The organism is Allobosea sp. P1_A7, assembly GCF_056406775.1.
Genome location: NZ_JBFTZN010000090.1, coordinates 1 through 43,053 on the forward strand (window position 1 = coordinate 1; position 43,053 = coordinate 43,053).

The 43,053-nt window shown below is 64.1% G+C and carries 40 protein-coding genes and 2 pseudogenes; 9 read left to right on the top strand and 33 right to left on the bottom strand.

What is annotated here, in order from left to right; translation table 11 throughout:
* Positions 1–47: 47 nt before the first annotated feature.
* From AC1D34_RS17155 to AC1D34_RS17180, 6 genes are all read right to left on the bottom strand, one after another.
* Positions 48–1,835 (bottom strand): peptide ABC transporter substrate-binding protein, encoded by a 1,788-nt coding sequence (locus tag AC1D34_RS17155; protein ID WP_476824814.1) that lies wholly within the window; start codon positions 1,833–1,835, stop codon positions 48–50.
* Positions 1,836–2,294: 459 nt separating this feature from the next.
* Positions 2,295–3,737, bottom strand: a complete 1,443-nt coding sequence (locus AC1D34_RS17160; RefSeq protein ID WP_476824815.1) for an aldehyde dehydrogenase family protein — start codon at positions 3,735–3,737, stop codon at positions 2,295–2,297.
* Positions 3,734–4,360 carry an amino acid ABC transporter ATP-binding protein gene (locus AC1D34_RS17165; RefSeq protein ID WP_476824816.1) on the bottom strand — a complete coding sequence of 209 codons (627 nt, stop codon included), beginning with the start codon at positions 4,358–4,360 and terminating at the stop codon, positions 3,734–3,736. Before AC1D34_RS17165 ends, AC1D34_RS17160 begins: the two co-directional genes overlap by 4 nt.
* Positions 4,345–5,013 carry an amino acid ABC transporter permease gene (locus tag AC1D34_RS17170; protein WP_476824817.1) on the bottom strand — a complete coding sequence of 223 codons (669 nt, stop codon included), beginning with the start codon at positions 5,011–5,013 and terminating at the stop codon, positions 4,345–4,347. The genes AC1D34_RS17165 and AC1D34_RS17170 overlap by 16 nt, the downstream gene beginning before the upstream one ends.
* A gap of 87 nt (positions 5,014–5,100) precedes the next feature.
* Complete coding sequence (locus AC1D34_RS17175) at positions 5,101–5,913, bottom strand: transporter substrate-binding domain-containing protein (protein ID WP_113511165.1); 813 nt, start codon at positions 5,911–5,913, stop codon at positions 5,101–5,103.
* A gap of 61 nt (positions 5,914–5,974) precedes the next feature.
* Complete coding sequence (locus AC1D34_RS17180; protein ID WP_441508038.1) at positions 5,975–7,675, bottom strand: thiamine pyrophosphate-binding protein; 1,701 nt, start codon at positions 7,673–7,675, stop codon at positions 5,975–5,977.
* A 108-nt stretch (positions 7,676–7,783) separates the two neighbouring features.
* Here AC1D34_RS17180 and AC1D34_RS17185 point away from each other — a divergent pair, with 108 nt between their 5' ends.
* Positions 7,784–8,539, top strand: coding sequence for an IclR family transcriptional regulator (locus AC1D34_RS17185; protein WP_441508039.1), 756 nt, complete (start codon positions 7,784–7,786; stop codon positions 8,537–8,539).
* A 61-nt stretch (positions 8,540–8,600) separates the two neighbouring features.
* Here the strand turns inward: AC1D34_RS17185 and AC1D34_RS17190 are convergent, their stop codons facing one another.
* From AC1D34_RS17190 to AC1D34_RS17215, 6 genes are all read right to left on the bottom strand, one after another.
* Positions 8,601–9,854, bottom strand: a complete 1,254-nt coding sequence (locus AC1D34_RS17190) for an NAD(P)/FAD-dependent oxidoreductase (protein ID WP_476824818.1) — start codon at positions 9,852–9,854, stop codon at positions 8,601–8,603.
* Between the two features lie 179 nt (positions 9,855–10,033).
* Positions 10,034–11,509, bottom strand: coding sequence for a protein adenylyltransferase SelO (locus AC1D34_RS17195; protein WP_476824819.1), 1,476 nt, complete (start codon positions 11,507–11,509; stop codon positions 10,034–10,036).
* A 67-nt stretch (positions 11,510–11,576) separates the two neighbouring features.
* Positions 11,577–14,204: an AAA family ATPase gene (locus tag AC1D34_RS17200; protein ID WP_476824820.1), complete on the bottom strand. Its 2,628-nt coding sequence runs from the start codon at positions 14,202–14,204 to the stop codon at positions 11,577–11,579.
* Positions 14,205–14,207: 3 nt separating this feature from the next.
* Positions 14,208–15,332 (bottom strand): metallophosphoesterase family protein, encoded by a 1,125-nt coding sequence (locus AC1D34_RS17205; protein WP_441508043.1) that lies wholly within the window; start codon positions 15,330–15,332, stop codon positions 14,208–14,210.
* A 140-nt stretch (positions 15,333–15,472) separates the two neighbouring features.
* Positions 15,473–16,147, bottom strand: coding sequence for a type 1 glutamine amidotransferase domain-containing protein (locus AC1D34_RS17210; RefSeq protein WP_441508044.1), 675 nt, complete (start codon positions 16,145–16,147; stop codon positions 15,473–15,475).
* Positions 16,148–16,359: 212 nt separating this feature from the next.
* Positions 16,360–17,301 carry a GlxA family transcriptional regulator gene (locus AC1D34_RS17215; RefSeq protein WP_441508045.1) on the bottom strand — a complete coding sequence of 314 codons (942 nt, stop codon included), beginning with the start codon at positions 17,299–17,301 and terminating at the stop codon, positions 16,360–16,362.
* A gap of 121 nt (positions 17,302–17,422) precedes the next feature.
* On the opposite strand from AC1D34_RS17215, the gene AC1D34_RS17220 reads away from it, so the two are divergent.
* Positions 17,423–18,232, top strand: coding sequence for an SDR family NAD(P)-dependent oxidoreductase (locus AC1D34_RS17220; RefSeq protein ID WP_441508046.1), 810 nt, complete (start codon positions 17,423–17,425; stop codon positions 18,230–18,232).
* A 119-nt stretch (positions 18,233–18,351) separates the two neighbouring features.
* Positions 18,352–18,984 carry a VOC family protein gene (locus AC1D34_RS17225; protein WP_441508047.1) on the top strand — a complete coding sequence of 211 codons (633 nt, stop codon included), beginning with the start codon at positions 18,352–18,354 and terminating at the stop codon, positions 18,982–18,984.
* Positions 18,985–19,186: 202 nt separating this feature from the next.
* Here the strand turns inward: AC1D34_RS17225 and AC1D34_RS17230 are convergent, their stop codons facing one another.
* From AC1D34_RS17230 to AC1D34_RS17265, 8 genes and pseudogenes are all read right to left on the bottom strand, one after another.
* Positions 19,187–20,101 (bottom strand): VOC family protein, encoded by a 915-nt coding sequence (locus AC1D34_RS17230; protein WP_476824821.1) that lies wholly within the window; start codon positions 20,099–20,101, stop codon positions 19,187–19,189.
* Between the two features lie 57 nt (positions 20,102–20,158).
* Positions 20,159–20,968, bottom strand: coding sequence for an SDR family NAD(P)-dependent oxidoreductase (locus tag AC1D34_RS17235; RefSeq protein ID WP_441489947.1), 810 nt, complete (start codon positions 20,966–20,968; stop codon positions 20,159–20,161).
* A 43-nt stretch (positions 20,969–21,011) separates the two neighbouring features.
* Positions 21,012–21,731, bottom strand: coding sequence for an ABC transporter ATP-binding protein (locus AC1D34_RS17240; protein ID WP_441508049.1), 720 nt, complete (start codon positions 21,729–21,731; stop codon positions 21,012–21,014).
* Positions 21,732–21,734: 3 nt separating this feature from the next.
* Complete coding sequence (locus AC1D34_RS17245; RefSeq protein WP_441508050.1) at positions 21,735–22,538, bottom strand: ABC transporter ATP-binding protein; 804 nt, start codon at positions 22,536–22,538, stop codon at positions 21,735–21,737.
* A complete protein-coding gene (locus AC1D34_RS17250; protein WP_476824830.1) occupies positions 22,538–22,882 on the bottom strand; it encodes an ABC transporter permease subunit in 345 nt (114 codons plus the stop codon). The genes AC1D34_RS17245 and AC1D34_RS17250 overlap by 1 nt, the downstream gene beginning before the upstream one ends.
* Positions 22,883–22,949: 67 nt before the next feature.
* Positions 22,950–23,303, bottom strand: a pseudogene (locus AC1D34_RS17255) (ABC transporter permease subunit); the annotation flags it as partial.
* Positions 23,304–23,307: 4 nt separating this feature from the next.
* Complete coding sequence (locus AC1D34_RS17260) at positions 23,308–24,195, bottom strand: branched-chain amino acid ABC transporter permease (protein WP_441508052.1); 888 nt, start codon at positions 24,193–24,195, stop codon at positions 23,308–23,310.
* 51 nt (positions 24,196–24,246) lie between these two features.
* On the bottom strand, positions 24,247–24,741 hold the full coding sequence (locus AC1D34_RS17265) for an ABC transporter substrate-binding protein (protein WP_476824822.1): 495 nt from the start codon (positions 24,739–24,741) through the stop codon (positions 24,247–24,249).
* Between AC1D34_RS17265 and AC1D34_RS17270 the strand changes: the two are divergent.
* Positions 24,712–25,029: pseudogene (locus tag AC1D34_RS17270) on the top strand (pirin-like C-terminal cupin domain-containing protein); the annotation flags it as partial. The gene AC1D34_RS17265 and the pseudogene AC1D34_RS17270 overlap by 30 nt on opposite strands.
* A 44-nt stretch (positions 25,030–25,073) precedes the next feature.
* Here AC1D34_RS17270 and AC1D34_RS17275 read toward each other — a convergent pair.
* Genes AC1D34_RS17275 through AC1D34_RS17290 form a run of 4 tightly spaced genes read right to left on the bottom strand, consistent with a single transcriptional unit; the run spans position 25,074 to position 28,644 of the window.
* Positions 25,074–25,352 (bottom strand): GNAT family N-acetyltransferase, encoded by a 279-nt coding sequence (locus AC1D34_RS17275; protein WP_476824823.1) that lies wholly within the window; start codon positions 25,350–25,352, stop codon positions 25,074–25,076.
* Positions 25,353–25,406: 54 nt separating this feature from the next.
* Positions 25,407–25,871, bottom strand: a complete 465-nt coding sequence (locus AC1D34_RS17280; RefSeq protein ID WP_476824824.1) for a DoxX family protein — start codon at positions 25,869–25,871, stop codon at positions 25,407–25,409.
* Between the two features lie 21 nt (positions 25,872–25,892).
* Positions 25,893–27,470, bottom strand: a complete 1,578-nt coding sequence (locus AC1D34_RS17285) for a DHA2 family efflux MFS transporter permease subunit (protein ID WP_441508065.1) — start codon at positions 27,468–27,470, stop codon at positions 25,893–25,895.
* 25 nt (positions 27,471–27,495) lie between these two features.
* The gene (locus tag AC1D34_RS17290; protein WP_441508066.1) at positions 27,496–28,644 is read right to left on the bottom strand and encodes an HlyD family secretion protein; all 1,149 of its coding nucleotides are present in this window, start codon (positions 28,642–28,644) and stop codon (positions 27,496–27,498) included.
* Positions 28,645–29,008: 364 nt separating this feature from the next.
* On the opposite strand from AC1D34_RS17290, the gene AC1D34_RS17295 reads away from it, so the two are divergent.
* Complete coding sequence (locus tag AC1D34_RS17295; protein ID WP_476775438.1) at positions 29,009–29,974, top strand: LysR family transcriptional regulator; 966 nt, start codon at positions 29,009–29,011, stop codon at positions 29,972–29,974.
* A 162-nt stretch (positions 29,975–30,136) separates the two neighbouring features.
* Here the strand turns inward: AC1D34_RS17295 and AC1D34_RS17300 are convergent, their stop codons facing one another.
* The 8 genes from AC1D34_RS17300 to AC1D34_RS17335 form a co-directional block, all read right to left on the bottom strand.
* Positions 30,137–30,292: a hypothetical protein gene (locus tag AC1D34_RS17300; RefSeq protein ID WP_441489968.1), complete on the bottom strand. Its 156-nt coding sequence runs from the start codon at positions 30,290–30,292 to the stop codon at positions 30,137–30,139.
* A 279-nt stretch (positions 30,293–30,571) separates the two neighbouring features.
* Positions 30,572–31,807 (bottom strand): FtsX-like permease family protein, encoded by a 1,236-nt coding sequence (locus tag AC1D34_RS17305; RefSeq protein WP_441508068.1) that lies wholly within the window; start codon positions 31,805–31,807, stop codon positions 30,572–30,574.
* Positions 31,804–32,466, bottom strand: a complete 663-nt coding sequence (locus AC1D34_RS17310; protein WP_441508069.1) for an ABC transporter ATP-binding protein — start codon at positions 32,464–32,466, stop codon at positions 31,804–31,806. The genes AC1D34_RS17305 and AC1D34_RS17310 overlap by 4 nt, the downstream gene beginning before the upstream one ends.
* Before the next feature lie 34 nt (positions 32,467–32,500).
* A complete protein-coding gene (locus AC1D34_RS17315; protein WP_441508070.1) occupies positions 32,501–32,965 on the bottom strand; it encodes a hypothetical protein in 465 nt (154 codons plus the stop codon).
* A 44-nt stretch (positions 32,966–33,009) separates the two neighbouring features.
* Positions 33,010–33,816 (bottom strand): alkaline phosphatase, encoded by an 807-nt coding sequence (locus tag AC1D34_RS17320; protein ID WP_476824825.1) that lies wholly within the window; start codon positions 33,814–33,816, stop codon positions 33,010–33,012.
* The gene (locus tag AC1D34_RS17325) at positions 33,813–34,652 is read right to left on the bottom strand and encodes an alkaline phosphatase (RefSeq protein WP_476824826.1); all 840 of its coding nucleotides are present in this window, start codon (positions 34,650–34,652) and stop codon (positions 33,813–33,815) included. The genes AC1D34_RS17320 and AC1D34_RS17325 overlap by 4 nt, the downstream gene beginning before the upstream one ends.
* Before the next feature lie 320 nt (positions 34,653–34,972).
* Entirely contained in the window at positions 34,973–35,836 is an 864-nt protein-coding gene (locus AC1D34_RS17330) for an SDR family NAD(P)-dependent oxidoreductase (RefSeq protein WP_476824831.1), read from the bottom strand.
* Positions 35,758–35,970 (bottom strand): hypothetical protein, encoded by a 213-nt coding sequence (locus AC1D34_RS17335; protein ID WP_476824832.1) that lies wholly within the window; start codon positions 35,968–35,970, stop codon positions 35,758–35,760. Before AC1D34_RS17335 ends, AC1D34_RS17330 begins: the two co-directional genes overlap by 79 nt.
* 619 nt (positions 35,971–36,589) lie before the next feature.
* On the opposite strand from AC1D34_RS17335, the gene AC1D34_RS17340 reads away from it, so the two are divergent.
* From AC1D34_RS17340 to AC1D34_RS17355, 4 genes are read left to right on the top strand one after another with little or no spacing between them, the layout of a single operon-like run.
* Positions 36,590–36,958 (top strand): hypothetical protein, encoded by a 369-nt coding sequence (locus AC1D34_RS17340; RefSeq protein ID WP_441505377.1) that lies wholly within the window; start codon positions 36,590–36,592, stop codon positions 36,956–36,958.
* On the top strand, positions 36,955–39,447 hold the full coding sequence (locus AC1D34_RS17345; RefSeq protein WP_476824827.1) for an Hsp70 family protein: 2,493 nt from the start codon (positions 36,955–36,957) through the stop codon (positions 39,445–39,447). The genes AC1D34_RS17340 and AC1D34_RS17345 overlap by 4 nt, the downstream gene beginning before the upstream one ends.
* Before the next feature lies 1 nt (position 39,448).
* Positions 39,449–40,846 (top strand): ATP-binding protein, encoded by a 1,398-nt coding sequence (locus AC1D34_RS17350; RefSeq protein ID WP_476824828.1) that lies wholly within the window; start codon positions 39,449–39,451, stop codon positions 40,844–40,846.
* Between the two features lie 9 nt (positions 40,847–40,855).
* Positions 40,856–41,464 (top strand): hypothetical protein, encoded by a 609-nt coding sequence (locus AC1D34_RS17355; RefSeq protein WP_476769024.1) that lies wholly within the window; start codon positions 40,856–40,858, stop codon positions 41,462–41,464.
* Here the strand turns inward: AC1D34_RS17355 and AC1D34_RS17360 are convergent, their stop codons facing one another.
* Entirely contained in the window at positions 41,465–42,850 is a 1,386-nt protein-coding gene (locus tag AC1D34_RS17360) for a hypothetical protein (RefSeq protein ID WP_476824829.1), read from the bottom strand.
* Positions 42,851–43,053 lie beyond the last annotated feature (203 nt).

Here is a 43,053-nt window from a genome sequence, read left to right on the forward strand (position 1 = left end):
GGACCAGATTCGGTCCGGACCAGATTCGGTCCCGGAGCGCTGGACGGCTAGGTGCGGTACCAGCTCGCAAGGTTCCAGGTCGTGACTTCCCAGCCCGAAATATCGGGCACGAGGTTGTTCGCCGACGCGCCTACGATCGTGCGCGACAGGAGCGGCAGGRTGATGTTGGCCTCGCAGAAGATCTCGTTGACCTTGATCAGCAGCGCGGCGCGCTTCACAGGGTCGAACTCCTTCTGCGCAGCCTTGTAGGCCTCATCCGCTTCCTTGCTGCCATAGCGCGAGACGTTGCGGCCGAGCCACTTGTTCTCCTTGTTGGCGATTTCCCAGGACACGAACTGGTTCAGGAAGCGCTCCGGATCCGGCTGCGGCTGCGTCGTGGTGTACATCTCCATGTCGCAGTAGAGCTTGGTGTAGGTGTCGGGATTGGAGACGTCCGAGGAGAAGAACACGGACGCGGTCACCGACTTCAGCTCGAGATCGATGCCGGCACGCTGGCAGGCCTGCTTGATGATCGCCTGGGTCTTCTGGCGCGGCGCGTTGATCGAGGTCTGGAAGACGTATTTGAGCTTCTTGCCATCCTTCTCGCGGATACCGTCGGCGCCCTTCTTCCAGCCGGCGTCGTCGAGGATCTTGTTGGCCTTGTCGACGCTGAATTCATACTTCAGCTTCGGCGACTTGAACTGCTTCGGCTCGTTGACGAAGCTCGCCGTCGCCGTGCCGCCGCGGCCATAGATGAACTTCTGGATCGAGTCGCGGTCGATCAGGAGGTTGATCGCCTGGCGCACCGCCGGATCGCTGAGCGTCGGATGCTTGGTCTTGACGCTCGAACGYTCGCCRTCGACCTCKGTCCACGGRTCCGTSGKGTTGAGGATGATGAACTCGAYRTYGCCRCYAGGAACCRCCASCACGCGCCCGCGCCCGCCGGTCTCCATGCGCTTGAGGATCTCGTCCTCGACCWGCATGTTCCAGGCATAGTCGWAYTCGCCGGTCTGCAGCACGGCRCGCGCCGCCGAGACYGCGTCRCCGCCGCCYTTGACYTCGAKCGTGTCGAAATGCGGCTTGTTCTTGACGTGATAATCGGGGTTTCGTTCGCCCGTGAGCAGGTCGCCGGGCTTGAACTCGACGAACTTGTAGGGGCCGGTGCCAACGGGCTTCAGATTGGCCGGGGCTTCGCGCGACTTGGCGCCCTTGTACTCGCCGAAATGGTGCTTCGGGATGATCATGCCGGCGACGCCGACGAAGGCATCGGCCCAGAACGGCGTCGGATCCTTGAAGATGATCTTGACGGTGTGGGAGTCGATCTTCTCGACCTTGATGTCCTTGTAGGCGCCGGTCGTATAGGCGGCGGTGGCCGGATCGGCGGCATATTCCCAGGTGAAGACGACGTCATCCGCGGTGAACGGCTTGCCGTCATGCCATTTGACGCCCTGCTTCAGCTTCCAGATCACTTCCTTGCCGTCGGCAGACACTCCGCCATTGGCCTTGGTCGGGATCTCGGCGGCGAGTTGGGGAACGAGATTGCCGTCCTTGTCCCAGCCGGCGAGCGGCTCGAAGAAAACGCGCGAGGCGATCTGGTCCTTGGTGCCGCTGGCGAAATGCGGGTTCAGCAGGGTCGGTGCCTGCCAGAGCAGGATCTTCAGCGGCCCGCCGCCACCGGCCTTGGTCGGCTTGTAGTCGTCGGCCGACTGGGCCATCGCGACGCCGTTCCAGGCCAACATCTGGGTTGCGATCGGTGCGCTCAGTCCCAGCGCCACCATCTTCTGCACGAAGGAGCGCCGCGACAGGCCACCTTCCTTCACATCCGCGATCAAACCTCGCAGGTCGTGTTCGTTCATAAATACCCTCCGCCGACAGGCCGKTGATAATGTTCCGGGGGTCTTGCGCCCCCTGCTTTTCCCTCAAGCAGCCGTCAGCAAGGCATGGGCCAGCGAAAGCGTCAACTGGGCGCTGCAGAATGGCCAATGCTGCATGCGCCGATCGTGCGGGCGTTCGTGCAACGAAGCGTATCGGCGTGGATTAGGCCGCAGCCGCAGCAAGCAACGCGGCTTCATGACATGGCTTTGGAGAAGGTTTGGGGCGGGCACCAAGAATTGGCAGAGGGCACAACGATAGACCTGCCCCGAAACCGAGGTGCGGGCAGGGACCAGCCGAAGGCCATGTCGAGACTGAATGGCTCGCACCGGCGTGCTGACGATGCCCCCGTCGCGGCCTGCGCCGGACGTCGGCCATCCCGGCGCAGTGGACTTCGGAAAAATGCCCGTGATTCGGCCAGCCGATTCTCCACCCTCCGGCGGCTAGGCCGGAAGCGTGTAGGCGGTCTTCACGGTCGTGTAGAATTCCTGCGCGTAGCGGCCCTGTTCCCGGGGGCCGTAGGACGAACCTTTGCGGCCACCGAAGGGCGCGTGGTAATCCGTGCCGGCGGTCGGAAGATTGACCATGACCGTTCCGGCCTCTGCGTTGCGTTTGAAGTGGCTCGCATATTTGAGGCTCGTCGTGCAGATGCCGGCCGAGAGGCCGAACCTTGTATCGTTGGCGGCGGCAAGCGCGGCGTCATAGTCCTTGACGCGGATGACTGCTGCGACTGGCCCGAAGACCTCCTCGCGGGCGATCCGCATGGTCTGGTCGATCTCGGTGAACAGCGCCGGCGATAGATAGAATCCTGGCGTGGCCCGCGCGAGAACCTCACCGCCGCACGCAAGCCGGCCGCCTTCCTCCTGACCAAGGCGGAGATAGCGCAGGTCCTGATCGAGCTGCCTCTGGTCGACCACGGGTCCGATGCTTGCTTCCGGCTTGAGCGCATCGTCGACGACGAGCCCGTGCATGGCATCGATCAGGCGCTCTACGAAGCTGTCATGGATCTTGTCGGTGACGATCAGCCGGGACGCTGCGGTGCAACGCTGCCCGGTCTGGTAGAAGGCGCTATTGAGCGCACACCCAACCGCCAGTTCGATATCGGCATCGTCGAGCACGACAAGCGGGTTCTTGCCGCCCATTTCGAGCTGCATCTTCTTCATCCGGTCGGATGCGACACAGGCCTCTGCGACCTTGCGGCCCGTGGTGACAGAGCCGGTGAAGGAGATTGCGTCCACGTTATCGCTGCGCAGGATCGCTTCGCCGACGACAGATCCCGATCCCATCACGAGGTTGAAGACGCCGGCCGGAAGGCCGGCTCTGGCAAGGATGTCAGCCAGCGCATGCGCGGAGCCCGGCACCAGTTCGGCCGGTTTGAGGACGATGCAGTTGCCGTAGGCGAGGGCAGGCGCGATCTTCCAGGCAGGAATCGCGATCGGAAAGTTCCAGGGCGTGATCAGCCCGACGACGCCGACAGGCTYCCGGGTAATGTCGACCTCGACGCCGGGACGCATCGAGGCCAACCTGTCGCCTGCCAGGCGCAGGCACTCACCGGCAAAGAAGTGGAAGATCTGCCCGGCCCGCACGACCTCACCGATGCCGTCCGCCAGCACCTTGCCCTCCTCGCGGGAAAGCAGCATCCCGAGTTCGTCCTTGCGAGCGAGGATCTCGTCGCCAATACCCTTCAGGATATCGTGCCGGAGCTGGATCGATGAGCGCGACCAGGCCGGGAAGGCTGTCGCAGCTGCGTCGATGGCGTCCTGCACGTCGGCATGAGTGGCCTGCGCGTAATGGGCGACGATGTCATTGGTGTTCGACGGATTGATGTTGGCGATCGCTTCACTTGCGTGACGCCACTCTCCGCCGATGTAGTTCGGTTGGATCATTGCAGGGACTCGTGTGGCGGCGCGCCGGCACACGAAATGACCTGGAGAACCTCTTCGCGCATCTCGGGATCGAGCGCCGATGTCGGCTCGTCGAACAGCATCAGGGTGGGGTTCATCGCCAGTGCCCGGGCGATCGCCACGCGTTGACGCTGCCCACCGGAGAGCTGGAACGGATAGACACTCGCCTTCTCCGCCATGCCGACCTGTTCGAGCAGCTTTCTGCCCTGTTCTGTTGCCATGCGGGGCGGCGTCCCGAGGATCTTCATCGGCGCGATGGTGATGTTCTCGAGCGCCGTCATATGCGGGAACAGATTGAAGTTCTGGAAGACGAAGCCCGTCGACAGGCGAATTTTCTGCAACGTATCGGGGTTGGCCGTTTCGACATTGCGCCCGCCCACGGAGATGTCGCCGCGATTGATCGTCTCGAGGCCGTTGATGCAGCGCAGGAGCGTGCTCTTGCCGCAACCGCTGGGGCCGCAGAGCACCAGCACTTCGCCCTGTGCGACGTCGAGCGAAATGCCGTTGAGCACGCTGACGGCGCCATAGGATTTGTGAACGTCGCGAATACGGATGAAGGCCTGAGCCGAGGCTGCCGTCGCGCCCGTCATCAGATCGGTTGCCATTTTTGAAGCCTTTCGAGCATCCGCATGAGCAGGGCGTATCCCCAGATAAGCGCCACATACAGAACGGCTGCGCCAGTATAGAACTCAAGCGGGCGGAAGAATTGGACCGTCAGTTCCTGAGCCCGGAACATCACCTCGGGCACTGCGATCAGTACTGTTACGGTGACGTTCTTGATGACTGTGATGTGGACATTGGTGAGGGACGGCAGGGTCGCAAAGAAAGCCTGAGGCAGCGTGATGTAACGCATCACTTTCCAGCGTGAGAACCCAAGCGATTGTGCAGCCTGGGTTTGCGTGGCCGGGATCGCCTCAAGGCCGCCGCGAAACGCTTCACAGGCAAGCGCAGCCCCGTTCAGGGACAGTGCGATGATCGAGCTCACGGTCGGAGAAAACGAACCCCCTGTCAGGATCGGCATGACATAGTGGATCCAGATCAGCAGGACCACGACCGGAAGCGTGCGGAACAGGTCGACGAAAACCACCGAGGCGCCGCGCAGCAACCAGCGCCGCGACATGCTCATCGCCGCCAGTACGACGCCGAGAATGGTCGTGATGATGATGCTGGGAAAACTCGTCCACCACGCGTGCCAGAGTCCGCCCGCGAGATAGGGCCCGTATTCGGTCAGAACGCCGAATTGAAATGTGTAATTCATGATCTCATTCGACCAGCATTTTCCGGAGCAGAGACGTGACAGGGGGCGGATATGCGACGGGCGTCCGTCCCTTGCCTGGTTCGTCGGCTAGCGCGGCCCGACAGCCAGTTCAGGCGGCAGGTTCCACTTCTCGGCGAGAGTGCGGTACCAGCCCCGCAGCTTCATGGAGCGGACATAGGTGTCGAGGAAGACCAGAAGGTCGAGATCGGCATACCGGACAGCGTGGTTCATGCTGGTCCATTCCGTCTGATCGCTGGCGAACTTGATATTGCGCAGCTCGGTCGGGCGCTCCTGAGCGCGCAACTCATTCGAGACGGAATCGCCGATATAGGCCGTCGACCGCCCTTGCATGACCTCGAGCACCGCCGCTCCCGTATCGGAAAGGGGCGTGACCTTCGCCTTCTTGAAGGTGCGCTGGGCATATTGCTGGGCAGCGGTGCCCGAGACCACGGAGAGGACATTGCCCTCCTTGTCCAGGTCCGCGAAGGTCCGCACCGGGCTATCGGCGCGCACCATGGCGGTGGACGAGAGATAGCCGAAGGCCTCTCCAAACGCGACGGCCGTCGCACGCTCGGGTGTCGCTCCGAGCCCGCTCATGATGACGTCCCATTTGCCGGCCTGGAGCCCGGCCACGAGGCCGCTCCAGGTCGTGTTGACGAGCTCGACCTTGATCCCGGTCATCGCCTCGAGATTGCGAATGTCGTCGACGATGAGGCCTTCGTACTGGCTCGTCTTCGGATTCAGCAGAACGAACTTGTTCCAGGGGGCTACTCCGACGACCAGCTTCTTCTCGGAAATGATCCGATCGAGCGTGGGGCCTGCGGAGGCTCCGGATGCAGACAGCGCGACGACCGCCGCGACAGCGGCCGACGCAAGTGCGTTGGCGATGGTTCTCAGCATGCTCTTCCCCTTTTGTATGGCGCTGTTGAACAGATCGGCTCTCGTGAGGTGATCGACCGCATCAATGGACCGCGTCGCGGGCGAGAATGGTCTCGAAGCCGACGATCGGTGCCGTGGCGTTGGGATCGATGACGACGTCGATGACGAAGGGGCCGTCGGCAGCAACCCCCCCAGCCAGGGCCGCAGCGATCGCCTCCGGGGCCGTAACGCGCTCACCGCGGCACTTCAGGGCCCGACCGACTTCCGAATAGTCGATGTCGAGGAAGTCGCATTCGAGATAGCGGCCCATCACCTTCTGCTCCCAATGCCGCTGGAAGCCGAGGGTGCCGTTGTTGAACACGACGACGAGGATATCGACGCCGTAGCGGGCGGCTGTTTCGAGCTCATTGATGACGTAGCCAAAGGCGCCGTCGCCGGTCACGCAGACGACCTTGAGCGATGGGTCGGCCATCTTGGCGCCGATTGCGGCGGGCAGGCTCCAGCCGATTCCACCGGTTCCACGCGGCGAGAGGATGAAGCGCCCCGAGCCTGGCACATCGATATGGCTCATGGCCCAGCCGGTGATGTAGCTGGCATCCGTAACGATGAGGGTCCGTTCATCGACCTGTGCCGAGATTTCGGCCAGCAGGCGTTCGGGCCGGATCGGTGTCTGCGCCGACTCCGCGACCGGCCGGAACTCGGCCCTCCAGTTCTCCGTCAGCTGGTCGATCCGCGCCCTGGTCTCCGGGTTGGTTCGGGCCAGGCCGCGATCGGCGCAATAGGCCATCAGGTCGCGCAGGGTATCGCGGACATCGCCGACCATGGCGATGTCGGTTGCGAAATTGCGGCCGATCTCGGCCGGGTCGATATCGAGATGGATCAGCTTGGTTTCAGGCTTGGGCAGCGACCAGTCGCTGTAGCAGATCTGGCCGGTGCGCGAGCCGAGCACGAAGACGACGTCGGCCTCGGCGAACAGCGTGTTGGAGATCTGCCCGCGACCATAGCGTCCGCCCGTGGTGGAGCCGAGCGGGCCCGCGGCGAGCGGGTGCGCATCGGCAATGGCTCCGCGCCCGGTCATGGTTGTCGCGACGGGGATGTCGAACAGTTCCGCCAGCATCCGGATTTCCTCTTCGGCGCCGGAGATGATCGATCCGCCGCCCGCGATCAGGAGTGGCCGCTGGGCCGTCGCGAGGAGCTCTGCCGCCTTCTCGATGGATTCGCGGCTCGCCCGGACCCGGTTGGCCGGGAAATGCGTGTAGGGTTGGTCAGCCCAGGTCTGGGCTTCGGCTTCGGCGGCCATGACATCGCCAGGGCAAAGCAGGACCACAGGGCCCGGCCGCCCCGATGTCGCGATCCGGAAGGCCTTGCGCACTGCGTCGGCCGCCTGCTCCGGTGCATCGATGCGCGTCACGTCCTTCACATAGGGCGCAAGAGCAACCGCATGATCGAGCGCGCTGCTGGCGTTCTTGTTCTTGAGCCGCAGCGGGTGGTCCTGGACGAGCGCGATCACCGGCACGGAGGAGCGCTGCGCCTCCAGCAGGCCCGTGATCAGATTGGTCGCGCCCGGCCCGAAGGTGGCGGCGCACACGCCTGGCCGGCCGGTTACCTGGGCATAGCCATGCGCCATGATGGCCGCATGCTTCTCGTCGCGCACCGTGACGATCCGCGTGAATGCGCGGTCGACGGCGTGGAACACATGGATCGGATCCTCCATGCCGAACAGGCAGGTCACCCCGTAGCTCTTCAGGGTTTCGTAAAGTAGCGCGCCGCCGGTGCCCCGCATGGGTGTCTCCTCTTGACAGTCGGAAAAAGTGTTGCTTATTACGCAACATGTTGATTATTTATCGTACGCAGGACATCTGCGCGGCGTCAAGCCGCCAAGCGAGCGCTCATGAAGTCGATTGAAAAGGCCGTTAGTGCGCTGCAATTGCTCGTCAATTCGGGAGGCGAGCTGCGGGTTGGCGAAACCAGCCGCCACTTGAAAGTCACGCGCAGCAGCGCCTCGCGCCTGCTGGCTTCGCTAGCGAGCGGGGGGCTGATCGAGCAGGATCCCGCGACGCAGCGCTACAGGGCGGGGATCCTGGCTGTGCAGCTGGCTGCCAGCTTTCACCGGAATTTCGATCTGGTGGAACAGGCGCAGAAGGAAATGGAGGAGCTCGCCCGCCAGACCGAGCACACGGTATGGCTGGGCGTGCTCTCCGGCACCGAGGTCGTCGTCCTCAAGACGGCGCGGGGCTCGCAGCCGATCCAGTTCACGGTCGAGCCTGGCCACAGGCTGCCCGCGCATGCCGCCGCGATGGGGAAGGCGCTCCTCGCCGTCAAACCGGATGCCGAGATACGCAGTCTCTTTGCTGCAGCGCTCGATCCGGTGACGAAGCAGACCCTGGTTTCGATCGACGATCTGTTGCGCGAGGTCGCGATGTCGCGATTGCGCGGCTATGCGATCTCAAATCAGGAGCTTTTCGACGGCGTGAAAGCCATCTCCGTTGCTTTCGAGGACCCGCATAAGGGCATGAACATCGCCATCAGCGTTTCCTACCCGTTGTTTGCCTTCGAGGGCGGCGGCGACCAGTCGGTTGTCGATGCGCTGCTCCTGTTCGCCCATCACTTCGGTGCCCGGATCGGGGACAAGCGCTGGACGAAGTAAGGGGGGCTCGGGGCGCCGGCGCGGTCTGCCGGCCGCGGTGAGGCTCTTCGCCAGGGACGGTCTATCGTCGCTTCGGTCGGCTTTCGTTTTCGCGCCCCTGCGTGATCAGCCGCGAGCTTCTCTGGTCGCGCGCGTGAACCCACAGCCAGCTCAATGCCACGCTCACCCGATTGCGGACGCCGATCAGGAAATAGATATGAGCGAGGCCCCATAGCCACCAGGCCAGCGCGCCGCGCAGCTTGAAGAAGCCGAAATCGATCACCGCAAGCCGCTTCCCGATCGTCGCCAGACTGCCCGAATGCTTGTAGCGAAAGGCGGGTAGCACGCCCTCCCCGCGAAGCCTGAGGCGGATTGCCGTTGCGACGTATTTTCCCTGCTGCTTGGCTGCGGGCGCGATGCCGGGAACAGGGCTTCCATCGGGCGCAGCGACGCTTGCCGTGTCGCCAATGACGAAAATCTCGGGTCTGCCCGGTACCGTGAGATCGGCCTCGACCTTGACCCGTCCGGCTCTGTCAGCGGGAGCATCCAGCCAGCCGGCTGCGGGGGAGGCTTGTACGCCGGCAGCCCAGATGATCGTCGCCGCGGCAAGCGTCGTGTCGCCATAGACCACACCCTCGGCCGTGCATTGCGACACTGCCTGGCCGAGGAAGATCTCGACGCCGAGTCCTTCGAGGGCGCGATGGGCATAGGCGGACAGGTCGGGCGCGAAGCCGCCAAGCACGCGCGGAGCCGCTTCGATCAGCACCACGCGCGCCCTGCGGGTATCGATGTTGCGGAAATCTTCGGGAAGGGTGGAGCGCGCCAGTTYGGCGATCGTGCCCGCCAGCTCAACGCCGGTGGGGCCGGCTCCGATGATCACGAAGGTGAGCAGTGCGGCCTGTTTCAGCGCATCCGTTTCCCGTTCTGCCTTCTCGAAGGCGAGGAGAATGCGCCGCCTGATCGTCGTAGCGTCCTCGAGGGTCTTGAGTCCGGGCGCGAAGGGCTCCCAGTCGTCATGCCCGAAATAGGCATGCCGCGCGCCGGTCGCCACGATCAGGCTGTCATAGGCAAGCGTGGATCCGTCATCGAGGATAACGCGCCTGGCCTCGGGGTCGATGTCGTTGACGCCGGCCAGCAGCGTCGTGATTTCCGGGCGCTTGCGCAGGAGATGCCGGATCGGCCAGGCGATTTCCGATGTTGCAAGCGAGGCGGTGGCGACCTGGTATAGAAGCGGCTGAAACAGGTGGTGATTGCGCCGGTCAACGATGGTGATCCGAACAGGCGCACCGGCGAGGCGATGGACCGCCTCGAGCCCGCCGAACCCGGCGCCGATCACGACCACATGATGGCGGTCRGAGAATTCATCTAGYGTCGCCACAGGAGGATACCCGAAATGTCCGGCCAGTTTACTAGGAGTAGGCGGCTTTAGGGCGATRCGATAGGGCGAGACCGGCGCACGCAGCCTCTCAGCGAGCCTCGCGATCCGACACCGGCTCGGATCGAGGCCCGCTGAGTTCAGGTTCCGCAGAAGGTTGCGAGCACACGCTCATGAGCCGCCGGGGGGCGGGCGTAGTCCCCCCGACCTGGCTGCTCGTCATAGGGATTTGCCAGAACCGCCAGCAATTCCTCGAAGGGAGCGAGATCTTGCTGCTCCACGGCCGCCTCGATTGCGGCCTCGACGCGATGGTTGCGTGGGATGAACAGCGGATTGACGGCGCGCATCGCCTTCACCCGCTCCGCGGGCGATATGGCCTCGCGCGCCAGCCGTTGCCGCCACGTGCTCTCCCAGTCGTCGAACTCCGCGGGATTGCCGAACAGGTCGCGGCAAGCGCTCCCTTCGGCAGGGCCCGTTCCATCCGTGCTCAACCGCCGGAACACGAGTGTGAAATCGGCCTGGCCGCGCTGCATCGTGTCGAGCAGGGCCTTGATAAGCACGACATCATCCGCTTCATCGGCGAAGAGCCCAAGCTTGCGGCGGAAACCGTCGATCAATGCGGTCTGGAACAGCTCATCGAAGCGGTCCAGCACCTCCTGCGCGAGCTTGACCGCCTGGTCCTGGTCATCGGCCAGCAGCGGGAGCAGCGCTTCGGCGAACCGCGTCAGGTTCCAACGTGCGACGGGCGGCTGGTTGCCATAGGCGTAACGCCCGCGCTCGTCGATGGCGCTGAACACCGTACCCGAGTCGTAGGCATCCATGAAGGCGCACGGCCCATAATCCAGCGTCTCACCCGCAACCGACATGTTGTCGGTGTTCATCACGCCGTGGATGAACCCGATTTGCATCCAGCGGGCGACAAGCGCCGCCTGCACGGCAATGACAGCCTCCAGCAGGGCCAGATAGGGTGCTGCGCTGGCGCTGACGTCAGGATAGTGCCGGGCGATGACGTGGTCGGCGAGGAGGCGCAGGCCCTCGACATCACTGCGGGCCGCGAAGAACTGGAATGTCCCGATCCTGATATGGCTGGAGGCGACGCGGGTCAGCACAGCTCCGGGGAGCAGCGTCTCGCGCCTGACCGTTTCGCCTGTCGTCACGGCGGCGAGCGCCCGTGTCGTCGGAACGCCCAATGCAGCCATCGCCTCGCTGACGATGTATTCCCGCAGCACCGGCCCCAGTGCGGCCCGCCCATCGCCCCGACGCGAGAACGGTGTCAGCCCTGCACCCTTGAGCTGGATGTCGCGGCGCCTGCCCTCGMGATCGATCACCTCTCCGAGCAGGACGGCGCGTCCGTCGCCGAGCTGCGGGCTGAACCCGCCGAACTGGTGACCTGCATAGGCCGTGGCGATGGGCTCGGCCCCTTCGGCAACACGGTTGCCTACAAGCATCTCGGTGCCGTCGGGCCCCGCCAGCCAGACCGGATCGAGACCGAGCTGCTCGGCGAGCGCCGTGTTCAACCGCAGCAGACGCGGCGAACGGACCGCGCTGGGGGTTACCCGCGCGAAGAAGCGCTCGGGGAAGCGGACGTAGGAATTGTCGAAGGGGATGGCGGTCATGGGACGTAGATAAGCCTTGGCAGCAACACGGCAACTCCGGCCCTGGTCCTTACCCTCGCGGGTGAGGCTAAATGCGCCTGATCGGAGCGCCGAGCTGGATGAAATCCTTCTCTCGACAGGTCAGGATGAGGATCTGCAGGGAACCGGCAGCTTTGTTCAAGACGAGGTGCATCCGGTCGAGACGCTCTTCGTCGGTGTTCACCAGTGCGTMGTCGAGGATGACGATCGATGGCTGGCCAAAGCCTCGCAGGATGTCCGCCAGTGCCAGGCGCGTGATCACCGCTGTCTGCTCTCTGGCGCCCATGCTGAGCTGTCTGAAGGGCTCTTCGACACCAGCGCGGACGAAGTGCTCGATCTCGAGCGTGTCCTCGTTGAGCACGATCTGGCTGTCGGGATGGAGCAGGCGCAGATACGGAGCAACCCGTTCGCGTACCGGGCCGAGCCAGCGGTCCTTGGACTCGCGCTGCGCTTCCGCCAATGTCTCGTAGAGAAGCCGGGCGCCATCGGCCTGAGCCTTGGTCGTCGCGAGCTGCCTTTGCCTGAGCGCGATCTGGCCTTCGATCTCGGAGAGCTGCTCGCCCAATCCATCACGACCAAGCGCCCGAAGTTCGATCTCGAGATCACGAGCCTCGCGGGCCGTCCTCTCAAGATCGGCGCGGATATTCTCAGCTGCGTTCCCGGCCCTGGAGAGGGCCAGCGAGGCGGCTTCGGGGTTCGCCCGCTCCAGCGCGCGAATGGCGGCCTGCTCAGCCTCCTTGGCCGTCATATGGGCCGATTGGGCGGCATCAAAACTGGCCTGCAGCTCGGCATCCGCGATCTTCGAGCGGGCCTCGATGAGGTCACGCCCCTTCTCGCTGGCGCTCGTGATTGCGGCATTCAGGCGCTCGTTCCAGACCGCTGCGTCAAGCGTGGCCTTCTCATGCTGGGCGCGATGCTGCGCCGCGGCGTCTTCGGCGGCCTTCTCGTCGTGGAGGGCGATGCGTTGGGCCTCGACTGCCCCGGCGCGGCTCTCCTCTGACGCTTCCTTTGCGTCGATCTCCCGCGCAGCGGACTGGGCGGCGAGCGCGCGCTGGTTCTGGGTCTCCTGCCGAAGGACTTCGAGCCCCCTGGGAGCGGTGGCGCTGATCAGCTTCCTTTGCAGCTCTGCTTCGGCGATCGCTTCGCCCTTTTGCAGCACTTGCGATCTTGCCGCCTCGAAGCTGGCGCAGCCGGTCTTGCGCAGCTCGCTTTGGAAGGCGCGTTCGGATTCACCAAAGGCTCGCGCGAGATCCCCGACGCCGCCCCCTGGATGGACGACCAACTGGCCGAACCCTTCGAGCTCGATCGTCGCGTCTCTTGCGAGGAGCAGGGGCTCACTGAGCAAGATTGCCTTGCCGTCTGACGAGACGTTCTGTTGCGCGTTCGGCTTGAATTCGATCCGGACGCTCGCCGCCTCGAGCCGGGCCCTGGCTTTCGCGAGCTGTTCGCCGGCGCGCTCCAGCGTGTCGACCTCGGGCTTCGTGACGGTGATGGCTGCAGCTGCGGCCAAAGCGGTCATGCGCTTGCCGTCAGCTTCTTCGGCACTCTTGAGATCTAGCTCCAAGCGGGCGAGGAGATGCAGCGCGCGGCCGTGGTCAATGGCCCGCTGGACCGCGGCGAGCGCTTCGTCCGCAACGCTCCGCGCAGCCCGCGCTTGTGCGAGCCTCGCAGAGGTCGTGGCGGTCGCTCGCTCGAGCCGGCTTACGACGCTCTTGGCATCCTCGGCATCGTGAGTGGCCTGGGCCAGCGACGCCCGTGCGGCATCCGACGATTTCACGAGCGCCTGCCGCGCGGCGAGCCGTTCTGTGGCTGCCTCGGTCTCAGCCTTGCAGCGTGTGGCGTCACGGCCGGCGTTAACAACGATCGTCTCTAGCATCTCGGCCTGTACCATCGCCTCCTGCGCAGAGGCGAGGGCGGACAAGGCTTTCTCGAGAGAGGCGTCGTTGTGATAGCGCGCGACAATCTCGCGCTTCCTTGCGAGGTCGCCGACCTTGCTGTCATGGGCCGCGAGGCGAGAGGACATCTCTTCGCGACGAGCGGAGAGGGCTTCGACATCGTCGAGCAGCGCCTTGTAGTCACCGCGCGGCTTGTAGCGTTTGTCCCAGTAGGTGCTGCGCCGCGCCTCGGCTGCTGCAATCAGGGCTCTTCCGCGTTCTCCGCCGATGACCTGGCCGACTTCGGATTCAAGTGCTGAGGAAAGCGAGTCCCGGCCGGCGCCGACACCAAGCGCCTGATGTGAGAGCCCTTGCTCGACCCAGAGAAGCCCGAATATGCCCTGGTGATCCTGCGGCTTGGAACCACCGCGGCCAGGCGGGGTAAACCCGAACAACTCCGCCAGGCGATCATCGGCTGCGTCGCCGATATGACGCTCGTTGGCTCCGATCAGCTCGGCCTCGGGCTTCTGGCAAAAGGCCTTGCGAAGCGACCAGGCCTGCCCATCGAGCTCGAAGTCGACTTTGACCTGGGGACGGACATTCTGGTTGTAGGGCAGCATCGCCTGCGCGGCTTCGCCTCCGACGCGGTGACGCTCGAAGAAGGCGGCTCGCAGTGCTGCGAGAATGGTCGACTTGCCAGCTTCGTTGTCACCCGAGATGACGTTGAGGCCATTCTGGAGATCGTCGATGACGACGGATCGGAGCTTCCGGAAATCCTCGATCTCCAGGCGGCGAAGGAACATGGCTCAAGCGCCCTTGGAGAAATGGTCGAGATACATCATGCGAAGCGCCATGCGCGCAGCGCCGGCCTCCGGATCACCGTCATTGGTTGCCTTCGCGCGCAGTCGCTCGACCGCGGCACGAACGAAACCGGATTTGTCGAGCGCATCGAGATCATCGGAGGTTGGCTCATCGACCAACGCGCTGTCATCGATCTCGAGATGGTGAAGGCGGGCCTCCCAGGAGCGAAGCTCGCTTTCGAGGCGCCGGCGCTCGGCAAAGCTGACACTGCCTGCCAGCGAGAGCGAGACCACCTGATGGCGATGGCTCGCGGCGAGATCACTGAGCGTTTCGATGGCGCGATCGCATGTGCCATCGATGAGTTCGACCGCGACCTTGTTCCAGCGAAAGTGCCCGACAGCGACGGTCTCGACGATCTCCGATGCTCGCGGTCCGGGGATGTCGACGATGTAGACCGACCCGGCGTCATTGGCCTTGTGGCGGTCAGGTTCAGGCGTCCCGGAATAATAGGTCCGCTGGGCGATCTTCAAAGCCCCATGCCAGTCGCCGAGTGCCAGATAGCAAAGGTTGGCGGTCTCTGATCGATCCTCGGGGATTTCGTTCGACGATTCCGCGGCGCCCGGCAGTCGATTGGCAACGCTGCCATGGGCCAGGCCAATGCGGCATGCGCCGTCCCCGGATGGCGCATCGACGAACCAGGTGGTCTGGTCGAGCGCCTCTCGTCGGCGGCGCAACGGGGCGGGCAGAACGACAGCCCGACCGCTCCAGAGATCGAGCGGTTCCGGCTTGTCGGCGATGATGACATTCGCCGCCGGGCCCATGGCCTGGATCCGTGTCCAGACACTGTGGGCCAAGGCCGCGTCATGGTTTCCGGGCAGGAATATCCATTGTCCCTTGAAGGCGGCGAGGGCTTCGAGCGTGCGCACGATGGTCCGGTCCGAGACCGAGTTGCTGTCGAAGGCATCGCCTGCAACCAGCACGGCGTCGACCTGTCGCTCATGCGCCAGGCTGGCAATCGTCTCGACGGTCTTGATCCGCTGTGATCGCAGTTCCGCCCCGGGATCGCCGACAATGTTGGAGAACGGCTTACCGATCTGCCAGTCGGCGGTATGAAGAAAGCGAAATGCCACTGCGTCCCCCAGCCAAGGCGCCACCATCGTCGCTGGGCGTGAAAATGCAAGCTTTGGCTGCCGATTTCTGGGGGACGGGTGGTTTCCGCCGCCGAGAATGCCGAGTGCTCGATGCTCGCAATGGTCTGCCGCCGAAGAGCCTAGCGCAGGAGCTTGACGAGTTCCTGCGCAGCGGCGGTCGACGAAGCGGGGTTCTGGCCGGTGATCAGGCGGCCATCGACGATCGCGAAGCTCTGCCAGTCGGCTGCTCTTTCATAGCGTCCCCCGAGGCGCTTCAGTTCATCCTCGACGAGGAATGGCACGACGTTGGCGAGCTGGACGGCCTCCTCCTCGGAGTTGGTGAAGCCCGTGACGCGCTTGCCCTTGACGATCGGCTGCCCCTGCGAGGTTACCCGGTGCAGTACGCCCGGCGCGTGACAGACGGCGGCTACGGGCTTGCCGGCATTGTAGAACGCCTCGATCAGCGCAATCGAAGCCGGATCCTCGGCAAGGTCCCATAACGGGCCATGACCACCGGGATAGAAGACGGCGTCGTAGCTGTCTGCCGTCACGTCGCTGAGCTTGACGGTGTTTGCCAGGACCCGCTGCGCAGCCGGATCCTTCTTGAACCGCGTCATTGCGTCGGCCTGGTTGCCGGGCTCATCGCTCTTGGGGTCGATCGGTGGCTGGCCGCCTTTGGGCGAGGCAAGTGTGATCTCGGCGCCAGCGTCCTTGAAGACGTAGTAGGGCGCCGCGAATTCCTCGAGCCAGAAGCCGGTCAGCTTGCCGGTATCGCCAAGCTGATCATGTGACGTCAGCACCATCAGGATCTTCATCTTCGCAACTCCCTCGGTTGAACAACTCGCGATTGAACGGGCTCAGACGGATGACCACCTGAGCGCGGGGCCTGAAGGCGAAGCCGGAACGCCTGCGGGCTCGTCCGCCAGCCGATACGCGATGAGGATCATGGCCGGGAGCGAGAGTCTCGCTCTCAACCCGACGTCGTCCGATCATAGCACGGATGGCCGGGATGGCTTCGGGCGCCGGGCTAGCCTGATGCGCGTGCATTGCGCCGGATGGCCTGTGGCGGCTGGCCATAGCTTCTCAGGAAGGCACGCCGCATCCGCTCCCGGTCGGCGAAACCGGTTTGCTCGGCGATGGCCTCGACGGGGTGGCCGGTCTGCTCCATCAACAGGCGTGCGGCTTCGACCCGCAGGTTCTCGACCGCCTTGGCCGGCGACTGGCCGGTCTCCGCGCGGAAGGCGCGGCTGAACTGGCGGGGGCTGAGCCTGGCGGCGTCAGCGAGATCCTCGACGCTCAAGCGCGACTGGAGATTGCTCCTGGCATAGTCGAGTGCCGACTGAACGCGGTCCGACTTGGCGTCCATGTCGAGCAAGGCGGAATGCTGCGACTGGCCTCCCGCGCGCCGGTGATAGACAACCAGTTTTCGTGCCGTCATGCGTGCAACTTCGGGGCCGAGGTCCTTCTCGATCATGCCGAGGGCGAGATCGATGCCGGCGCTTGCGCCAGCTGATGTCCAGATCGGACCATCGACGATGAAGATACGGTCGGGATCGACCTTGATCCGGGGATAGCGCGCGGCGAGATCCCGGGCGCTTCCCCAATGGGTTGTCGCCTGGCGTCCGTCGAGCAGGCCGGCCTGAGCCAGAACGAAGGCTCCGGTGCAGATCGAAGCGACCCGGCGTGCCTTGGTCGCCGCCCGGCGCACGAAATCGATCATCGCAGCCGACACCTCCGATCCCGCCAGATCGCCACCGAAGATCATCGTGTCATAGGGCGTATCGTCGAAGGGCTCGGTCTGCAGCATCAGGCCGAGTGAGCTCTTCACCGCTCCTCCGCTCTGCGACATCACCCGGACGTCATAGAAGGGGGTGGTGGGGACCGAGAGATTGGCGAACTCGAAAGCCGAGAGCGCAGCGAAACTCATCAGCTGGAAGCCTGGCGAAACGACGAAACCGATCCGATGCATGGCACGCTCCGATCAGGTCCTTGATGTCCTGAAAGGTGGTATATTTGACATTTGAGACATGGGCAAGCAGGCCTAGATTTCCTCGCCATGGAGCCCCGCCAGGGGCAATGGAGATGAAACAATGAGCCAGGGATTCAAGGGTTTCGCACTGGTGACCGGCGCCTCGTCCGGTATTGGCGCGATCTACGCCGAGCGTCTCGCACGACGTGGCCACGATCTCATTCTCGTGGCGCGCAATGCCGAACGGCTGCGCAAGCTGGCCGACAGGATTGCAGCCGAGACGGGCCGCAAGGTCGAGGTCATCGCTGCCGATCTCGGCAAGCGCGACGATCTCGCCAGGGTCGAGGCGGAACTGCGGGGCAATCGGCGGATCACCACGCTGGTCAATAATGCCGGTGTCGGTGCGACGGCTCCGCTCCTGCAGTCGGACATCGACAAGATGAGCGACATGATTGCTCTGAACGTCAACGCCTTGATGCGCCTGACTTACGCCGCGGTGCCCGGATTCGTCGAACGCGGCGGCGGAACGATCATCAATATCGCTTCGATCGTCGCTGTCGCGCCGGAGCGCCTGAACGGCGTCTACGGTGGCTCCAAGGCCTTCGTCCTGGCCTTCAGCCAGTCCTTGAAGCATGAACTGTCGGACAAGGGCGTGCGGGTTCACGTCGTGCTGCCGGGAGCGACGGCCACCGACTTCTGGGAGATCGCCGGAAAGCCGGTCGAGCACCTGCCGAGCGAGATCGTGATGACGGCTGCGGCGATGGTCGACGCGGCCTTGGCCGGCCTGGACCTGGGTGAGTTCGTGACCGTGCCGTCCCTGCCGGATGTGGCTGACTGGAATGCCTTTGAGGCAGGACGGCAGGCGCTGCTGCCCAATCTTTCCCGCACCGAACCTGCTGCTCGCTATGGCGTCCGGCCCGAAGCGGCGTAAGCTCCCCGGCGGGCGGTCGGTCGAAGTGCGAAACATGTTTCAATCGCCTGGATCTCCGTCATTTCAGGCGATTGGAGGTGTGTCGCAACTCTCACTCATCTGAATGGAAGGAGTTCGACATGAGCGATACTCAACTGCGCAGCGAGACTGCAAACCGGAGCCTCGGAGCCCTGGGGGCCGACCTGAAGCTTGAGGTCGTCAGCATCCCCGTTGCTGATGTCGATCGCGCCAAGCGCTTCTACGGTGGCTTGGGTTGGCGACTTGATGCCGACATTGCAGGCGACAATTTCCGGGTTATCCAGGTCACGCCTCCAGGCTCGCCCGCTTCTGTCATCTTCGGCAAGGGCAACACCGTGGCCCCCTATCTCATCGTCTCCGACATCGTGGCGGCGCGCGCTGCACTCGCCGCTCGCGGAGCCGAGGTTGGCGAGATCTACCATTACGGCGAGCAGGGAGACCGTCGCAGCGGGCCCGAGCCGACACGGCGCAGCTACGCGTCGTGGCTCTCGTTCAAGGACCCGGACGGCAATGAATGGCTGCTGCAGGAGGTCACCCAGCGTCTGCCCGGACGGGTCGAGGCGGGTGATACACGCTTCGCCTCATCCAGGGAGCTCGCGGCCGCGCTCCGGCGTGCGGCGGCCGCGCATGGCGAACACGAGAAGCGAAACGGCGGCCAGCATGATGAGAACTGGCCGGACTGGTATGCCGAGTACATCGTGCAGGAGCAGGCCGGCAAATCGCTGCCGACATAGGGTTTTGCTACGACCCCATCGGCCGCTCCTTGGGCCGGCGCTGCTCACAGGTCTGGTTGAAGCGAGCGGCCAGCGCGTGGCTCGCATCGCTTTCCCCTGACGGTTGAGCCGCGGCGCGCCCGTCAGGATCAGGGGTCCGCGTCCGGATTGGCGATGGCCCGCCGCGGTCACCTGTCGGCGGGCCGTTCGCGAGTGCGGAGGGTCATGCCGCGTAGGCGGCGGCTGCGCACCTTGCAAAGCCCAGCGCCGGATCGATGAAGTTCGCCGGCGGCGGCGAGCCCCAGAGATTGATCCAGCGGTCGGAAAGCGACGGTGAAATCGTCCAGCTGCGCGGTTCGTAGAGCAGGTCATTGTCGATGCGGTCCATCCCCACCGACATTTCGACGACGCAGCCATTGGGGTCGACGTAATACTGGAAGACGTTGCCACCGGCGCCGTGGCGCCCCGGCCCCCACAGCAGCGAGCGGTTCTTGAGGACAAGCCCGTCAGCGATGCCGGCGAGGTCCTCGAGGGCGTGGAAGTCGAAGGCGTAGTGATGGAGATCGCCATCGCCGGGGCAAAGCGCTACGGTGTGGTGATAGCCGTCGGCGGCCCGAAACCAGCGGAATTCGTCGCCGCCGGTGCGATCCGAGAGCTCGATGCCGAGCAGCTTGACCAACAGGTCACTGAAGGCGAGCCGGTCGGGAACCTTGAGATTGACGTGCTCGATGCGTTTGGCACGCGCCCCAGGCCCGATATGGCGCTGTGCCTGATCGCGTGCGATGGGCGTGTGGACCTCGAAGATCGGCCCCCATGGCGTCGCGAACCGTATGGCGCGCTCGATGCCGTCATGAAGCGGCCTGTCGTCCAGGATCTCCAGGCCTTCCGAGCGCACCCGCCGCCCGATCTCGTCGACCGCTGCGGCGTCGGATGCTTCGAGCCCGATCGCCAATGTGGCGCGGCTGCCGCCTCGCGTCAGCGCGACCTCCCAGCGCCGTTCATTCGAAGACAGGAACACTGTGTCGCCGCGCCGGCCCGTCACCTTGAGACCCACGAGTTCGGCGAGGTCCTGCGCGGACCCGTCCGGATCGGGCGTCGTGAAGGCGACGAAGCCCATCTGACGAATGAGGTGGCWCATGCTGCTACTCCTGAGACTGTATGTTGCCGGGTCGGGTGTGGAGAGTGTTGTCAGGCGTCAGCGCGCGTTGACGCTGAAGCCACCATCGATGTTCAGCTTGGCGCCGTTGATGTAGCGGGCACGATCGGACGCGATGAAGAGTGCCAGGTCGGCAACCTCGTCGACCTCGGCCCAACGCTCCATGAAGATGCCGCGCTCGCGGCAGAAATCGGCGAGGAACTGCTCGCGGGTCTTGCCTTGCTGCTTGGCCAGGCCGTCCGCCCATTCCTCCCGGAATTCGGTGCCGACCAATCCCGGCACGATGGCATTGACCGTGATGCGCTCGTTCCAGAGATCCTGGGCGAGATAGCCGGTCGTGTGGATCAGCGCGGAATTGTTCAAGCCGTGCAGCATGGCAGGGCGCCAGACCGCGATCCCCGATGAGCCGGTGATGTTGATGACGCGCCCGGTACCGTCGCGAGCCATCATCGGCAGAAATTCGCGAATGACGCGCAGCGCGCCAAGCGTCTTGACCTCGATGAGCTCCCGCCACTCGTCATCGTTCCAGAGCACCTGCCTGTCGTTGCGCGTGACAGGAGCCCCTGCATTGTTGATCAGGATGTTGAGGGTCGAGAACCCGGGGACGGCTCGAAGCGTCTGCGCAGCGGATGCGACTGAATCCGCCTGGGTGATATCAGCCGAGACGGTGGTCACGGTCACCGACGTTTCCTTGCGGATCTCGTCGGCGGCTTCCTCCAGAGCCTCTCGTCCGCGCGCCAGCAGCGCCACGTTGACGCCTTCTCGCGCCAGCGCTCGTGCAATGCCCTTGCCAATGCCTTTACTGGCTCCGCACACCAAAGCGGTTCGCCCAGAAAGTCCCAGTTCCATGAGATGTTTCCTTGACTTGATGTCGTGAAGCTCTGCGGCGCACTCAGCCGTGCAGGTAGGCCTTGATGAGACTGTCGTCGGCGAGGACGCCCTGCCATTCGCCGCGCCTGATCTCCTGCGCGACCTTGCCGACGGAGAGCACATAGGCCCGGTCCGTCATTTCGGCGGCGATCGTGATGCTCTGTTCTACCAGCAGGATCGCCATGCCCTGGCTCCGCAGGTTGTTCAGGACGCCAAGGATCTCCTTGACGATCTTCGGGGCGAGCCCCGTCGTGAGTTCGTCGAGGATCAGGAGGTCTGGCTGCAGGAGAAGCGCGCGGGCAATGGCGACCATTTGCTGCTGCCCGCCCGAGAGCAGCCCGACTGACGAGTGATAGCGCTGCTGCACGGCAGGAAAGAGCGTCAGCACCTCCTCGAGGCTGAAGCGCGGGCTACCTCCGGAGGCCTTTCGGCCGGCGCTTTCAGCGAGGCGCAGATTGTCGCGAACGGTCAACTCGACGAAGAGATTTCTGTTTTCGAGCACAACCGCGATGCCGCGCTCGGCCCGGCGGTGCGGCGGCAGGTCGGTTAACTCGACGCCATCCTTGAGAACCCGACCAGCCATCGGTCTCACCAGACCGCACAAGGTTCGCACCAGCGTCGTCTTGCCGGCGCCATTGGGGCCGACGATCGCGACAGCCTCGTTCCGGCTGACCGACATCTCGATTCCATGCAGCACGGGCAGGGCGCCGTAACCAGCCTGGAGTGATTGGATCTGCAGCATGGCTCAGCCTCCCAGATAGGCTTCGCGCACGCGGGGATCGGCCTGGATCGCAGCCATGGGCCCGGATGCGATGATCTCGCCGAAATAGAGAGCGTGCACGGTGTCGGCGATCGTCATCAGGCCCATGTCGTGGCTGACCAGCAGGATGGTCATGCCCTCGCTGTTGAGCATCGCGATCCAGCTGCGCAATTGCCCGATCTCCTCGGTGTTGAGGCCCGAGGAGGGCTCGTCGAGCAGCAGCAGTCGCGGCGCCCCGACATAGGCGCGGGCAAGCTCGACGACGCGGCGCTGGCCGGCTGGCAGGCGTCCGGTCTGCGCATCCAGGAATTTGCCGAGCGCGAACTTGCGACAGGCCTCTTCGGCGGTATTGCGTAGCCGATCGAACTCGCGTCGCGCTGTGGGCGTGCGCAGCATGCTCGCCAGAATGCCGCTGCGGCCGTCCTTGTGCAGACCCACCATCACATTTTCCAGCACCGACATGCGCTCGAATACTTTCGGCGTCTGGAAGGTACGCATCAGACCATGACGGGTGCGCGCCTGGATGCTGTCGGCAGCCATATCGCGCCCGGATAGCAGGACCCGCCCGGCCTTGGGGCGCAGGAATCCGGAGACGATATTGAAGCAGGTGCTCTTTCCCGACCCGTTCGGCCCGATCAGCCCGACGATCTGGCCCTGCGGGACCGCGAAATTGACATCGGACAGCACCTTGAAGCCGCCGAAACTATGGGCGATGCCCGATAATTCCAGGGTCGCTTGCAGGTCGATCGGCCGCGAGGGGAGGCGTTTCAGGTCGGCGACAGCAGTCATCACGCCATCCTCCGTTTCACGAGTTGCGCGAGGCGATCTGCGCCTCCGATCAGCCCGTCGGGCAAGAGGGTGACGACCAGCACCAGCGCCAGCCCGAACAGAACCTGGTGAATGTCGCCGAGACCGCTGAGCAGCTCGGGGATGAATGTGACGAACAGCGCGCCGGCGATGATCCCCCAGACCGATGTCGAGCCGGCGACGACCGGAATCAGGAGGAATGCGATCGAGCGTTCGACCGTGAAGCTCTGCACGCTGATATAGGAGACGTAGTGCGCGAAGAGCGATCCGGCGAGCGAGCCGAGCATGGCGCAGATGACGAACATCGCAGTCTTGAGACGGTGCATGTCCAATGCCGAGCGTGCCGCCGGTCAGCCAGTCCCATTCGAAGAACAGGACATTGCCGATGAGGCTGAGGGCAAGCGTGGCCAGGGCGAGAAAGAAGCCGGTCAGGCGCAGGACCGGCCAGCCCACGGCGAGGGCAATCAAGGCGCTTGCCACCATGCCGGCCAGGAACCCGGCCAGGGTCGGCAAGCCGAGCTGAACCGTGAGATAGGCCGAGCTGTATGCGCCGATGCCGTAGAACAGCGCCTGGGCCAGATTGACGATGCCGCATTGACCGAGCAGCAGTCCGACACCGAGCCCGCCGATGGTGAACAGGCCGGCGAACACGAAGAGATCGATCAGGTGCCGCGACAGCAGGAGCGGCGCGAGGGCCCAGGCCAGGGCAAGCAGGAGAAGCAGGAGAGGTCGGCGCAGGTTATCCATGGCGCTAGCCTCCGATCCGCCCGACACGGCCGAGCAGGCCGTTCGGCATGACGATCATGATGACGATCATCATCGCGAGCGCGATCACGTCCTTGTAGCCGGAGGGAAAGCCGACGACGGCGAGGGATTCGAGCAGCCCAAGCGTGACGCCGCCCAGCACCGCTCCGAGCGGGTTGCTCAGTCCTCCAAGGATGGCGGCTGCGAAGCCCTTGAGGGTCAGGGCGATGCCCATGTGGTAGTTCACCGCAACCAGGGGAGCGACAAGGATGCCCGCGATCGCGCCGACGGTGCCGCCGAGCAGGAAGGTCAGAGAGCGCATCCGGCGAACATTGATGCCGTTCGTGGCGGCGCCGTCGGGATCCATGGACGCCGCCATCATCGACAGCCCGAGCAGCGTCCTGCCGTAGAAGAGGCGCAGACCGACGACCACGATGATCGCCGTACCGATCAGCCAGAGAGCCTGGATCTGCAGGAAGGCATCGAGGATCTCGATGACGCCTTCTTCGCCCCAGCTCGGCAGGAGATAGGAGTTGCGGCCTGCGAGATAGAGCACTGCGGCAGACAGCGTGACCGCCAGGCCGATGGTGAGCAGCAAGAAGCTTTCCTCGCCCGCGCGCTGGCGCATCATCGGCTGCACGAACAGGCGATCAATGATGACACCGACGGCCGCACCGGAGATGACGCCCAGAAGGATCGACAAGCCATAGGGCAGGCCGACGGGCTCCAGTGCGAAGACGGTGACCATCGCGCCGATCACGGCGAATTCGCCCTGCATCGCGTTGATGATCTGGGTGCCCTTGAAGATCACGGCGAGGCCTATGCCGATCAGCGCATAGACGAAGCCGTTGGTGATCCCGGACAGGATCGCCTGCATGACGAGACTGGCTGACATGATGAGAGGTCCGGTAGGGAAGGCAGGCGCTCGGCACCTGCTCCTCCACGGTCACTTGGCGGCGGAGTAGTCGAGGCGCGTGAACTTGCCCTTGACCAGCTTCGAGTAGTTGAAGCTGGCGAGCGTCAGCCCGCCCATATCCGGGGCAGAAAAGTCGAATTTCGCCATGACGCCCTGGTAGGGACGGCGCATTGCGCTGCAGAGGGCTTCGTTCGTGGCATCGGGCCCGGCTGTCTTGAGCGCCTGCGCCAGCGACATCACGGCATCCCAGCCCGCGGCCTCGAAATGCTTCGGCAGCCGGCCGTGTTCCTTCTGGAACAGGTCCACGAACTCGCGCTGATGTGGCAGCGGGTCTTCGGCGATCAGGAACTCGGCGTGGATGATGTTGTCGGCCGCATCGCCCATGGCCTTGACGTAGTCATAGGTCGCGGTGCCGTGGACGGAGATGATCGGCGCCGTGAGCCTCACCTGCCGCGCATTGCGGAAGGGCATCGGAGACGTTGATATGACGATGACGGCATGAGCGTTCCGCTCGACGCCGATCATGAGGAGCGTGCGATCTATGTCGTCAGCGGCGAGATCGATATCGCGGGCGACCTGTTCGAAGGCCCGCGCCTGTTGATCTTCAAGCCGGGCGACCGGATCACGGTCCGCGCGACCCAGCCGACGACAATGATGTTCCTGGGTGGCGCTGCGCTCGAAGGTCCCCGTTACATCTGGTGGAACTTCGTGTCATCGAGCAAGGAGCGCATCGAGCAGGCCAAGGAAGATTGGAAGCAGGGGCGTTTCGGGCATGTGCCCGATGAGAGCGAATTCGTTCCTCTTCCGGAATAGCCAGGCAGTTCGCAGCGGGCGCGCGGGCGGTTCCCAGCCTGCTTTCAGCCGTCGATGATATCGTCATATTCGGGATGCCTGCTGGCCCAACCCGCCATGAAGGAGCAGCGGAGGACGATCTTTCGCCCACTGGCACGGATGAGATCGAAGGTCCCCTTCGCCAGCCTGGAGCCGATGCCCTGACCTGAAAGCTCCTGCGGTACTTCCGTGTGGGTCAGCACGACACGGTTTGCGTCGAGCCGATAATAGGCCAGGGCCAAGCCTCCATCGACCGCCAGTTCGAAGCGGTTCAGGTCCGGGCGGTCGGTGACGATGCCATCCATGGCTTTCTTCCCTCCTTGTCGGTTCACGCAAGTTCGAGGCTGCTCCCTTCCCGGTCACCGGGAACGGAGCAATCCGAACAGGCTGCGGATTTGACGATGTCCGCCTCCCATTGCCAAGGCGAGGAGAAGCCCCCCGAACAGGCCGGCATTCTGGAGAAAGATCACGCTCTGGGGCAGGGGGATCGGGCCCGTATCATTCCAGGGGGCATGAGCAACCACGGTCGCCATCGCGGTAAATCCCGCGAGCAGTCCCGCACCGATCCAACTCGTCCGTGGCCAGACCAGCAGGGCTGATCCGCCCAGCTGCGTCACGATGACGGCGGCCGCCATGAGGGTCGGTAGCGGCAATCCATTATGGGCCATTTCCTGTACTGCGCCGCCAAAGTCGAACAGCTTGCTGAGACCCCTGAAGACGAAGCCTCCGGCCAGCAGCATGCGGGCGAGCAGATATCCGGAATGATGTGTCTCGACCTCGGGCGAAGCCCGGTCGCTGGACGAAGTCGGCACTCGAATAGACATGGGTGTTCTCTCCCTGGGGGATTACAAGAGCTTTCCGGGCAGCATGGTCTTGCGGAAGCCAAATGCGATCAGGATCGATGCGAGCATCAGGATGCCGAGCAGCAGGAACGCGTCGCGATAGGCCAGGACGAAGGCTTCCCGTTGCAGCGTGCGGGCGATGAGGGCGGTAGCTGCCCGCGTCGCTTCGATCTCGGGCAGGCGCGACGAGAACATCTGCGACAGCGTCTCGATCCGCTGCGTGGCCTGGATGCTTGCGGTCGTGACATGCTGGCCGAGCAGGTTCGAATGCACCTGTTCCTGAACCCGGACGAAGGTGCCAACGGCGGCCACGCCAACCGCCGAGCCGACCGTGCGCAGGATGTGAACAAGCGATGCGATCCAGGGAATTTCGCGCAGCGAGATGTCTTCGGTGATCAGGACCATGATCGGAATGGCCAGGAATGGCGCGGCGCTCGACTGCACGACAAGGGGAACGAGAACCTGGCTCGCGTTCCACTGGCTGGTCAGGCCTGCCATCATCAGGAGGCCGACGCCCTGCAGCGCGGCGCCGAAGACAAGCAGGCGGCGCGGATCGACCCTGTAGCAGAGGCTGGCGACGAGCGGCATAAGGAGCAGCTGCGGCAAGGCGGAGGCCAGGAACACGCTGCCGCTCTCGAGCGCCCTGTAGCCCTGCACCCGGGCGAAATATTGCGGCAGCACGAGAGCTGATGACATCACCGCGATGCGCGTCAGGAACATCATGAACAGGCCGAGCCCGGTGTTGCGCCGCCAGAGCAGGCGGGGATCGACCAGCGGATCGTGATGCAGGAGCGCGTGGACCAGGGCGCCGCCGAGGAGAAGCGTGGCCGAGGCCGCCAGTCCGGTAATAAGCCCCGAGGCGAACCAGTCGAGGCGGTTTCCCTGATCAAGCGCAGTGACAAGAGCCGCCAGCCCGAGTGAAAGCGCGATCAGGCTGAAACCGTCAGGCCTTCGAAAGCGCATGTACTTGATCGGATCGCGGGTCAGGCCATAGGACCCGGCGAACAGCGTCAATGTTCCCGGCAGCACGTTCAGCCAGAACAGGTACTGCCAGGTGAAGTGGTCCATCACCCAAGCTTCGATCGACACCGAGAGGCTCGGTGTGAAGGCTGAGATCAACGCATAGAAGGAGAGGCCATACAGGCGCATGGGCTGAGGCAGATGACGCATCGTCACCGCATAGGCCATCGGGATCAGGACGCCGGCACTGAGCCCGCGCAAGGCCTGGAACATCAGCAGGACAGTGAGTGACGGGCTGAACGGCGCGGCCAACGAGAAGAGCGTGAAGAGCAGGGAACCGAGGAGCACGCCGCGGGCCGGGGACAGGATCCCGCGTAGCCAGACCGCGGCTGGGATAGCGGCAACCTCCGCCGTAATGTAGGCGGTCGTGATCCAGGAGCCTTCATCGGCTCCGATCCCGAGCGCGCCCCGAATGTCGGCGAGGCCGATTTCAGTCAAGCGCGCATTCACGAGTGCGGTGAACGTGCCGAGCAAGACCGCCGCGACACCGACCAGTGCGCGCAGGCTCGGTGCGGCCGCGATTGGACGCGCAGGGGCTGCGGGATGGATTGCGGTCGCCATGATCGAGCCTCCCGAGGTTGCGGGTTCAGCGTTGAGCCTGTTCCGGCGCCAACCGGTCGGTGTGGATCGTCGTGACGACCGACATTCCGGGACGCAGCAGCCCCTCCAGTTCCGGAGTGGAGTCGAGCGCGATCCGAACTCCGATACGCTGGGCGACCTTGGTGAAATTGCCGGTTGCGTTATCCGCCGGCAGCAAGCTGAACTCCGCGCCGCTGGCGGGCGACAGACGCTCGACGCGGCCGGTCAGGGCGCGGCCAGGGAAGGCATCGATCGTCACGCTGACGGCTTGGCCTGGCCGGACCTGCGAAAGCTGGGTTTCCTTGTAATTGGCCACGACATGCACCCGTGGCAGCGGCACGATCGAGATGAGCTGCGACCCTGTGCGGACATATTGCCCTTCGCGGACCGAACTCGCGTTGGTGATGCCGTCGATCGGGGCAGAGATCCGCGTGTAGCCGAGATCGACGCGCGCAAGGTCGAGAGCCGCGCGCCGGCTTTGCAGTTCGGCTCGAGCCTGCTGATCCTGGGTTCCAAGCACCGCGAGCTGTTGCCGCTGAACTGCGATTTCAGCCCGCTTCTCCAATAGTCGCGCATCGAAGCGCTTCGTATCGGCTACGGCGAGTTCGAGCCGCTGTGCCGTCGTCCAGCCGTCGCGTGTCAACGCCTCCTGCCGACCGCGTTCCTGAACGGCACGGTCGCGATCAGCCAGGATGGCCGCGATGCCGGCTTCTGTCTGAGCGATGACATAATGCTGCAGCTCGGTCCGGCTTTCGGTATTGCGCAAGGCGGCATCGGCTGCTGCGACGCCGGCTTCTGCCTGTCTGACGCGCGCCGCGTGTTCCGTGTCTTCGATCTCGAACAGTGCGTCACCCGCCTTTACCGGCTGAAAGTCCGCGACCACGACCCGGGTGACCCGGCCCCCGGTTTGCACGCTGACCGGAACGGTGTCGGCTCGAAGATAAGCGTTGTCGGTCGTCTGGTCGGTAAGCCCCGCGATCCAGTGTCCCCATCCCAGCGGGATGACGATGGCAAGCCCGACGCCTCCCACCAGCACGGAGGTGCGGGCGAGGTTGATCAGCGCGCGGCGCGGCTTTCTCTTGTGCTGTGCCGGTTGTTCGCTTGTCTTTGCGGCGGGGCCTTCTGCCGGGCGAAGGCGGGCGACTGCAGCGCTCATGTCGATGTTCCTCACCGGCCAATCTGATCTGCCGGGTGCGGCCCGAATATGGGATCTCAGGGCTTATGATTGAAATGAAACTATGCCATTTGAAGAATGAGTGCTGCTCATATGGCTTCCCCTCGATGAGAGCGGGGCACCTCGTGAGACGAAGGGAGCTGCGGAGCGCTTCGGCTGCCGGCTGTGGTCGCAAGGCAGGCGGCCAGGCTGTCTGGCGAAGGGACGAAGATGAAACCTGCCATTCACAAGCTGCGTGCCGAGGCGGTTTCCCCTGGCGAGCTCGGTTCCGGGGGCAGCTGGCGGTCCGGTCGCGAAGGAGCGCGAGCAAGAGCTCCCCGGTTCTCAATTGGATAAAGCTCGGCCAATGAGCATCCTTCACAAGCTTGATTTGAATCTCATCCGCGTCTTCGATGCGGTCATGGAAGAGCGAGGCGCCTCCCGCGCCGCTGCTCGCCTGGGTTTGACCCAATCAGCCGTCAGTCATTCCCTGAACAAGCTGCGGCGGATCCTCGACGACGAATTGTTCGTACGCGGCCCCGGCAGAATGCACCCGACGCCGCGCGCTGAAGAGTTGGCACAGCCGATCAAGAGCGCACTTCGTCAGATCGAGGCGGCGTTTCACGGGCCTGTATTCGAACCGGGCTCATCTGAGACGCGCTTCGTCATTGCTACATCCGACTATGTCATCGGCGCCCTGATGCCGCCCGTTCTTTCAAAACTGGGACGGATCGGGCCTGGCCTGCGGTTCTGGCTGCGCCCGTTCAATGATCTCAACCTCGTGGAAGAACTCGATCGCGGAACCCTGCATCTCGTCATTGGAGCGTTCGGGCGCGTCCCGTCCCGCCTTGTCATGGAGCCTCTTTTCACAGGACCGAATGTCTGGGTCATGCGGAGAGGGCATCCTGCTGCGACCGGCACCTTTGGTGTGGAGGAACTGGCGGAATTCCCGCATCTCGACATTCTCATCGCCGGCCAAGGCGCAATGACTGCGGGCGGAACAATCGACCAGGAGGGCCTCGAACGGGCCTATGTCAGCAGCAATCCGCTCCAGCTCGAAGCGCTGATGGCGGAGCGTGGCCTGACACGCAAGGTCGGGGCGGTTGTGTCTCATATTCTCACGGTGCCCCCGATTATCGCTGCCACCGACATGATTGCGTTCGTCCCCAAGCAATTGGCGGAGCAGAATCCGGGGCTTGAATTCCGTGATCCGCCCTATCCAAGCCCGGCGCTTCAGATCTCGATGCTGTCCCACCGCACGATGGGAGCACACCCATCGGTTGCCTGGTTGCGGCAGGAATTGGTCCGGGAGCTTGCGAGCCTGTCGGGCTAGGCGTGCTCCGAACGCAATGATCCTGCGGGCCATGCGTGCGTTCGGGGCCTGTGCCGGGCGGCACAGGGGCAGGGGGCAGTCCTCTCCAAGACCGGCGGCCAATCTCCTCGGAAGGGTGAGTTCATTGCCGCGATGGCCCGGGCACAACATGCAGTGTCGTCCCTAGACGTCACTTCCACCCCGTTTCAATTCCCAGGTCAGTATCGCCAGTGCGAGCCGTTCGAGCTCGAGGTCCGTCATCGGATTATGGGCGGCTGCGGCGTGGATCTCACCGGCACGCGCACAAGCACGCAGGTAATCGGCCTCCGAATTCAGCACGATTGGGCGCCGGCCAGGGAACTCGGGAGCGCGGTTTCGGCGGCGCTCTGGTCGTTCGTCACGCATTCCTGATCATCGCGTTTTTGACCGCCATCGATCGCCATCCTCGAATGCCATCATGGTGCGGCGAGAGGTTAGGCTCATCGCTGCCGATGACAACCCTGCGTTGCGATCGTTGGATGGTTTCGTTAATCAAGCACTAACCGCTGGGAATGGCACCATGAACAGCCGCGGCCGTTCGACCTTGACCTTCGCCAGCAAAGCGGGAGCCGCCACGCTTCAGTCGCGCAGTCCCGACGCGATCGGGTTGGCGAACGAGGCGATCGCCGGCAGCAGGCTGAGAACGGTGCCGACGACGAACAGCAGGGCGATCTGCAGGAATTCAGGCTTGTCCAGTGCGATCGTGAGGCGAAGGCCGGTCTGCGCCTCGATCAGGCCTGACAGGACGCCGGCAGCAGCACCACCGAGCAACAGCCCGGCGATACAGCCGAGCGCCATCAGCAGGGCCATGCCGAGCCAGATCACGAGCAGGACGTAGAGCCGGGATGCGCCCATGGCACGCAATACGGCGTAGCGCCGCCGCCGCAGCCCGGTCACCGCAATCAGCAGCAGAAGGATCGAGGCCAGCACCAGCGTCGCATTCAGCGTGGAAGCGAAGACAAGCACACCACGCGCGTCGCCGAGCGAGCGATAGATCCCGACCAGGACTTCGGCGGGAAAGAACGCCATCGTCCCGCCCTGGCGATACTGGCTGCGCAGGGCATAKGCCCCGGCCACGCTGCGCGGCTTGACGACGATCGCGGGCACGCCGGGCACAGGCACGCCATCGAAGGGCGGCCCGATCGTCTCGGTGCCTGCGGCGTGTCCATTGCCGAGCCCGTGAACCTCCCAGACGCTCTCGATCGGTACCAGGATCGCGCGGTCCCAGGGCGATCCGAGCGGCGGCAGGCGGCCGACGATGGTGTAGTCGTGGCCGGCATGGCGGTGTCCGGCCTCGTCCTCATCCTCCTCGCCCGCTTTATGAGTCTGGCCGGCAACACCATGCGACGGCGTGATGCTCTCGCCGAGCCGATAGTCGACATCGGCGCCGATCAAGGCTTCGCGTTCCCTGGCGAAGAGGCGCCCCTCGCTCGGTGTGACGCGGCCCCAGCGCGTGGCAAAGGCCGCGGTCGTGCCGATGATCGGATAGCCACGTGTGACGTCGCCGAAGGCGATCGGCGCGAAGGCGGCGACACGCTCGTCCCGGGCCAGCGACTGCAGGACGCTTCCCTCCATCAGCGGGATCGCGTCGAGCTGCAGATAGACCGTCGACATCAGCAACTGGGTCTGGCTGCCGGGCGCACCGATGAGGAGGGCGAAGTCATCCGCCGCGGCGGCCGAACTCTGCCGCAGCGCCCGCTCCTGCGCGCCGATCGCCACGCCGACTGCAACCGCCAGCGCTATCAGGACGACAATCGCGGCCGCCGTCCAACGCAGGGCGCGAAGATCGGCGAGGATCATTGCGAAGGGGTTCATGCGGCCTGCTTCGCAATCGGAGACGCGGCCTTGATGTCGAGCCGATGCTTCATCCGCGCCAGGAGCGCGGCATCATGCGTGGCGCAAATCAAGGTGGCGCCGGCCTCAACGGCCGCATCGACCAGCAAGGCGCCCACCTCATCGGCATGGGCCGCATCCAGACTGGCCGTGGGTTCGTCGGCGAGGATCATGGCAGGCTGCCGGCAGACCGCGCGGGCAATCGCAACCCGCTGCTGCTCGCCACGTGAAAGTACTCCTGTCCGGCGGCGCAGATCAGTGAGACCCATGCGCGCGGCGACGGTCTTGGCATGCTCCCGCTCGGCCGGGCCAACCCTCCAGGATGAGAAGGTCGTGGGCAGCGTGATGTTGCCAAGGATGTCGAGTTCCGGGATCAGGTGGAAATCCTGGAAGACGGAGCCGAGCGTCGAGAGACGCCAGCGGTCGCGATTGCCGGGCGACAGGGAGGAGATCTCCGTCTCGCCCCATGAGACCCTGCCTGTGCTCGGCACGATCAGCCCGGCAATCAGGTGCAGAAGCGAGGTCTTGCCGGAGCCTGAGGGGCCGCGCAAACCGATATGAGCGCCGGAAGGCACTGTGAGTTCGGGAACGTCCAGCACGCGGAAAGGGCGCCCGTCGCCGCCGCGATGGTCGAGTGTCACRTTTGAAAGCCGCAATGTCCGAGCGGCGGATCGCTCAGGCGAGTGTGAAGCGGGCATCGACGAGTCTGATCTGGCTGACGAAGCCGGTTTCCTGATCCGTGGCCGAGCCTATCTCCAGCCGACCCGACACGACGACCTTGCGACCGGCGCTGACCATTGGCGTGATCTCCTTCATGAAGACGACGACGATGTCGACTGGCCAGTCGGCATCCGATTGGCAGAACGGGCAGATCGCCAGCGGCTCGCGCGTGAGCACGAAGAAGTGGCTTTCCGGCTTCAGCGGAGGCGCCATGTAGCCGGTCAGGCGTACCTCTTGTCCGCGCAGGGCCGTGACGCGGTCCGAAAACTGGAAGCCGAGCACGCCGAAGGATCTGTAGAGGCCGTCGAAGGCGATCGTGGCCGGCTCCGCCGCTCGGACATCCCTGCAAAGCAGGGCCACCGCGAGACCCGTGAGGGTCACGCGGCGGGTGGTCAGCATCTCATGGCGTTGCCGTTGCATCGCTCGTCCCTGTCGGCGGATGGCCGGCCTACTTGCCGCCTTACTTACTTGCCGCCCAGCGCCAGTGCTTCCGCCATGACGCGGAAGACATAGGTGTTGGGCTTATGGCCGCGGAACTTCTCGGCGCCCGGGCCCATCGCAGTCAGGATCACGTCGTCGGCGGAGTGGACGCCGCTATTGGCGTCGAAGGGCAGGTTGCCTGTCCGGCGCGCGGCCAGCGGGCCGGTGCRGTCCTTCTCGTTCGCGATATTGGTCTTGCCATCCGGGCCCTTGACCGCCGGCACGCGTTCGCCGGTCATGTCCGGGCGGCCGGTGTCGCAGGTGTCGGGATAGCTGCCATAGACCACTGCGAGGCGGCGCGAGGTGTCGACCTTGGTGGGGTAGCCGTCCACGTCGAGCGGGCCGTAGTTCGGCGGCACGGAGTCGGCGTAGACGCCGAGCTTGTCGCGCAGGAGCTGGCCCGGACGGTCGTCGTCATAGGTGCCGATGATCGAGATCGGATGGGCGTGATCGGGCACCACGATGATCAGGGTGTCGTTGCGGTCGCCGGCGAAGTCCTTCGCCACCGCCACCGCGTTGTCGAGCATGATCGTATCGAACACCGAACGCTCCCAGTCGAGCGAATGGCTGTACTTGTCGATGCGGGCCGACTCGACCATCAGGAAGAAACCGTCCTCGTTGCCCTTGAGCATGTCGAGCGCAGCCTTGGTTTGCTCTACCACGTCCGGCTGGTCGGGGAACTTCGAAACCGTGCCCTTCTTGGTCAGCCGCAGATCGAACGCGCCGTCGATGTTACCGGTGTTGTAGAGGCCGAGCAGCTTTTTCGAGCCGGCCGCGACAGCCGCGTTCATTTCCGTCTTGGTGGTCGCGAGCGTGTAGCCCGCCTCCTTGAACGGAACATCTTGACGATGTCGTTGAAATCCGAGCGGCGGCGGGTGTGGGCCACCATCGAAGCCGGGGTCGCGTCCTCGATTTCCGAGTTGGTGACGACGCCGATCGCCATCTTGCCGCGACGCTTGATCACCTCGGCGATGGTCTCGACCTTGGGATGGTCGAGCGTCAGGGCGTTCTTGGCGCAGTAGACGCCGAGTGCGTTGACGCAGGATTTATGGCCGGTGGTGTAGGCATGGGCGGCATTGGCGCTGTCGGTCACGATCGAGTCCGTGCCCGAGGTCGAGATCAGCGCCATGTTGGACATGTCGTCCATGGCGAGCTCGCCATTGTAGCGACCTTCGTCCCAGCCCTTGGAGAGAATGCGGGCCGCGGTGCGGTTGGCGACCGACATGCCGTCACCGATGAAGAGGATGACGTTCTTGGCGCGGCGCGGCTGGGTGGTGGCGAAGACCTCCCATTTGACCGTCGCCTTGTTGGTTCCCTGCTTCGCCTCGACGGTATAATTGCCCGCCGGAAGCGTCGCGCCACGCAGCCACAGCGCCGAATGCTTCTGGCCTTCCTCGTTCTGCATGAAGGTCGTGGCCTTGCCGAAGATTTCGGCGGCCGGCTTGCCGTTGATCGTRACCGCGACATCGGCCGAGGTCGGCGCGTTCGGGAACTCGACCTTGAAGTCGAAGCGCGAGCCCTCGAGGATTTCGGCACGGTTGATGGGATAGATCGTCTGCGCGGCGACAGGGGCCGCAGCGAAGGCGCTGCCAATTGCTACCGCATGCCAAAGCGTTCTCAGTTGCATCCCCAACCTCCGATAATCCGTGATCCCTTGGATGGGGTGAGCTAGTTGCAGCCGCACATGACAGGATGGCGACAGCCCTGCATGTTGTTGAATACCATCCGACCACGCCTGCCCCAACATCAACAGGGCATCCAGGGACGGCCTGCCCGACCGATGCGCGGTTGCACCATTCCGAAGACGGGCGACCTCGACGCCCGCGTCCCGGGCATGAGCGACGCGAGGGCGCGTCCCGAGCCGCCAGCGCGTGCCCCGATGGCCGGCCCGTGTGAGATTGCCAGGGGCCGATCGTGGCTCGACCTCAGGAGGCGCTGCGGTTTCGCCTAGCAGGCGAAGGACAACCTGGCGCCGCCGGATGCTTCGATGGACTGTCCGGTTACCCAGCGGAATTCGTCCGAGAGCACGGCTGCGATCACGGCGCCCACATCGCTGGCCTCTCCGAGACGCCCCAACCCCGTCTTCTCGACGATGGACTGAATGATCTCCGGATAGCGATCGAACGCATCGTCGCCGATCCGGGTCCTGGTGGCGCCCGGCGCAACGGCGTTCACGCGGATGCCGCGGCGGCCGAACTCCTTGGCCATGTAGCGGGTGAGTACGGTCAGGCCGCCCTTCATCGATGCATAGGCGGAATAGCCCGGCTCCATGCCGCTCTGCAGGGTCGAATTGCTCGTCACATTGACGATGGCACCGCCGTCAGCAAGCACTGGAAGCAGAGCCTGGGTCAGAAAATAGGGTCCCTTGAACAGCACCCGCATGAAGGAGTCGAAGAGCTCCTCGCTGGTGTCCTCGAACAGGGCCATCTGTCCGAAGCCCGCATTGTTGACGAGGTAGTCGAAGGAGCCTGCGTTCCATTCGCGCTGCAGCATTGCCGTTGCCTCATCCCGGAACGCCGCGAAGCTGTCGCTGCGCCCGACATCCAGGTGCAAGGGAACCGCCTTGGCGCCCCTTTGCCTCGCTGCCTCGACCACATCGCGCACGCGATCCTGGCGCTGCTGACGCCGACCGCGCGTCGTGGCGCGGTCGGCGTCAGTCGGCGTTCCGGCGCAACGGCCGGTTTGGCACGCCGCAGGGATCGAAGCTCTTCCTTCCCAGGTGAGGGATCGGCTCAGGCCTTGATCGTCGTCGACTCCTGGCTGGTCCGGCCGAACAGGTCCCGCGCCCCGACGCGATAATGCCCCTCTGATTGGGTCGCATGCAGGTAAACGCTCGACAGCAACCCGACCGGGTTGATGACCTGCCACGGCCCGTTTTCCGTCGCGCTCCAGAGCACGTCGAAGAGCTGCGCGCCGCCATGCGCCGCCGRCTCCCAGAACAGCACCGTGTTGCTGCGGCCGTTGAGGCCGCCGAAACGGCGCCTTCAGCCCTGTCGGCGCCTGAGGCACCTCGCCATCGCGCCGCACCAGGGCGACGAGCGCGGCCGAAGGCAGGGGCATGTCGAGCGGCAGCGTGCAGCTCGTCTGTGCCCCGCCAATCTGGAGATGCTCGATCGTCAGAGCTGGCTCCTGGGCGAGTCGCATCGCCTCCAACTCGACCGGGTTCGCCGGCCRCAACGCGCAGCAACGGATCATCATCGAGTCCGATGTGATGCTCCGCGCCACGACGCCGTCTGACTGCTAGAGGCAAGTTCCTCGCACGAGTCACCGTCATTTTTGCCGGTGCTGGCGTTCTCGCACGGGGCGCACGGATCAGGGCGAGGCCTGACGCTGCTGAAATGCAGCCGCTTGCAGGTATTCAGCCTTCCGACTCTGTCCGTGCTCGGGGAAGGCCAATCTCGCCATGCGGCCCATGCGCCGAGCAAGTGCGCCTCATCGGTTTGCGAAGGGGAAGAGCGTGAGCAAGCCATTGCAGTCGAATACGAATCTCATACAATTCTAGCGTGTGGCTATTTCCGGCTGCGCCGGTCATGCCAAGAGCCGTCTTACCCTACGGAAATGTCGATGGATCCCGATCAGGCGGCCAACAGGGCCGAGGACGCGCTTCTTGAGCTCGCACTTGAAAGTTGGCGTTTCCAGAAGCTCTTCGGGCGAGCGTTGTCCAAGCTGGACCCACTGGAAGCAACACGGTTCACGAACCAGCATCGATATTTCCTCGGAAAGGTCGAAAGCTGCCTGGGAGCATCGGGAATGCGCCTGGTGAACCTCGAAGGCCAGCAATTCGACACCGGGACCGCCGCCACGCCCCTCAATATTGCCGATTTTGGACCAGACGACACCTTGGTCGTCGCGGAAACGATCGATCCGATCGTGATGAATTCTGCCGGCCTGCTGCGCATGGGCACGGTCATGCTCAAGAAGGTTGGAAGATGAGCCACTACGTCGGCATTGATCTGGGCACCACCAACAGCGCAATCTGCTCCTATGACGGGGAGACCGTCCAGCTCTACAAGAGCCCCGAGCAGAACGACGTGACGCCGTCGGCGATCGCGATCGACCGGCGCGGCAACCGCTATATCGGGCAGCGGGCCTACGAGAACGCACCGCGAAATCCGGACAGCACTGCCATGCTGTTCAAGCGGCACATAGGTACCTCGACGCCAATCCGCTTGCCCTCCGTGGGCATTACCATGACACCCGAGGAATGCTCTTCCGAGATCCTTCGCACGCTGTTTGGCTATCTGCCGGAGCAGATCCGCAACGACGAGACCGTGGCCACCGTGATCACCGTGCCGGCGGCGTTCAACCAGATGCAGAAGGACGCCACGATCGAGGCTGCGCGCGCGGCGGGGCTCGGCAAGGTGGCCCTGATGCAGGAGCCCGTTGCGGCGGTGATGAGCGTCATGCGCAGTCGCCAGGGCGATGGGATCTTCCTGATCTACGACCTTGGCGGGGGAACCCTGGACATCGCCATCGCCCAGAGCATTGGCGGCCGCGTGAGCCTTCTCGGCCAGGGCGGCATCCAGATGTGCGGAGGACGGGATTTCGATCGCATGATCGTCGACAACCTCGTCATGCCCTGGCTTCAGCAGACCTTTGCGTTGCCCGAGGGGTTCTCGTCCCTGCCCGAATACAAGCTGCTGCGTCGTGTCGCGGAGCGGGCGGTGGAGAAGGCGAAGATCGAGCTTTCCAGCCGGGACAATGCGGTGATCGGGGCACAAGAGACGGAATGCGGATGCAAGGACCTGGCGGGTACCGAGATCTATCTCGACGTCWACATCACCCGGGATCAGCTGGGTGGGCTGATCGAGGGCAAGGTCAAGGAATCCGTCCAGGCGGCGCGTGACACGATCGAGCACGCAGGTCTCACTCCACACGACATCGAAGGTATCGTCTTCGTCGGCGGTCCGACCCAATACAAGCCGCTGCGCGAGCGCGTCGCGTTCGAGCTTGGCATCGCGCCGTCAACGGACGTGAATCCGATGACGGCGGTTGCCACTGGCGCCGCCATCTTCGCCGAGGCCATCGACTGGAGCGCGCATAGCCGGGGCCGCAAGAGTTCCAGGGGGAGCGTGAGCGTCGGGTCGACACTGGACCTGACGGTGAATTACGCCGCACGAACTCCGGATCAGAAAGCGAAGATCGCGCTGAAGCTCGGATCACCCGCGGCCCCGGGCTCGTCCTTTCAGGTCGACAGTCTCGACACCGGGTGGTCTTCGGGCCGCGCCGAGATCAAGAACGGCACTGTCATCGAGGTGCCCCTTTCGAAGCGGGGCGAGAATACTTTCAAGATGTTCGTCTTCGATCCTGCCGGAGGGCCACTCTCCTTGGCGCAGGATCGCATCGTCATCACGCAGACGGCCGCTACCATCGACGCCATCCCTGCCTCCCACTCGATCGGCGTCGAGGTCCTGGATACCGTTGGCGACATCGCCAGGCTTCATTACCTGGTGAAGGCCGGAGACCAGCTGCCGGCTCGTGGTGTCCAGCCATTCAAGGCTGCTGAGGCACTTCGCGCGGGAGCCTCCGGGTCATTGAAATTCAAGCTCTGGGAGGGGGATATCGATCATCCCGTCTCGGACAATACGTTCATCGGCCTGTTCGAGATTACCGGCAATGACTTCGTCGATGGCGTCATCCCTGCGGGGGCGCCGCTCATCCTCACCTACGAGATCGGCGATGGAGGGAACATCGACCTGAAAGTCGAGATTCCGGCGATCGGTGGGTCGTTCCAGAGCGACAAGAACTTCTATTCCCGCGCTTCCGGAATGATCGACTACAGCAGTGCCGCGAGGCGCATCCTGGACGAGGCGTCGCAAGCGGCCGAACAGCTTGCGGAGGTCTCTGCCAAGGTCGACGACCCGGCGCTCTCCGAAGCGCGCGAGAGGCTGGAGCTGGCGGCTTCGATCAGTGAACAGGAGAGCGATCCCGAAGTCGCCAAGCAGGCCTCCGACAACGTCCAGAGGGCGAAGAGCCTGCTGGCCTCCGCTCGAAAGGCGAATTTCCGCGTCATTCGCCGCATGGAGTTGGATCAGGTCGTTGCGTTCTTCCACGACATGAGGGCCTTGGCAAAGCCGGCGGAGGTCAGCTCCTTCGAGGCCTTGCAGGCAGCCACGGAGCGTCTGATCGGTACGCCCGGCCATGGGTTCGAGGCCAATCTCCAGGAACTCCGCCGCAAGATCGGCACGATCCTTCGCCGCCAGGACTGGTTCATCGTGGACCGCTTCAAGGACTACGCCTCCGCGCCCCATCTCTTCACCGATCCGAAGATGTTCGAGCATCTCGTTGCCGAGGGGGAGCGCGCCATTGCGGCAGGCGATATCGAGGGATTACGGGCGGCGTTTCACGGCCTCGGTGGCATCCGGATCGTTTCCGCGGAGGCCGACGATCTGATCGCGATGACCAATATCGTGACCGCCTGACATGTCCAAGGATCCCTGGCTTCCGATCGGTTTCCAAATCGCGCGCGGCGTAGGCGCTGGCCGCGTGATGCATTCCGGGCCGGGCTGGCAGATCGTCAAGGCGGATGGCGGCGGTCTTGTGCTGCTGATACGCGGCACGCTGCTTCACAGGTGGTTTCAGGATCGGCTGCTCGACGAGGCCGAGGTGTTGAAGGTCACGTTCGGCGAGAATCGGATGGGCGCGATCCTGAGCGAGCGATCGTTCGCGCTCGCGCCCCTGGATCGATGTGCTTCGCCGCGGGACAAGGTGGAGGCACTGTCCTTTGCCGCCGCTATGCGGCAGACGCGCGCTCGCTACCGCGATGGCTCGTTGGAGCGCGCGCTCTATGTGGAGAAGCTGTCGCGGATACTCCCGACCCATGCCGAAGATGCCCTCGCGGGCGACGCGCTCGTTCTGGGTTCGTGGCTGACCGGCGGCTTGCGCGTCTCGGTCGATCCCATGTCCAATGTGCAAAACCTGCTCTCTTGGATGTCGGTCGATCAACTCGCCGATGTGATCCGCGCAGCAGGATTGGAGCCCACCGGCGCCATGTTGATCCCGCGTGCGGAGGCTGAAGCCGCTGAATTCGCCCGAACCGCGGCTGCGAAGGCGAGCGATGGCCGCCTCCGCCTGCCGGGAAGGACGGCGCTCGAGGATTTCTTCAACGACCACGTCGTCGACATCGTCCAAAATCGGTCGCATTACACTGCGCTCGGCATCGGCAACCCCGGCGCGATCGTCCTGGAGGGCCCGCCAGGTTGCGGGAAGACCGTGGCTGTCGAGCGACTGATCGCCCATCTTGGCTGGCCCCATTTCGCCGTGGATGCGAGCAGCGTGGCCAGCCCATACATCCACGAGACCAGCCGGAAGGTGGGGCAGTTGTTCGAGGCCGCGATTGCCGCGGCTCCATCCCTGGTGGTCATCGACGAAATGGATGCGCTCCTGTCCGAGCGCGACGCGGGCGGCGGGCAACATAGGGTAGAAGAGATCGCCGAATTCCTGAGAGCGATCCCGGAAGCGATCAAGGCGGGCGTGCTGATTGTCGGGATGACCAACCGCGTCGACATGATCGATCCGGCGATCCTCCGTCGAGGACGCTTCGACCATGTCGTGAAGGTCGACCACGCTGATCAGACCGAGATGCTCGATTTGTTGCGGGCTCTTCTGGACGGCGTGCCGCTGGCGGATGGCGTGATTCTCGAAACCTATGCAATGCGCCTCGCCGGGCGGCCTCTCTCTGACACCGCCTTCGTCGTCCGTGAAGCTGCGCGACTTGCGGCTCGCGCCCGTATGAGCACCATCGACGATGCATCCTTCTCGAAGGCCGTTGATGCGCTCCCGCAAAGCGGGGCGCCCAAGCCACGCGTCGGCTTTGTCTAGGAGGGGGCGGTGAGTGACATCGACGAAAAGGTGCCTCGAGGGTTCGCGGGATTGACGGCGCTTGCCTCCACGATCTCCGCCGCGCCGACGATCGCGTTGCCGCCAGCTTCCAGCGCGCGCCCCTCTGATCCCGAGGCCCGCTCTCATCAGGGGCGTCGTTCGACTGGTCCTGGATTCTGGACCGGAAGCCGGAAGACGTGGGCGCTCGTCATAGCCGGCATCTGTGTCCTGGCATACCTAAGTGCAAGACCGCAGTCATCGAGCTATGTGCCTCCCTATACGGGTGGTTCGACAACGTCGGCCCTTCCACGAGCAACGCCGCTCCGTAGTTCAGAGTCGATGAAGATCCCGTCTGTCGGTCAGGGTTTGACGTTCTCAGTCGCAGAGATAAGGTATTGCCTTGCGGAGGTGATCAGGCTTGATCATATTGAAGCGATTTCTGACCTAAAGCGCGAGGTGCATATTCGGAATTTGAACTTGCGGATCAATGACTATAATTCTCGTTGTACACGCTATCGCCATCGCGCGTCCGATATGACAATTGCCAAGTCGGACGTTGAAGCGATGCGCGCCGCACTACGATCTGAAGCCGCTGAGCAGATGCTTGCCTGGCGCTGATCAGTTGAAGATCTCGGAAATCCTGTCCGTGCCTGTCTTGAAGAAGGTGCGGATAAGATGTTCCAAGACAGGTACGTTATCGTCGCTCTGGTAGGAAAGGCGGACATAGACCTTCTTGTCGGCTCGCGAGCCCAGGACGAAATGCCCGTCCTCGGTCCAGATGTTGACTTGATGCCAGTCGAGCGCGACGGGCTCATTCGAGCCGAGTATTTTGTGACGTATCAATGTGACGCTGTCATCGCGCACGATGGCCTCACCGAAGCGCAGTGCCTCCCCAGACTGCAGCCTCCTGGCCGTTTCAAGTAGCAGTCGGAGGCCGACGGTCCGCCATATGCGATCGACGAGGTTCGCGTAGATATCGGCTTTGCGCGTGTTGATCGTGAAGGCCGATCGACCATCGCCCAGCATGATCGTATAGGCCGTGCCGGCCGGGAGTCCGCTGGCACCACCCCATCGCAGGCGCGTCACTGCTTCGAGGGTGATGTGATTGTTCTGCCAGGAGACGCCCGTGGACGAGATACTGACCTTGTCCTTGAACAGGGCTCCAATTCCGGCGCTATAGATGAGCCAGCGTTCGAACTCGGCACGGTCGGCTTCCGACTGCTTCTTTTCTTCCTCGGCCTCTTTGAGATAGGCGAGGTCCTGCGTTACTCGGTCGGTGACCGTGTCCAGAAGTCCGAAATGATCGTTCAGGAAGGCGGCGATGCGGGCGGGCGTGTCGACGAAGCCGTACTTATTGTGCAGTGCGATCGCGAGTTCGCGGATCGCGATGGCCAGGTTGTGGGTCGCCAGGTGGTCGATCCCGTTCGCCCTCGCCACGAGCTGGGCTGGCCCGACGATCTCGTTGAAGTTCGCGGCGACCTTCTTGATCTCGTCGATCACGGGGATGACGTGGGCTTCCCCATGGACTGCCACGGCATTGCCACGTGTCACGAGCCTCTCGACGGTTGAGGACTCGGCTTCGATCAACCCCCGCAGTCCAAACTCGTAGGACGCGACAATCTCCTGAATGAAGGCCGGGGCGTGCTCGCTGCCGTCCTTCGTGCCCTTCTGAACCACCATGTCCATGACCTTCACGAGGGTCCGACTCGGGAGCCGATCCAGAACGTCGTTGATGGCCTTTCGGTAATCCCGCTTTCGGGCCTCGAATTCCTCCAGGATGGCCCCCTCGTCGCGGACGGGAGGGAACCCGGCGACCGAGCGATCCTCGTTGATATCCCGCAATACGCCAGCCAGGTCGACGTCCTCCACCGCCAAGGCGAGACGATAGAAGATCGCGGCGGCTTCCTGTGGCGTCCTCGCCTCGGGCTTTGCCTGCGCAGATGCCGACAACAGGTTGGCGCGGGCAAGAGGAGGCAATTCCACCGTCGCTTCTAGCCCCGTCATGCTCGAGAGACCCTCGACGGCGGCAGTGGCCTTTCGCGGAGCGACGCCCGGAAGCCACCCCATTTCCGCAGCTAGGAGCCCGTCCGAGTAATCCTCTGGACGGGGTGGCTTCGGGATGATTCACTGGCTCATGGCCAAAGTGTTTCGCTCTTGGGATGTCGATCAGGGCTGGCTTTTGCCGCCTTCGCTGCATGAGTTCGTGC

Coding starts and splice junctions, on each gene's coding strand:
- AC1D34_RS17165 (WP_476824816.1), bottom strand. CDS start 4,360: ATGGCAACCGATCTGATGACGGGCGCGACGGCAGCCTCGGCTCAGGCC.
- AC1D34_RS17170 (WP_476824817.1), bottom strand. CDS start 5,013: ATGAATTACACATTTCAATTCGGCGTTCTGACCGAATACGGGCCCTAT.
- AC1D34_RS17175 (WP_113511165.1), bottom strand. CDS start 5,913: ATGCTGAGAACCATCGCCAACGCACTTGCGTCGGCCGCTGTCGCGGCG.
- AC1D34_RS17180 (WP_441508038.1), bottom strand. CDS start 7,675: ATGCGGGGCACCGGCGGCGCGCTACTTTACGAAACCCTGAAGAGCTAC.
- AC1D34_RS17185 (WP_441508039.1), top strand. CDS start 7,784: ATGAAGTCGATTGAAAAGGCCGTTAGTGCGCTGCAATTGCTCGTCAAT.
- AC1D34_RS17210 (WP_441508044.1), bottom strand. CDS start 16,147: ATGAAGATCCTGATGGTGCTGACGTCACATGATCAGCTTGGCGATACC.
- AC1D34_RS17215 (WP_441508045.1), bottom strand. CDS start 17,301: ATGCATCGGATCGGTTTCGTCGTTTCGCCAGGCTTCCAGCTGATGAGT.
- AC1D34_RS17220 (WP_441508046.1), top strand. CDS start 17,423: ATGAGCCAGGGATTCAAGGGTTTCGCACTGGTGACCGGCGCCTCGTCC.
- AC1D34_RS17225 (WP_441508047.1), top strand. CDS start 18,352: ATGAGCGATACTCAACTGCGCAGCGAGACTGCAAACCGGAGCCTCGGA.
- AC1D34_RS17235 (WP_441489947.1), bottom strand. CDS start 20,968: ATGGAACTGGGACTTTCTGGGCGAACCGCTTTGGTGTGCGGAGCCAGT.
- AC1D34_RS17240 (WP_441508049.1), bottom strand. CDS start 21,731: ATGCTGCAGATCCAATCACTCCAGGCTGGTTACGGCGCCCTGCCCGTG.
- AC1D34_RS17245 (WP_441508050.1), bottom strand. CDS start 22,538: ATGACTGCTGTCGCCGACCTGAAACGCCTCCCCTCGCGGCCGATCGAC.
- AC1D34_RS17250 (WP_476824830.1), bottom strand. CDS start 22,882: ATGCACCGTCTCAAGACTGCGATGTTCGTCATCTGCGCCATGCTCGGC.
- AC1D34_RS17260 (WP_441508052.1), bottom strand. CDS start 24,195: ATGTCAGCCAGTCTCGTCATGCAGGCGATCCTGTCCGGGATCACCAAC.
- AC1D34_RS17265 (WP_476824822.1), bottom strand. CDS start 24,741: ATGATCGGCGTCGAGCGGAACGCTCATGCCGTCATCGTCATATCAACG.
- AC1D34_RS17275 (WP_476824823.1), bottom strand. CDS start 25,352: ATGGATGGCATCGTCACCGACCGCCCGGACCTGAACCGCTTCGAACTG.
- AC1D34_RS17280 (WP_476824824.1), bottom strand. CDS start 25,871: ATGTCTATTCGAGTGCCGACTTCGTCCAGCGACCGGGCTTCGCCCGAG.
- AC1D34_RS17285 (WP_441508065.1), bottom strand. CDS start 27,470: ATGGCGACCGCAATCCATCCCGCAGCCCCTGCGCGTCCAATCGCGGCC.
- AC1D34_RS17290 (WP_441508066.1), bottom strand. CDS start 28,644: ATGAGCGCTGCAGTCGCCCGCCTTCGCCCGGCAGAAGGCCCCGCCGCA.
- AC1D34_RS17295 (WP_476775438.1), top strand. CDS start 29,009: ATGAGCATCCTTCACAAGCTTGATTTGAATCTCATCCGCGTCTTCGAT.
- AC1D34_RS17315 (WP_441508070.1), bottom strand. CDS start 32,965: ATGCAACGGCAACGCCATGAGATGCTGACCACCCGCCGCGTGACCCTC.
- AC1D34_RS17340 (WP_441505377.1), top strand. CDS start 36,590: ATGGATCCCGATCAGGCGGCCAACAGGGCCGAGGACGCGCTTCTTGAG.
- AC1D34_RS17350 (WP_476824828.1), top strand. CDS start 39,449: ATGTCCAAGGATCCCTGGCTTCCGATCGGTTTCCAAATCGCGCGCGGC.
- AC1D34_RS17360 (WP_476824829.1), bottom strand. CDS start 42,850: ATGACGGGGCTAGAAGCGACGGTGGAATTGCCTCCTCTTGCCCGCGCC.